The organism is Halobaculum sp. CBA1158, assembly GCF_021431925.1.
GTDB lineage: Archaea > Halobacteriota > Halobacteria > Halobacteriales > Haloferacaceae > Halobaculum.
The window spans coordinates 280226-334778 of sequence record NZ_CP090371.1; the positions used below are offsets into that span (position 1 = coordinate 280226).

Genomic DNA, 54553 nt, shown 5'->3' on the forward strand with positions numbered 1-54553 from the left:
CCGACAGCGAGACGAAGTCGTGAACCGCTCCCATCAGGGGGTTCCCGATCGCGATCCACAAGATCGCGGGTACCCAGCCCCACACGACGCCGGCCGTGATCGGACCGACGATGGGCGCGCCGCCCGCGATACTCGAATAGTGATGCCCTAGGAGCACCGGCTTCTTGGCCGGAACGTACTCCTGTCCGTCTTCGTATTTGTGTGCCGGCGTCTCACGGTCGTCGTCCAGTTCGACGAACTGGGACAGATACCGGGAGTACCCGAGGTACCCCGCGCTGAACAGCACGAGCACCGCGAGCACCAGCCACATCGCAGCCACCATGGTGTGTTACCTCACCGCAGGCGTGTGTGGAGTGGGTATAAAAACATTCACTTTCAGTTCCGGTCCACGGATCGCTGAACACCCGTTCGACGGCCTGTGACGCCACTACAACTTTCGGATTCGGATCGAACGACCGAAAATTTCGGGGTCCCTTCCGTTTGAGTACTTTGTGGGCCCCGCCTGACCGATCGTTCACCACGGTCTGCGCGTTCGCGCGCGGACCTCGCGCGCCGATGGAGAGTCGGGGTTCGCCGGCGGGGATCAGGTCGCCCCGGCGTGCTCGGTCGGGGGCGCTACGGGTGCGTCGGTGTCGATTGTCAACTCGGCGGCGACCTCGGTGAGGAAGTCCCCCCGGATCTCCTCGACGCGGGTCTCGATCTCGGCGACTACGGGCTGATCAAACTCCTCACGGAGCGTTCGGAGGTGAGCGCGTTCGGTCGCGACGCGGTCGCGGAGATAGCGTGCACCCCGCCCGTTCTCGTCGGGATCCGGCTCGGGCGTCAGGCGGTTCACCGCGAGACCGCGGACCGATAGGCCGCGGTCGGCGAGACCGTCGGCCGCGCGGCGCGTCTCCCGCACGGAGAGTTCGTCGGGGTTGACCACGAGGAAGAAGGCGGCGTGCTCGCGGAGCGTCCGGCCGGCGTACTCGAAGAACTCCTTGCGCTCGCGCAGGCGGTCCAGTATCGGGTCCCCCTCCATGACGCGGCGCGGTTCGGCGTTGCCGACCGCGGCCTTCTCGAACAGGTCGATCGACTGCTCACGCTTGCGTCGAAGGCGGTCGATCCACCCCTCCAAGAACTCCGGCAGGCCGAGCAGTCGGAGGGTGCCGCCGGTGGGCGAGGTGTCGAAGACGACCCGGTCGAACGCCTCGCTGGAGCGCATCACGTCGACGAAGCGGTCGAACAGCGCCGCCTCGTACGCGCCGGGCGTCTGGTGGGCCATCTCGATCTGTCTGTCGATCTCGTTGACCATCGCGGCGCTCACCTGGTCGCCGAGCGCGCGCTTCGTCTCCATGAGGTGGTGTTCTACCTCCTCGTCGGGGTCGATCTCCATCGCCCACAGCCCGTCCCGCCCGGCGATCTCACTCGGCTCGTCGCCCAACTCCTGGTCGAACACGTCGGCGGTCGAGTGGGCCGGGTCCGTCGAGACGACGAGCGTCTCTAACCCCGCGTCGGCGCACTTGACCGCGTACGCCGCCGACATGGTCGTCTTGCCGACGCCGCCTTTCCCGCCGAAGAACACGAACTTCTCCATGTGTCTCGGTCAGAAGTGGTACTGCGAGCCCTTCCGTTCGAGCAGGGAGCCGCGGTCCCACATCCGGCGTTCCCACGCCTCGAATTCCGACTCCAGATACGGGAGCAGCTCGGCGGTGTAGTACGACACCGGCGACGGAATGCCGAATGCGTCGGGGAAGCACGCCAGCATGAACGTGTCCTCGAGGTCCTCGGCCTCCTTCTCGATCTTCTCGTAGGCCGGATGCGAGACGAGGCCGTGATACAGCCCCGCGGCCCACTCGCGAACGGCCGCGAGGAGCCGGTCGATCCGCTCGGACAGGGCTGTCTCCCCAGCTTCGCCGTCATCGGCGTCGCCGCCGGCGTCGCCAGCGATCCCGCCGGTCCGGGCGTCGTCCCCCGGCCCGGAGGCGCTCGCGTCGCCGGCGGCTGTGCCGCCGTCCGTGTCGTCGGTCATCGTCCGTGTGTGGGGCGGTAGCGTGGATAAGGCTGTTGCGGTCGGCGGACGCCGTCGTCGCCGTCGTTGTCGCCAGCGGCGTCGCTGTCGTTATCGTCAGCGTCGTCGCCCTCATCCCGGCTGACGAGGCCGGTCGTCGCGCGAGTGAGCGGGACCAACGGGCACAAGTACCACACCGCCCCATCTCGGGGCAATGACGCCCGGACGCGGCCTCGGCGGCGGTCCCGGAGCGGCCGACGACGACGCGGTCCCGGTGACCGTGCTCTCGGGGAGTCTCGGCGCGGGAAAGACGACGTTCGTGAACCACCTGCTGTCGACTGCGGGCGAGCGCGACATCGCTGTGCTCGTCAACGACGTGGGCGCGGTGAACGTCGACTACGACCTGCTCTCCGGCGACGACCTGCCCGCCGTCGGTGTCGCGGAGCTGTCGAACGGCTGCATCTGCTGTGAGCTGCGCGACGACCTCGAACGCGCGGTCGTCCAGCTCGCCGACGGGAGGGAGTTCGACCACCTCGTGGTCGAGCCCTCCGGCATCAGCGAGCCGGGGCCGGTCGCCCGGCAGTTCACGAACGGTCCCGCCGCCGCGCGTTATCGGATGGACGCCGTCGTCACCGTCCTCGACACGCCGCAGTTCCTCGACGCCTTCGCCGGCGAGGGGACGCCCCGACGCCGTGGAACAGCCACGCACGGCGACCGCGCGGGCGACGGAAGTACCGACGACTACGCGGGCGACGGGAGTACGGCCGACCGCGCGGGCGACGACCCTCGACCGCTGTCGGACCTGCTGGTCGAGCAGGTCGAGGCCGCGGACGTAGTGCTGTTGAACAAGGCCGACCTGTGCTCCGACGCCGACCTCACGGAGGCCGACGAGCTGGTTCGCGCGCTCCGTCCCGGCGTCGAGACGATCCGGACCGAACACTCGGCTGTCGACCCCGAGCGCGTGCTCGGCGTCGATCTGTACGAACACCGTGAGGACGCCGAACGCGGTCGCGGGCAGGGACCCCGCGACCACACCGACGGCCACGAGCGGGGACACCACGAGGACGGATCCCACGATCACGGCTCTCACGACCACGCCCACCCGGACGAGGTGTACGGCGTCACCTCGTTCGTCTACCGGGAGCGCCGACCGTTCCACCCCGAGCGACTCGCCGGCTACCTCGCGGACCTGCCCGAGTCGGTCGTGCGCTCGAAGGGAACCCTCCACGTCGCCGACACCGACCGACGGCTGAACTACAGCCACGCCGGTCCCTCGGTTCGGGTGGAGGCGGTCGGTCCCTGGGTCGACGCGATGGCCGAGGCCGACCGGGAGCTGTACCGCGCGAACCGCGGCGGCGACGCCGACTGGCACGACGAGTGGGGCGACCGACACACGGAACTGGTCGTCATCGGCGTCGACCTCGACGAATCGGCGATACGGAACGCTCTGGACGACTGCCTGCTCACGGACCGAGAGCTTCGGGACGGGATCGACGCCGACCCGGCGACGTGGTTTCCCGACGGCGACGGGAACGACGGAAGCGAAGTCCTCGCCTCGCCGGTCGACTGATCAGCAGGCGCAGCCGGTCGTTCCGGGCGAGCGCTCGAACTCCATCTCGTCGCCGCAGTCGGGACACGACGGCGGTCCCTCGCCCTCGACGTTCAGGTCCAGCAGGCGCTCGTCACAGTCGTGACACCAGTACGCCCCCGTCGACTCCTCGGTCCCGCCGCCCCGGTTCGGCGACTCGGTCGAGGCCTTCAGCGTCTCCGTGAGCGTGCCGAGCAGTCCCATGATACCCCATAGCAGGCAGGATCGAATAAATCCCGACGGATGTTCCCGCATGCGACGCACGACCGTCGGAGAGACGGTGTCGTCGCCGCCGACGGCCGACTCGGCGTCCTCGCTGTCGCCAGCGTTCTACCCGTCGTCGGCGACGGCGTCGAGCAACCGGCGAAGTTCGCCGCGGCGCTTCCAGCCGGCGATCCGGTCGACGAGCGGCACCGGCAGCCCCAGCGAGACGCGCGAGACCGCGCGCACTCGGCTCCCCTCGTTCGCCGGCTCGACGGTCACGGTCGTCTCCATCGAGTCGAACGGGCCGCGGTCGCCGGCCTGTTCGTACCGCCAGCCGTCGTCGGTCTCGACGAACCGGAGGTCGAACTCCAGGCCGCCGCCGGCGACGGTGACGACGGTTGCGTCGCCGTCCGTCCGACTCGCTCGCGGCGCGAAGCTCCCCTCGTACTCGACGAGCGCCGTCGGCGACAGCGACCGCCTGAGGGCGGCGGGCGACGACGCGACGAACCGGTCGGCGGCGACCTCGCGCATACCGCCCCAATTCGGTCGGCTCGGTAAAAGCACGCCGACCGGCGTGATCGACGGCGATTTGGTCACGGCTGGCGGCGGTCCCCAGCATGCGGCGGCCACCGGAATCCGTTCGGGCTCGCTACCAGTCGACGAACGGGAGCGACAGCAGCAGGAGAACGAGCACGAGTGCGAGCGCGGCGTACAACAGTCGCCGGAACCGCCACGACGCGGGCAGTTCGTCGCGGAGGTCCGGCCGAACCGACCACACGAGCCGGTGGTAGGCCACGGCGGCTAGCGGACCGAACACCGCGGCCGACCCGGCCAGCGCGACCGGCACGTCGACGCCGAACAGCGTCATCAGGTATATCGGGCCGGCGGAGAAGACGACCATGAACGCGATCCCCGCGACGACGAGGAACGGGACGGGGTCGACGGAGTCGCCCTCGCGGTTCCGGGGACGCATACGACCGCGTACGACCGCGAGAGCCAAGTAGGTGGTACCCGCACGGCGGGGCATGGCAAGCGACGGCGACCCTCGCGTGTTGCTGGCGATGAACGTCATCCTCTCGACCCTGTTCGCGACCGTCGTCGTGTGGGGGCTGTCGTACCTCGATCTCGTCGCTCAGACGCTGGAGAACGTCGCCGGCCTCGCGGTCGTCATCTTCGCGGCCACGTACCTGGTCGTCCTCCGGTGACGGGGGCGCTCCGGCGCGCGTCGACCGACGGACTCAGGCCGCCAGCACGAGCACCGCCGTCATCGCCGCGCCCGACGCCGGCGAGATGGTGAGGTTGTCGTCGATCACGTAGCCGCGGATCACCGGCTTGAGCCCGTCGGCGACGGTCGCGCCGAGCGCGCCCGCGACCGCGGCGGCGACGCCGACGACCTCGCCGGCGTGGAGGACGGTGAACGGCACGGCCAGCGCGAAACAGACGAGGAACATCACCCCGAGCACGCCCACCTCCTTGGCCGTCGTCGCGTCGTTGCTGCCGAGGTAGCCCGAGACGGGGTCGCCGATCGAGAGCATGAGAATCGCCGGCACGGCGAGCGGCGGCTCGAACGCGACGGATTCGGGGCCGTACGGCGGCGCGAACGCCAGCGCCGCCGCGGTCGCGCCCACCATGAACAGCGCGTAGCCGGCGACGTTGTCGGCCTCGTACTCCCTGGTCAGCTCGTCGTACACGCGGTTCAACGGCCCCCAACTGACCTCGACGACGAGCCGCAGGAACTCCAGGAGGAACACGGCGGCGGTCCCCGCGATCAGCAGCGCCTGAAGCTGCCGCCACGTCACGACTTCGAGCAGGTAGATCGCCGGGAACCCGGTGCCCGCGAGGTGGACCGCCCGCCGCTTCAGCTCGCCCATCCGTCTCAGGCCGTCTCCACGTCGGTCTCTATCTCGTCGTACGCCGTCGACAGCGCGTCGAACGCGCGCCCGTCTTCCGGATCCAGCAGCGAGGCGAGTTCGCTCGCGACCTCGCTCACGGGGACTCTGACCTGTCGGGCCGAGTCGCGCTCGCGGACGGTGACGGTGTCGGGCCCGTCGCCCTCGAGGCCGTCGCGGTCGACGGTGACGCAGAACGGGGTGCCGACCTCGTCCTGCCGACGGTACCTGCGGCCGATGGAGCCGGAGTCGTCGTACTCGACGGAGAGGCCCGCCCCGCGCAGGTCGTCGGTCACGTCGTCCGCCAACTCCAGCAGGCGGTCGTCGTTGGAGACGAGCGGGAAGACGGCGGCGTCGGTCGCGGCCATCTCCGGGTCGAGCGCGAGGTAGGTGCGCTCCTCGCCGTCGACTTCGTCCTCGCGGTAGGCGTGCTCGATCACGGTGTAGACGATGCGGTCGACGCCGAACGACGGCTCGACGACGTGCGGGGTGATGTGCTCGCCGTTCTCGGTCACGGTCTCGACCGAGAAGTTCGCCACGTCGCTGTCGACCGTGTGCGTCTCGCCGCCGACCTCGACGTCGACCTCGTCGGCGTCGAAGGCGTCGGGGTCGCGCTCGGCGAGCGTCTGCAGGGCGTCGGCGACCGCGCCGGCGTCGCCGCCGAACTCGGGACCGAGCGTCGCCATGTCGGGATCGACCGTCGCGCGCTCGACCGTCTTGGGCTCGTCGTACTGCTTGAACACGGTGAACGACTCGCCGGAGTGGTCGGCGTGCTTCGAGAGGTCGTAATCGGAGCGGTACGCGAAGCCGGTGATCTCGATCCAGTCGCCGCCGACTTCCGACTCGGCGTCCCAGCAGTCGGCTGCGTAGTGGGCCAACTCGCCGGGGAGGTGCTGGCGAAAGCGGAACCGGTCCATGTCGACGCCGACGCGCTCGTACCACTCCTGTGCGACGCCGAGGTAGTAGCCGACCCACTCCGAGCCGATGACGCCCTCCTCGACGGCCTCGCCGACGGTCGTCGTGTGCGCCTCGCCGTCCTCCGATTCCTGCTCGTCTGCGGGGTACAGCGTGACCTCGACGTCCGCGACCTCGTGGAGCGGCGGCTCGTCCTCCTCCGGATCGATGAACGTCTCCAGTTCGGCCTGCGTGAACTCGCGCACGCGGATGATGCCCTTTCGGGGGCTGATCTCGTTGCGGTAGGCGGGACCGATCTGGGTGACGCCGAACGGGAGGCGGTTCCTGGCGTACTCCTTGAGCCGCGGGAACTCCACGAAGATGCCCTGTGCCGTCTCCGGGCGCATGTAGCCCGCCTGGCCCGAGCCGGGGCCGATGCTCGTCTCGAACATGAGGTTGAACTCCTCGACCGGCTCGCCGCCGAGGGGGGCGTCACACGAGGGACACCGCAGGTCGTGCTCGCGGATCAGCTCCTCGACCTCCGGGATCGGCAGCGACTCCGCCTCTTCGATCTCCGTGTTGTCCTCGATGAGGTGGTCGGCGCGGTGTGACTCGCCGCACTCGGGGCAACTGACGAGCATGTCGTCGAAGCCGTCGAGGTGGCCCGACGCCTCGAAGACGGCCTCGGGCATGATCGTCGGGGCCTCGATCTCCATGTTGCCCTGGCGGACCGTGAACCGATCGCGCCAGGCGGACTCGAGGTTGTCCTTCACGGCCGCGCCGTTCGGGCCGTACGTGTAGAAGCCGGCGACGCCGCCGTACGCGCCGTTCGCGCCGAAGAAGAAGCCCCGGCGCTTCGCCAGTTCGATCACGTCCTCCTGTGCGACCATCCTACAGCGCCTCCAGGAGGTTCACGTCGCGGACGACGCCGACGAGTTCGCCGCCCGCGAGAAGCGGGATCTGCTCGATGTCGTCGGTGATCATCGCCTGTGCGGCCTCCGTGACGCTCCGACGACGGGAGACGGTGACCACGTCGGCGGTCATGAACTCCTCGACCGGTTGGATCGGGATCTCGACGTTCCGCGTCGGGACGTAGGAGCTGCCGACGGCCTTGATCCCCTCCCACTTCCAGTCGTCGTCCTGGTCGGCGATGGAGTCGCCGGTGTCGTCCTCGCCCTCGACGACGCGGGCCACGTCGAGCACGTCGACCTCCGTGAGCACGCCCGCCATCTCGCCGTCGTCGTCGAGCGCGACCGCGTACGGGACGTTCGCGAAGAACAGTTGGCGCTCGGCGACCGTCAGCGGCGTGGCGGTGTACACGGTGTTCACTTCGGTCCCGGCGACCGCGTCGCAGTCGGCGTCGGCGTCGACCTCCTCGCGGGCGATGGCGCGCACGATGTCGGTGACGGTGACGATGCCCGCGAGAGTGTCGCTGTCGTGGTCCTCCAGGACGGGGACGCGCCGGGAGCCGCCGAGCATCACCTGCGCGGCGTCGCGGAGGTTCGTGTCGGGCGTCACCGTCGGCACCTCCCGCATGAGCAGCGCCAGTTGGTCCTCGTCGGGTTCGTCGATGAGGTCGTCGCGGGAGACGAGTCCGCGGTACACCTCCTCGTCGCCCTCGCCTTTCACGACCGGGACCGAGGAGAATCGGTACTCCTGCAGGTAGGTGAGCACGTCCTCGCGGCTGCCGGGCAGCGATACGGTAACGAGGTCCGCCCGGGGAGTCATCGCGTCGGCTACGTTCATGCCCCGTACTGCGCCCCGCCGCCTCTTGTATCATACGAACGTGTGGTGAGCGGTGTGAGACGGGGCGATCACGTCGCCCCGTCCCGATCGGCGCGCTCGCTCGATCGGCTGTCGATCCGACGAGTTTATACTTCCGCACATGAGACTCATAAACATGGCAACGAGGCACACGGGGTGTGAACCCGGTGAGGTGATGGCGTCGGTAGACGAGGCCGCCGCGGAGTTCGTCATCGCGGACCTCGGGTGTGACGACGCGTGGGTCTCGGTCAGCGAGGCCGACGCCCCTGTGCTCGAGAACTGGTGTTGACGCCGCCGGGGACGCTCCCCCGGTCGCGCCCGCAGTCGATGTATCGAGACGACGCGCCGATTCTCCAGCGACGCGTCGCCCCCCTCCGGCGTGTGAGTCTTCCCCCGCCGGCCCCGCCGTGCTCCCGTCAGACTTCGTCGTCCGGGTCGTGGCCGGCGGCCATCCGTTCGGCCTCGGCCGCGTACCGCTCGCGGATCTCCGCGTCTTCGACGCGTTCGGTTTCGGCCTTCTCGCGGTCGATACCGGCGGTGACGGGGTTTCGCTGGAGCAGTTCGATCGACGCCTGCCGGGTGTAGGAACGCTCGCCGTCGACGCTCGCGTACGTGAGCGTGACGGTCTGTCTGGTGTCGTACTCGCGAGCGACGAGCCACAGGCGCATGTCACGGCGTACGCTCGCGGGGGAGAAAGGATACGGGGGTCGAGAGCCGTCGAATCGGTGAGGACTCAGCGCGAGCAGTCGGGTCAGTACGGACCCAGCGCGAGCCGTCGAAGTCGGGGGCAGCCGGTCAGTTGCCGAACTGGAAGCCGCCGTACTCGTCGTCGGATTCGCGTTCCGCCCGATCGGGTTCGTGGCTCTCGCCGTCGAGGTCCACGTCCGCGGGTTCGACGGTGATCCCCCGCCCGTCGCCGGCGCGGTCGCCGGTGTCGCCGTCGTCCTCGTTGCTCGCGGGAGCGTCGATCGTGATCCCGCCGTCGGTCCGGAACTGCGGCTCGACCCGACCGCCGTCCGTGCTCACCCCGCTGGCCTCGGCGTCAGCGCCCCGGAGTTCGGCGACGCGCTCGGCCAGCGTCTCGATCGCCTGGCTCTGCTCGTCGGTCGCGGCGACGATCCGGTCGGCGGCCTCCTCGGTGTCGTCGGAGCGCTCGCGGACCTCCTCGATCGTCGCGGTGAGCTCCTCGACGGTGGCCGCCTGGTCGTCGGTCGCACGCGACACCTCGGCGATGCCGTCGGCCGCCTGGTCGATGGAGGAGGCGATGTCCTCGAACGCCGCCAGCACGTCGTCGATCTGGTCGGCCGCGTGGTCGATCTGTTCGTGGCTCTGTTCGGCAGCGACGACCGTCGAGTCGGTCTGGTTCTGCAGCTGTTCGATGTTGCCCGTGATCTCCTCGGTGTGCTGGCGGGTCTCGTCGGCGAGCGTCTTCACCTCCTCGGCGACGACCGCGAAGCCGTCGCCGTCCTTGCCCGCGCGGGCGGCCTCGATGTTGGCGTTGAGCGCCAGCAGGTTCGTCTGCTCGGCCACGTCGGAGATCACCTCGACGACCGCCTCGATGTCGTCCATCCGGTCGCCCAGGCTCGTCACGGAGTCGACGAGCTCCTCGCCGATCTCGGTCACGTCCTCCGTCGCCTCGCGGGCGTCTTCGCTGGCGTCGAGGCCGTCGGTCGCGGCCTCGCGGGCCTCCTCTGCGGCGGTGTCGACCTCCTCTGCGGTGGCGGCGACCTCCTCCATCGACGCCGAGAACGTCTGCATCTCCGAAACGCCCTCCGAGAGCAACTCGTTCTGCTCGCTGACGTTCTCGGCGATCTTTTCGGCCGACTCGACCGCTTCTTCGACGGAGCTCTCGAGGCGAACGGTCCCCTCGTCGACGCCGGCGACCGTCTTCTCGAACGCCTCGGCCATGTCGTTGAGGTCGTCGGTGACATCGAGGAGTCGATCGTCGAGGCAGTCGTCCTCGTCGGCGAACGACGCACGCGCGTCGAGGTCACCCTCCATCAGCGCACCCATCGTCCTCCCGAGTTCGTCGACGAGCCCCTCGACCGCCTGCTGTCGGCGCACCTGATCGGTTCGGTCGCGGACGGTCTCGACGACGGCGACGAGATCGCCCTCCTCGTACAGCGGCATCGCCGTGAAGTAGATGTGACGCTCGTCGCCGTGTTGGTCGGTCATCACGCTCTCGTCGCAGTAGAGCCACGTCGACTCGTCTTTCAGCTCGACGTCGAACTCCTCGTGGACCGACTTCGGGTTCTCCAGCACCTTGTCTGCAAGCGTCTGTGCGCGCCGACCGTCGGGATAGAACATCTCGCTGGCGTGGTCGTGTCCGATCGCCTCCTCGGCGGTGGCACCGGTCAGCTCCTCGATCGCGGAGTTCCAGGCGACGATCTCACCGTCGCCGTCTAGCATGAACACGGCCGACCCCACGCCGTCGAGCAGCATGTCGTCGTCAACGTTCAGTTCATCGTCGTCGTCCTCTTCCTCGGGCGACGGGACGGTGTCGCCGCCAGACTGGACGGTGACGCCGCCGTCGGCCATCGGCTCCTCCCGATTCGCCCCCGCGACCCACTCCCGGAAGCGGGCGAGTAGTGACATACCCGTAGGCTCGGCGATTTCCGTTTAATGCTTGCCGTCAGAGTATCGATACTGATAGAACCCTCGACGGTTCCGGTCGGTCGCGACCGCCACCGACGCGTCAGCCTCAAACGCGCGCGGCACCCACCGTTCACCGATGGACGCGAGCGCGGTTCGCGAGCGCGCGACCGATCTCCCGCGCGAGCCGGGGGTGTACCAGTTTCTCGACGGCGACACCGTCCTCTACGTCGGGAAGGCGCTCGACCTCCGCGACCGGGTGCCGTCGTACGCCGATCCCCGCTCGGCGCGCGTCGCGCGGATGGTCGACCGAGCGGACGCGATCGACTTCGCGGTGACCGACACCGAGACACAGGCGCTCCTGCTCGAGGCGAACCTGATCAAGCGACTCAACCCCCGATTCAACGTTCGACTCAAGGACGACAAGTCGTACCCGCTGGTCCAGCTTACGGACCACCCCGTGCCGCGGATCGAGGCGACGCGCGCCCCCGAGGAGGCGGCCACCGTCTTCGGCCCCTTCACCGACAAGGGCCGCGTCGACACCGTGATCAAGGCGCTTCGCGAGACGTACGGGCTTCGCGGCTGTTCCGATCACAAGTACGAGGGGCGCGACCGCCCCTGCCTCGATCACGAGATGGGGCTGTGTTCGGCCCCCTGTACCGGCGAGATCGACGCGGACGCGTACCGCGAGCACGTCGAGTCCGCGGTCCGCTTCTTCGAGGGGGAAACCGGCGCGCTCGCGGATCCGCTTCGCCGCGAGATGGAGGCCGCCGCCCAGGCGCAGGAGTTCGAGCGCGCGGCGAACCTCCGCGACCGACTCGATGCCGTCGAGTCGTTCCACGGTGCGGGCGAGGAGGCCGTCGCCGATCGGACCGACGAACGTACCGTTGACGTGCTCGGCGCGGCAGTCGAGGGCGATTCAGCGGTCGTCGCCCGCCTCCACAGCGAACGCGGCCAACTCGTCGACCGGTCTCGCCACTCGTTGGACGCGCCCGACGCCGAGGACCGCGTCGCCGAGGTGCTGTCGGCGTTTCTCGTCCAGTACTACGCCGAGAGAGAGCTTCCTGACGCCGTCCTGCTTTCGGAACGACCGGCAGACGACGACGTGCTCGCGTGGCTGGAAGCCGAGGGCGTCGCCGTCCGCGTTCCCGGGGCCGGCCGAGAGGGGAAGCTCGTCGATCTCGCGCTCAAGAACGCCCGCAGCGGTCCGACTCGCCGCGACGAACTGGCGGCGCTGGCCGACGCGCTCGGGACCGACCGTCCCGAGCGCATCGAGGGCTTCGACGTGAGCCACGCCCAGGGGAAACAGGTCGTCGGCTCGAACGTCTGTTTCGTCGACGGCAGCGCCGAGACGGCCGACTACCGCCGCAAGAAACTCACCGACCGCAACGACGACTACGCCAACATGCGCGAACTCGTCCGCTGGCGCGCCGAGCGCGCGGTCGAGGGCCGCGACGATCGGCCCGATCCCGACCTGCTGCTCATCGACGGCGGCGACGGGCAGCTCGGTGCCGCACGCGACGCGCTCGCGGAGGTCGGCTGGACGGTTCCGGCGGTGGCGCTCGCCAAGGAGGAGGAGCTGGTGATCACGCCCGACGGCGTTCGCCGGTGGGACGACGACGCCCCGCATCTCCACCTGCTTCAGCGCGTGCGCGACGAGGCGCACCGCTTCGCCGTCCAGTACCACCAGACGCTGCGCGACGACGTGTCCACGGTGCTCGACGAGGTTCCCGGCGTCGGTCCCGAGACACGCCGCCGACTCCTCCGACGCTTCGGGTCCGTGGAGAACGTCCGCGCGGCCAGCGAGGCCGACCTCCGCGACGTGCCCGGCGTCGGTGCGAAGACGGCGAGCGAGCTGGCGGCGCGGCTCTGACCCGACCGTTCGGTCCGTTCTTTCGGTGCTAACAGGCGACCCGTCGTCGACCCGAGACGCCGGGGGTGGGTCACGCAACCGCCGTGTTCCCCGACGCCGAACGCTACGTCACGCGACGGGGTGGTCGCGCTCTCGAATAAGAACGTTCGTACCCATCGCCCGTCGAACCGGCGTTCCGAGGGCGTACGTCCGCGCTTACTGTGTTCGGAACGCGCGGTCGCCGGCGTCGCCGAGGCCCGGGACGATGAACCCCTCGTCGTTGAGTTCCTCGTCGATGGCGACGGTGAGGAGGTCGGCCTCGTCGAACTCATCGCCGACGCGGGTGAGCCCGTCGGGCGCGGAGACCGCCGAGAGGACGAACAGGTCCTCCGGATCGGGGTTGTTCGCGAGGACGTGATCGAGCACCGCGCACATCGTCGACCCGGTGGCGAGCATGGGGTCGGCGACGATGACCGTGTCGTCGTCGGTGATGTCCGGAAGCTTCGTGTAGTCGATCTCGATCGGGAACGTGCCGTCGTCGTCCATGCCGGCGGCCTCGTTGCGACCGGCGGAGATGACGCCCTGCTTGGCTCGCGGGAACGCCTTCAACAGCCCCTCGACGAACGGCGTCGCCGCACGCAGGACGTTGATGATGACGACGTTGTCGAGTCCCTTCACGCGTTCGCCGGTCGTCTCCGCCAGCGGCGTCTCGATGGAGACGAACTCGGTCCCCATCGCGCCGTCGATGATCTCGTACCCGCAGATGCGACCCAGCTTCACGAGCCCCTTGCGAAACGCGACCTGTTCGGTTTCCACGTCACGGAGTCGCGAGAGCGTGTCTTTCGCCAGCGCGTGCGTGATGAGGTGTGCGTCCCCTCGTTCCTCGATGGGCATCGTTGTCCAGACGATGGCGCGCGGCCGATGATAAACCCCGTTGGCTCCCGTCGCCCGTGTGCCCACCTGTAGCGTGATGACGACGACTGTCGATCCGAGGTTCGTCGTCCCCCCGTCGAGATCGAATCCTTCGAAACGCTTACCGGCGATTCCGTCGAACGTCCACGCGACATGACGAAAGTCAGCGTGATCGGCGCGGCGGGGACGGTGGGTGCCGCGGCCGGCTACACAATTGCGCTCAGGGACATCGTCGACGAACTCGTGTACGTCGACATCCCCGACATGGAAGAGACGACGGTCGGGCAGGCGGCCGACACCAACCACGGCGTCGCTTACGACGCCAACACGCGGGTCCGACAGGGCGGCTACGAGGCGACCGAGGGCTCGGACGTGGTCGTCATCACGGCGGGGATCCCGCGCAAGGAGGGCCAGACTCGGATCGACCTCGCGGGCGACAACGCCCCGATCATGGAGGACATCGGCGAGTCGCTGCGCGAGTACAACGACGACTTCGTCTCGATCACCACCTCGAACCCGGTCGATCTGCTCAACCGCCACCTGTACGAGAGCGGAGAGCGCGCCCGCGAGAAGGTGATCGGCTTCGGCGGCCGCCTCGACTCCGCACGCTTCCGTTACGTCCTCTCCGAGCGCTTCGACGCCCCCGTGACGAACGTGGAGGCGACGATCCTCGGCGAGCACGGCGACGCGCAGGTGCCCGTGTTCTCGAAGGTCCGCGTCGACGGCGCGGATCCCGAGTTCACCGACGACGAGCGCGAGGAGATCCTCGGCGACCTCCAGGAGTCGGCGATGGACGTGATCTCCCGCAAGGGCGCGACCGAGTGGGGCCCCGCGACGGGCGTCGCCCACATGGTCGAGGCGGTCGTCCGCGACACCGGCGAGGTGCTCCCCGGATCCGTCCCCCTTGATGGCGAGTTCGGCCACGAAGACACAGCCTTCGGCGTCCCCCTGAAACTGGGGTCCGACGGCGTCGAGGAGGTCGTCGAGTGGGACCTCGACGACTACGAGACCGAACTCATGGACGAAGCCGCCGAGAAACTCCGCGATCAGTACGGGAAGATCGCGTAAGCGGTCGATTCTCTCTCGCGATCGATCTCTCCGGGTGCGCTCGCGTACCGGGCACGCCGGCGTATCCCGGAGTCGCGTTGTCGCTCCCCAGCCGCGAGTTTATCTCGGATGACGGACCCAGTCTCCGCGTGACCTGACGCCGGCCGCGGCGGGTTCGCGGGTGTGCGGCACCCCCGTCGCGGACGCGGTCCGCCGAGCGGACCGTTCGCCCGTGCCGCCTGTTCGCCCACCCGCCGTCGCGAGCGACGCGACCGCCGAGAACCGAGGCAACGACTATACCCCTGGCTCGCCCAGCCGTGGGTATGGCCGACTCCTGTGACGCCTGCGGCTCGCCGACCGAGGACGCGCTCGCCCGGACGGTTCGGCTGTCGGTGGATCGCTCGACCGTCGACGAGCAGCGGCTGTGCCCGGGCTGTTTCGCCGACTGGATCGACCGGTACGGGGATCACATGCAGTCTGAACCGGACGTGACGATCGACGAGGAGAACGACATCATCGTCGACTGACCGACACCGATCGATCTCCCCTACGCGTCCGGTTCTCTCGACCGCCGCGTCAGATCTCGATCGAACAGGTCGTCCCCGTCGCGAGTCCGTCCTCTTTGATGCGAGCACCCAGACAGCCGTAGTTACAGTAGGGCGTTTCGACTCCCTCGTCGGCCTCGCGGACGTACACCGGGTCGTGTGCGGTCACGTCGCAGCCGCAGTACGCGCAGTCGATGGCATCGCTCATCGAACAACTCTACGCCGACTCGACGTAAAACGGACCGGCAGTCGTGCGTGCTGTCCTTCCGAGCGGATCTATCGCTCGCTCACTCCTCGTCGCCGTCGTCGCCCCCATCGTCGCTCTCACTCCCGTCGTCGCCCTCGCCGGCACTCAATCCGTCGTCGTCCGGCCGGTCGAGCGCCCGCTCGGCGTCGTGATGCTCGGAGTAGCCGTCGAACCAGCGGACGATCCGCTCGATCCGGTCGACCATGTGCGCGGGCTCGCCCGATCGCGACAGCTCGTGTCCCTCGCGGGGATAGCGGACGAGTCGCGTGTCGACGCCGTGCTTGCGGAGGATCCGGTGGAACAGCTCCGCCGTGTTGTCCGGCGTCCGGAAGTCCTCGTCGGAGTGCAACACCAGCGTCGGCGTCTCCACCCCGTCGGCGTGCGCGACCGGCGAGTGCTCCCAGAGGAGCTCCGGCTCCTCCCACGGCGTCGCGTCGTAATCGCCCTCGACCAGCTTGTACGCGCCGTCGGTCGAGCCGTAGAACCCGGTGAAGTCGTAGACGCCGCGCTGGGAGACGGCCGCGCGGAAGTAATCGGTCTGCCCGACCGTCCACGAGGTCATGTAGCCGCCGAAGGAGCCGCCCGTGAGGAAGACGTTCGTCTCGTCGACGTAGTCGCGGGCGGCGACCTCCTCGACGCCGGCCATCACGTCGGTGAGCGTCACGTCGCCCCAGTCCCGCTCGATGGCCTGCATGAACTCCTCGCCGTACCCCGTCGACCCGCGCGGGTTCGACCAGAAGACGACGTAGCCGCGGGCCGCGAGCGTCTGGAACTCGTGCCACATCGTCCCGCTGGTCGTCCACATCGCGTGCGGACCGCCGTGGACCTCGACGGCGAGGGGGTACGTTCCGCCCTCCTCGAACTCGGGCGACGTCAACACCCACCCCTCGACGGGACCCTGCTCGGACTCGAAGGAGAGCGGCTCCGGCTCGGGAACCGCGACGGAGTCCAGGTACTCGGCGTTCAGTTCGGTGAGTCGGCGCTCCGCCCCGCCTTCCAGGTCCAAAGCGAACACGTCGCCGGGGTGGTCCCACTCGCTCTTCGTGACCGCGGTGACGCCGTCGGCGACGTGACCACCGTCGACCGCGCCGCCGCGGTACTCGCGCTCCGGTTGCGCGCGTGCGTCGGCGGGAGCCGACCAGAGGCTCGTCGCCCCCTCGTCGGGCGTCGTGAAGAACACTCGGTCCTCGTCGGGACCCCACTGCGGGGCGGCCTCGTAGCCCAGCGTCCGGTCGAGGTCGGCGGTGAGGTCGTGTGTCTCGCCGCTCCCGCGGTCGTACACGCGGAGGTCCGTCGGCTGAATGCTCGCCCGTTCCGCCTCGGTGTGGGTGTAGGCGATCCGGTGGTCCTCGGCGACCGAAAGCGTCGTTCCCCAGCCGGTGGTCCGGTGAACGTCCTCGGTCTCGCCCGACTCCGTGTCGTGGGCGACGATATCGATCCGGTAGCTGTCGTCGGGGTCCTCGCCCGCCTTCTGCGCCGTGAAGTACAGCGTGGAGTCGTCGCCCCACGTCGGAGAGCCGTGGTCGTGATCGCCGTCGGTGACGCGTGTGAGGTCGCCCGATTCCACGTCGAGGACGTACACCTGCGGGCGCTTTCCGTCGAAGTAGTTCGTCCCGGTCCGGTAGACGGTCCGGTCGATGACGCGCGGATCCGGCTCCTCGTGCTCGTAGTCGTCGGGGACGTCGAGGTCTCGCTCCTCCTCGCGGTCCTCGTCGGTCACCGACTGGAGGAACGCGATCCGGCTCCCGTCCGGGCTCCACTCGATCCCGCTCACGCCGCCGACCACGTCGGTCACCCGCTCGGCCTCGCCGCCGACGCCGTCTAACGGGAGCAGCCACAGCTGTTGGGTGTCGTCGTCCTTCCCCCGGGTCGAGGTGAACGCCAGGCGGTCGCCGGACGGCGAGAAGCGCGGCTCCGCGTCGGTACCCTCCGCCAGCGTCAGGCGTCGGGCGTCCCCGCTCCCGTCGGTCGGCACGAGGTACACCGTCGACTCGTAGCTGTCGTCGCCGTCGGGTTCGGTTCTGACGAACGCGACGCGCTCGCCGTCGGGCGACACGCGGGGATCGCTCGGCGTGGCGAGGTCGCGGACGTCGCTCGCCTGTATCGTCTCCATACGCCGGCGTCGGGGTCGCGCGGCAAGTACGTTCGGAAGGCGGAACGCGGCTTCGTCGACCTGCGGCGCGGTCACCCGATGTCGACCCGTCCGCTCGTCGCCGAGCGCAGGCGATCGCGTAGCTCCGGCGCATCGGCGACGGGAACGCGCGCTTCGAACGTCACCTCGGCGTCGTAGTCGGCGTCGAACTCGACGTCGGTCGACTCGAGGACGCTCCTGACGGTACCGGAGTCGTCGTACGCGACCGTGAGCGAGACGTGCTCGTGTGGCCTCTCCTCGACGACCCCTGCGGCGTCGACCCCGTCCTTCACCCCGCGGGAGTAGGCCCGTGCGAGCCCGCCGACGCCGAGGTTCGTCCCGCCGTAGTAGCGCGTGACGACGGCGACGACGTTCCGGATCTCCTGCTGTTGGAGGACGTTCAGGGCGGGCTTGCCCGCTGAGCCGGTCGGCTCGCCGTCGTCGCTGGCGTACTCTCTGAGCATGACCTCCCCGGTCGACCGCGACGCGCCGTCGTCGGCGGGGACGCGGTACGCGGGGACGTTGTGCGTCGCGTCGTCGTACCCCGTCTCGACCTCGTCGACGAACGCCTCCGCCTCGGCGACGCCGTCGGCCGGTGCGACGTGACCGATGAACCGCGATCCCCGGATCGCGAACTCGGCGGACGCGCGTTCGGCGACGGTTCGGTACGGCTCAGGCGACGCCATGGAGTGTCGGTGTGTTCGCGGCCGCGGTGAAAGGATTACTCGTCGGTGTCGCCGCGATCGGTGTCTCTCGTCGCGGTCGCGGTGTCGCTCGTCGCGGTCGCGGTGTCGTCGGCGGACGCGGATAGCGCCGGATCCCCGACGAACAGCGCGAGGAACGCGGCCGCACCGACCACCTGCGCGACGTACGCGACCAGCGCGAGCGGGTCGGTCACGAGGTGTTCGAGCACCTGCGCCACCGGGTTCGTGACCTCGTGGCTGGGGACGAGACCGCCGTGGTCGGTGAGGTGCCACCACGCGTAGCCGGCGGTGTACGCCAGCAGAACGCCGGCGCTCAGCGAGTACAGGCGGCGGTGGCGCGCCCCGCGGACGATCACCGTCGCGAGCGCGACGAGCAGCAGCGCGGAGGGGACGAACAGGTACGGACGCGGGTCCCGAACCGACAGCAGCGGGAGGTACACGAACAGGTCCGGAAGCCCTTCGATCAGGTGGATCGCCGCCGAGACGAGCGCCCCCTGCACGCCGACGACGCGCAGCACGCTCGCGGTTCGGTCGTCCATTATCGGCCGAAGATCGGTGGCACGCGGTGAAAGCGGCGTCGGTTTCGCGGCCCCGAGGCCGCCGCCTCAGAACTCGACGCTGCGCACGTACCCGAGCTCCCGGATCGCGACGAGCAGGTCGCCCGGGAGTTCCTCGTCGGTGATGAGGTACAGCTTCGGTTCGTCCGCGAACTCCGGGTCGTCCGAGAGCACCTGCCGTAGCGAGATATCCGCGTCGGCGAGCATCCCCGTGATCTCGGCGACGATGCCGGAGGCGTCGGGGTCGCCCACCTCCACGGTGAGCACGGTCAGGTCCAGCACCGGCGCGAGGTCCATCAGGCTCGCGACGGCTGTGATGTTGGCGAAGATCCGGCGGAGCTGCTCGTCCGCCCGGATCGCCGTCGTCGTCGTGTCGACGACGCGGCGGTCGACGCCCGCCTCGCGGGCGATGCCCGTGTCCGGGATCTCGATCCCGCCGGAGACGACGCGGCCCTCCTCGTTCACGGAGAAGCCGCGCTCGAGCAACAGCCGTACGACCGCCTGCTGCCCGGGAGAGCCCTCGAACTTCTCCATGATCTCGTCGAACATCCGTGTCCGTCGTCGGCCACCTGCGGGCATAACTGTTCGGAGTCGATCGCTGATCGCGGGGTGCTCGCTTCGCTCGGTGACCGCCCGCTCACGGGTCGTTCCACTCCCCGTTCGCGTCCCGAGGTGCTCGCTTCGCCCGGTGACAGCCTGCTCACGGCTCCCTTCGGTCGCCGTTCGCGTCTCGAGGTGCTCGCTTCGCCCGGTGACAGCCTGCTCACGGCTCCCTTCGGTCGCCGTTCGCGTCTCGAGGTGCTCGCTTCGCCCGGTGACAGCCTGCTCACGGCTCCCTTCGGTCGCCGTTCGCGTCTCGAGGTGCTCGCTTCGCCCGGTGACAGCCTGCTCACGGCTCCCTTCGGTCGCCGTTCGCGTCTCGAGGTGCTCGCTTCGCTCGCACCTCGCACACCTCACCCACAACGCCCTTGTCGTCCCCCACCGACCACCCGCCAATGCGTGAACTCGACTGCGACTTCTGCGGCGCGACCGCCGCCGGCGCGTACGAGGTCGTCCCCGCGGACCTCGACCCCGCCCCCGACGAACAGGTTCGCGTCGTGCTGTGTCCCGCCTGTCGCGACACCCTCGACGACGTGCTCGCGCCCCTGCTGGACCGCCTCGACGCCGACGCGCCGACGCCCGAGTCGTCCGAGCCGCCGGCGATCGACGACGACGCGGCCGGACACGCCAGCCCCAACGCGTCGCCGCCGGCGGACGACGGCGTCGACCACGACCCGGTCGACTCGGCGACCGACGCCGCCGGCCGCTCGCTCGCGGCGGCCGATCCCGACCCTGATCCCGACCCCAACCCCGACGCCGATCCCGACCTCAACGGCGATCCCGAACCCGACGGCGACGACGAGAACGACGCCGACCCGGACGACCCCGCGGGTGCCGACGTATCGGCCGTCGCCGCCAGCGGGTCGGATGTCGCCGGCGGCGACGCGGAGCCGCCGGCGTTCCGGAAGGTGATGCGCCTGCTCAACAACCGCGAGTTCCCCGTCGAGCGCGCGGCCGTGACGGAGTTGGCCGCCGGTGCATACGACCTCGACGACCGCGAGGTCGACGAGATACTCGAGCACGCGATCGACCGCGGGATCCTCGCCGAGGACGGCAACCGACTTCGGAAGGCCTGACGCCTCCGTTTCTCACAGCTCGCCTTTCGTGCTCGGCGTGTCGCTGCGGCGTTCGTCGAGCCGCGTCGCGTCGTCCATCGCCCGCGCTAGCGCCTTGAACAGCGCCTCGACCTCGTGGTGGGCGTTGACGCCGCGCTCGACCTCCGCGTGCAGCGTCAGACCGGCGTTCATCGCCAGCGAGTACGCGAAGTGCCGGGCCATGTCGCTGGTCATGTCGCCGACCTCGTCCTGGGAGAACTCGCCGGCGAACTCGAAGTACGGCCGGCCGCTCACGTCGACGACGACGCCCGCGACCGCCTCGTCCAGCGGCACCCTTCGGTCCGCGTACCGACGGATGCCGCGCTTGTCGCCCAGGGCCTCCGTGAACGCCTCGCCCAGCGCGATCCCCACGTCCTCGACGGTGTGGTGGTCGTCGACGTGCGTGTCGCCGTCGCACCGGACCGTCAGGTCGAACAGGCCGTGTTTGGCGAACGACGCGAGCATGTGATCGAGGAAGCCGACGCCGGTGTCGACCTCGCTGTCGCCGTCGCCGTCGATCGCGAGGGTGAGGTCGACGTCGGTCTCGGCCGTCTCGCGCGCGACGGCCGCCGTTCGGTCGCTCATGTGGGCCGCGTCGCGGCCGGCGGGCAAGACGGTTCCGGCTCTCCGCGCGCACCGGTCTCACGTCCCCGCGGCGACGCGTCGACGCGCTGACCCGCGCTCGCGACTCACGCCGACTGCGCTTCCTCGAGCGTGAACCGACCCTCGTACAGCGCGGTGCCGACGACGACCGCGGCCGCGCCGGCGTCGCGCAGTTCCTCGACGTCGGACAGCGTGGCGACGCCGCCGGAGGCGACGACCGGAACCTCGACGGCGTCGACGACGCGCTCGACGATCGCCCGATTGACGCCCTCCAGTTGGCCCTCCACGTCGACGTCGGTGAACAGGATCGCGCCCGCGCCCAGTTCCTCGTAGCGTTCGGCGGCCTCGGCGGGGTCGAGCCCGGTCCCCTCCGTCCACCCGGAGACGACGACCTCGCCCGCTTTCGCGTCGAGGCTGACCATCACGCTTCCGGGATGTTCGGCGGAGATGTCGGCAACGATATCGGGGTTTTCGACGGCGGCGGTGCCGAGGATGACGCGGTCGACGCCCCGATCCAGGAGATCGATCGCGTCCGCCGCGGTGCGGATCCCCCCGCCGAGCTGGACCGGCACGTCGACCGCGTCGAGGACGGCGTCGACGGCGGCGGCGTTGGCGCGCTCGCCCTCGAAGGCACCGTCGAGGTCGACGAGGTGGAGCGTCTCGGCCCCCTCGTCGACCCACCGGCGGGCCGCCTCGACCGGATCGCCGTAGCGCGTCGCCGTGCCGCGCTCGCCCTGCACGAGCTGGACGACCTCGCCGTCCTGCATGTCGACCGCGGGGATCACCTCGAACTCCGGGAAATGGCTCATGTGAGTCGGTGGGACGGGCCGGCGGGTAAGTGGTCGGTTCCCGTCACTCTCTCGCCGACACTCGTCGACGTTCACCGACGCTCGCCGACGCCGGCAGCCGTCAGGCGCTCGTCGTCGTGTTTAAGCCGCGACCGACCGCACCGCTTGTCAACGTATGACCGTCTACGAGTCCGACCTGCCCGGGGTGGGCAAGAAACACGAGATCGAACTCGACGGCGACGAGCGCCTCGTCATCGTCACGCACAACACCGGCAAGCGGGAGGTGTTCCGACGGGCTGACGCCGACAGCGACGCCGAGCGGCTGCTCGAGCTGTCGGACGGCCTCGCGCGCACCGTCGGCACGATCCTCGAGGGGGCGTACTTCCAGCCGGTCGCCACGGAGAACATCGACACCGTCCTCGGCGGCGACGCGCTCATCGAGTGGTACGACGTGCCCGAGGGCTCCGAACTGGCCGGCGGGACGATCGAGGCGGCCGACGTGCGCCAGCGCACCGGCGCGTCGATCATCGCCGTCGAACACGGCGACGAGGTGACGCCCAACCCCGACCCCGGGGCCGGCGTCCGCGCCGGCGACACCGTCGTCGTCATCGGCTCGCGCGCCGAGGTCGACGACTTCCACGCGACCTTCATCGACACCGACGCCGACGCCGGGACGACCACGGGAGCTGACGACACCGACGCCGACGCCGACGGCGGCGACTGATGGCGGCCGGATCGGCCGCGGGCGGTGACCTCCACGGCCTCCTCGCGCTCGGGGTCGTGCTGGCCGTCGCGGCTGCCGTCGCGGCGGCGGGCCGGCGCGTCGGGATTCCCTCGGTGCCGCTGTACGTGCTCGGGGGCGTCCTCGTCGGCCCGCACGTCGCCGGCGCGGTCGGGCTCCCGTCGATCGCGCCGGCCGAAGTGGCGACGCTCGCCGAGGTCGGCGTCGTCCTCCTGCTGTTCTTCCTCGGACTGGAGTTCAGCATCGACCGGCTGATCGCCGCCCGCAAACGGCTCTCGCTGGCCGCCGCCGTCGACCTGTTCGTGAACTTCCCCGTCGGCGTCGTCGTCGGGTTCGCGTTCGGCCTCGGCCCGATCGGGGCGTTTCTCCTCGGCGGCATCGTCTACATCTCCTCGTCGGCGGTGATCACCAAGTCGCTGGTCGACCTCGGCTGGATCGCCGACCCCGAGGCCGAACCGGTGCTGGGGACGCTCGTCGCCGAGGACCTCGTCATCGCCGTTTACCTCGCGCTGGCGGTCGCGCTCGTCGCCGGCGGTTCGCCCGTCGACGCGCTCCCCCGGATCGGGATCGCGCTGGGGTTCCTGTTCGCGGTCGCGGCGGCCGCACAGCTACTCGCGCCGCGACTCGCGCCGTATCTCGGCACCACCGACGAGGACCTCGTCGTCCGGACGCTGGCGGTCGCGCTCGTCGTCTCGGGGCTGGCGCTGGCGGTCGGCGCGAGCGAGGCGGTGGCGGGCTTCTTCGTCGGCGTGGGTATCGGCGCGACCCCGCTGCACGACCGCGTCGCCGACCGGATCGCCCCGCTTCGAGACGCGTTCGCGGTCGTGTTCTTCGCGTGGATCGGGCTCAACACCGACCCCGTGGCCGTCGCGGGCGTCGCCGTCCCGGTCGCCGTGGCGGCGGTGCTGTCGGGGCCGGCGAAGGTGATCAGCGGGGGGATTAGCGGCCGGATCTACGGACTCTCGCCGCGCCGGTCGCTGCGAACGGGGCTCGCGCTCGTCCCCCGCGGGGAGTTCTCGCTCATCATCGCCGCCCTGGCGGCGTCCTCGCCGGACCCGACGATCGCCCGCGTGATCCCGGCGTTCGCCGTCGGCTACGTGCTCGTGATGTCGCTCGCCGGCACGCTCGCGATGAGCGAGTCGGCCCGGATCGAACGCCTCGTGGGGATCGCGGACGGCTGATCGCCCCCAGTTTTCAGCGTTGAATGCGGGTGCGAAACGGTCAAGTCGACCGCCTCTCTGTCGACTGGTAATGAGCGAGACGGTCGTCGCCGACTTCATCGGCCGCTTCTTCGCCCCCGGAATCGCCGGGGAGCCCCCGACCGGCCGCGTCCTCCTGAGCCGGCGACGCCTCGTGCTGGCGGGCGACGACTACAAGGAGACGATCCCGCTGTCGGCGGTGTTCGACGTGAAGGTCGGACAGGTCCCCCCGGAGATGGAGGGATACTTCAACGACACCGTCACCGTCGCCTACCGCCGCGACGACGGTCGCGCCGTCGCCGCCATCGAAGGGAAGGACACGAACATCGACCGCTTCGCGACGGTGCTGTTCAAGGTGTTGCTCAACGGCACGAAGGCGCTCACGCGCCACCCCGCGAAGGTCGGTGGGCGCGTCGTCGACAGCGAGACGCACACGGCTCGCCTGGACGTGACACGGGGGTCGCTCGCGTTCGACGACCGCCCCGATCCGTTCTCGGTCGAGTTGACGAGGGTCGTCTCCGTCGAGCGCGCCGACCGCGACCTGGGCAACGGCAGCCACCCCGTCATCTCGTTTCGACACGTCGAGGACGGCACCGCCGTCACGACCCAGGTCGGGATGACCTCGAATCGGCTGACGAACATCCTCGGCCGGTACGTCCGCCTGCGGTACGCCGACGTGCGCGAGGAACTGGAGGACGTCGACCTCGGCGAGGAGGAGACGGAGGTGCTCGTGGCGGCTTACTCGGCGGGACCGGGGGTCTCGCTGGCGAAGGTGGTCGACATCGACCCCCAGCGGCTCACGATGCTGCTCAACGGCCTCATCGACGAGGGCCTGCTCGTCGACACCGACGAGGGGACGCAACTCACGGCCAAGGGCCGCGTGATCGTCGACCAGCGGATCGAGTCGGTCAACACCTGACCCCGACGAGGTCCCGCACCTCGGAGCGTTCGGTTCTGTCGCTCGCGGCGTTCGGGTCCGCCGCTCGCGACGCACGGGTCCGTCGACCGCGACGTTACTGCTCGTTCATCGCCTCGCTGGCGATGTTGCGGCCGCGGGGCTCCAGCGCGACCTCCCGACGGGTGCGCACCTCCTCCAGCACCTCCGCCTCGATGAGGTGGTCGAAGATCTCCTCGACGCGGTCGACGTCCATCCCGAGGAAGTTCGGCACCTCGAACGACGAGACGCCCGAGTACAGCGCCATCAGCACCTCTCGCTCGGACTCGGAGAGCTCGACCGCGCCGCGGTTCCGGTCGCGCCCCTGCCCGAGGTACGACTTGATCACCGCGACCGTCCACGGCTCGCCCGAGAGGTACGTCTGGACGCTCGTCCCCTCGTCGTCGGTGTGTTCCGCCTCGATGACCGCCGCCTTCTCGTCCATCACGGTCCGTTCGGTCTCCTCGAGGGTGCCGATGTCGTCGAGTTCGAGCCGGACGAACGCGCCGCTTTGCTGGGCGACGGAGATCCCGTCCGCCTCGACCTTCAGGCGCGCCTGCTCCCACTCGGTGTCCTGGACGACGCCGCCTTTGATCGCGGGGTGGCGCGCCTTGATCACCGTGCGGTCGAGGAACGCACGGTACAGGTCCGTCCGGAACTCCTCGTGTTCCTCGGCGGCGATGAGGAACACGTCCTCGTCGATCCGGAGGCTGACGTAGTTGGAGACGCGCTGAATCTCCTGGTTCGCGTCGTAGCGCCCGCCGATGCCGTCGACCGAGGACAACGCGATCGTGCGCTTTCCGCCGTTGCCGACGAGGACGACCCGCTTGTTCGAGAGGACGATCCGGCCGTTCGTCCACCCGACGTCGTTGAGCTTGCGCCCGGCCTTCATCGCCTGCGCGAACTTGCCGCGCGTGTCGGCGACCTTGTACTCCTCCTCGCCGTCTCCTCGCCCTCCGGCGGGGGCTTCGTTCCGCTGTGATCCGTTGCTCATTGTCTAACACCTCCGAGCTTCGACAGCGACGCGAACGCGCGCTTGCGGATCTGCTTGTCCACGTCGCCGTCGGTGATCGCGTCCAACACCTCCCGCGCGCGGTCGCCGCCGACGTCGCCGAGGGCGTAGGCGGCCTTCGCCCGCGCGTCGACCGTCGCGTCGTCGTCTTTCACCACCTCGATGAGCGTCGACTCCACGCGGTGGCCCTCCAGGTTGGTGATGCTCGTCGCCGCGAACTGGGCGGTCATCTTGTCGTCGTCGTCGAGCGCGCCCACGAGCGCGTCGAGCACGTGATCGGGCGGCTCCGAACTCGTCACCCGACCGAGGAACCACACGGCGTTGCGGCGCTGGCGCGCCTGCGTCGCCTCGTCGAGGATCTCGACCAGTGGGCCGAGCACCGTTTCGTCGTCGGCGTCTTTGAGCTCCGAGACGACGGCGTCGCGGACGGCGTGGCTCTGTTTCGTCGGCGCGTTCGACAGCAGTTCGATGATCGAGAACACCGCCGAGCGCCGGACGGTGTCGTGCTCGTCGCCCAGCGCCGCCGCCAGCTTCGGCACCGGTTGGGCGGAACTGGCGTTGCCCAGCGCCGACGCCGCCAGCCGCCGGAGGCTGGCGTTGTCGTCCTCCAGCAGGTCGACCAGCGCCGACAGCGCCTCGCCGGAGGCGATGGTGCCGAGCGCGTCGGCGGCGGCCGCCTTCACCGCCGGGTGGTCGTCGTCGAGCTTCCGCCGCAGACGCCCGACCGGTCGGTCGTCGCCGATCCGGCCCAGGGCGAGACAGGCGCGCTCGCGGACCCGCGGGTCGGGGTCGTCGAGCCGCTTGGCGAGCGGCCCGACGGCGTCCTCGTCGCCCATCCGACCGAGCGCGTTCGCGGCGGCCATGCGGTACTCCGGGATGCTCGCGCCACCGAGGACCTTCGCGAACGCCCGGACGGCCGCCCAGTCGGCCGCGTTCGGATCGACGCCCGTCTCCTTGGCGATGAGCCGTTCGAGCCCCCCGCCGCCGAGCTCGTCGAGGCCGTCGACCGCGGCCGCGCGCACCCCGTCGTCGTCGTCCTCGCGCGCGAGGTGGATGAGCACGTCGACGGTCCGGTCGTCCTCGGGGTCGCCCACGTCGCCGAGCATCTCCGCCGCCCGCCGGCGCACGGCCGCGCTGTCGCTGTTCTTGGCGGTGTCGGTGAGCTGTTCCATGTCCCCGTCGCGGGCGAGCGTGTACAGCGACATTATCCCGTGTACCGGTAGATCCGACTTCGTTTCGCAACCGGCTCGAACGACTCGCGAACGTCCGGGGGAACCGTCTCGGTCTTCCCGAGCACGAGGTAGCCGCCGTCCCGGAGCGACTCGCTGAGCGTCTCGAACAGCTGACCCTTGAACGCCGAGTCGATGTAGATCAGGAGGTTGCGACAGAACACGAGGTCCTTGCCCGGGGCCGGCCCGTCGCGGATGAGATCGTACGGCTCGAACGTCACCCGGGACTTCACCGACTCCCGAACCCGAAACACGTCGTCCTCGCGCTCGACGTACGCGCCCGGGTCCGACAGCGGGGCCAACTCCTCGCCGATGTCGGTCGTTCGCGTCGTCTCGTACACGCCGGCGCGGGCGGCCGCGAGCGCCTCCTCGCTGATGTCGACGGCGGTGATCCGGACCCGGCGTTCGTCGACCTCGTCGTCGTCGGCCGCCAGCATCGACAGCGAGTACGGCTCGCGGCCGTCGGCACAGGGGGCGCTCCACACGTCGACGCCGGCGCGCCCGTTCTCCGCCGAGAGGTCCCGCAACACCGGCCGGAGGTCCGCCCACATGTCGGGGTCGCGGAAGAACCCCGTCACGTTGATCGTCAGGGCGTCCAGCAGCGCCTCGCGCTCCTCGTCGTCGTCCTCCAGGATGGCGCGGTACTCGGCGTGGTCGTCGGCGCTCCGGCGCTGCATCCGCGCGGCGATCCGCCGACCGAGGTACGCCTCGTTGTAGTACCCCGGCTCGAACGGGACGGAGTCCTCCACGAAGTCGATGACCCCCTGGAGGTCGTCCCCGTCGCCGTCGTCGCCCCGAGCGCGGCTCATCTGCGCCCCCCGAGCGTCTCCACGTCGAGGATGCTCACCACGTCGCCGTCGCCGAGAACCGCCGTTCCCGAGAGGCCGGGAATCCCCGAGAGGATGCCCTCCAGCGGTTTCACGACGACCTCCTCCTGGTGGAGCACGTCGTCGCAGTGGAGCGCGATCGGGCGCTTCTCCTCGCGGATCCGCAGGAGCATGCCGTCGCCCGCGTCGTCGGGGGCGTCGTCGCCGAGCGCGTCGACGCCGTCACGGTCGGCGCGTCCGGCGTCCCCGCCCGCCTCGTCCTCGCGTCCCCCGTCCGCGAGCGCGCCGCCCGACCCGCCGGCAGCGCCCGCCGCGCCGGCGGTGCCGAGCACCTCGCTCAGCCTGAGGACCGGGTAGATGTCGCCGTCGTGGCGAACTACCTCCTCGCCGTTGGCCACGTCGACGCCGGACGCGCGGCTCACCTCCGCGATGTTCTTGATCGGGACGCCGTACTCGACGCCGTCGACCTCGACGAACATCACGCGGACGATGGCGACCGTGACGGGCAGCTTGATCTCGAAGCGCGTCCCCTCGCCGGGCGTCGAGTCGAGCGTGACGCTCCCGTCGAGGTCCTTCACGGTCGTCCGAACCACGTCCATCCCGACGCCGCGGCCGGACACGTCCGTCACCTCCTCGTTCGTGGAGAAGCCGGGGTGGAACACGAGCTCCCGGGCCTCCGCGTCGGACATCGCCTCGACCTCGGCCTCGGTCTTGACGCCCTCCTCGACGGCCTTCTCGCGCAGCGCGTCCGCCTCGATGCCGCCGCCGTCGTCCTCGACGACGATGGTGACGTGGTCGCGCTCGCGACTCGCCGTCAGTTCGATCGTGCCCGTCGGGTCCTTGCCCGCGGCCTCGCGCTCCTCCGGGGGTTCGATGCCGTGGTCGACGGCGTTGCGGAGGATGTGGACCAGCGGGTCGCGGATCTCGGTGAGGATAGTGCGGTCCAACTCGATGTCGCGACCGTCGATCTCGAAGTCGACCTCCTTCGACTGGTCGCGAGCCAGGTCGCGAACGAGCCGCGGGAACGTGTCGACGACCGCGGACAGCGGGATGAGCCGCATGTCCATCACCGTGTCCTGGAGGCTCGAGGAGATCTTGTCCAGTTCGTCGAGGTTGTCGGAGTCGATCCCCGACTCCTCCATCTCCCGCCGGAGCTTGATCCGGCTGGTCACCAGTTGCTCGACCAGGCCGTACAGGTCGTCCAACTGCTCCACGTCGACCCGGACCGACGAGATGCTGTCGGAGGTCGACGACGACCCCGTCGAGTCGCCGCCCGTACCGCCGCCCTCGCTGTCGCCGTCGGCGTCGCCGGCGGAGCCGTCGTCGTTTCCGTCGCCGTCCTCGTCGTTCACGCCGGCGTCGCCGGCGACCCCGATCGCGTCGTCGGCAGCTCCGGTCGCGTCGCCGGCTCCCGAGGCGTCGCCGGAGTCCTCGCCGTCCGCGGCCCCGCCATCGTCGCCGGCGGCGTCCGCCTCGCCCGCGGCCCCCTCGTCACCGGGGGCGGGCTCGACGGCGTCGACTGCGACGGCGTCGACCTGGCTCACGGCGTCGACGCCGGCCTCGACGGTCGCCGCCGCCGCCGCGGACACGTACAGGTCGAACGTCCCCTCGAACTCGCCCTCCTCGATCGACTCGCGGTCGGGGTCGCACGACAGGCCGCCGAAGCCGTCCTCGGCGGCCTCCAGCACGAACATCGCGTCGATGCCGGGCATGTCGGCGTCGCCGAGGTCCACCGTCGCGCGGTAGACGCCCTCGTCGTCGGCCGGGTCGAGCCCGTGGTCGAAGTCCGGGTCGATCGGGTCGGAGTCGGCGGCTTCCCCGTCCCCGTCGGTGCCGCCGCCCGCACCGTCCGCGGCGTCGGGACCGTGCTCGCCGTCGTCGTCGGTGGCGTCGTCGCCGGCGGCGTCCGCGCTCGCGTCGCCGTCGAGCGCGTCCGCCCCGTCCTCACGGGCCGCTTCGCTCCCCGTTCGACCCGAGGACTCGCTCAGCCCGTCCACCCCTTCCTCGGCCATCGTCCGGAGGTCGTCCTCGACGCCGGTCGGATCGATGTCGGTCCCGCCCGTCTCGTCGATCTCGCCGAGCATCGCGTCGAGCAGGTCGACCGCCTCGAACAGCCGGTCCATCAGGTCGCCCGACACCGTCATGTCGCCGCCGCGGACCTCGTCGAGCAGGTCCTCCATCGCGTGCGCGAGCCCGGAGAAGTCGCCGAAGCCCATCGCCGCGGCGTTCCCCTTCAGCGTGTGGGCGGTCCGGAAGATGGCGTCCATCGCCTCCGGGTCGTCCGGGTCCGACTCCAGCGCGAGCAGCGAGTTGTTCAGCTCCGTGATCCCCTCCTCGGACTCGCGGACGAACGCGCGGATGTGGGCGTCGCTCACGCGGACCACCTCCGGCGGAACGCGGTCGCCCGACGCGACTCGCCGCGGATCACGCGTGCTCACCCGTGATTCCCGCGGCGATGTCCTCGAGCGGCGCGACGGTGTCGACGCAGCCGGTCTCGGCGGCCCGCTTGGGCATCCCGTACACGACGCAGGAGTCCTCGTCCTGTGCGAGCACGCGAGCGCCGGCACGCGAGAGCGCCCGCACCCCGTCGGTGCCGTCCGACCCCATGCCGGTGAGGACGACGCCGACGACCGGGTCGTCGACCACCTCGGCGACGGACTCCATCGTCACGTTCGCCGAGGGGCGCACGCCCTGTCCGCGGTCCTCGTCGATCACGCTCAGGCGCAGACGACCGTCGCGTGCGTTCGCTACCTCCAGGTGGTGCCCGCCGCGGGCGACCGCGAGTTCGCCGCGCCCGATGCGCATGCCGTCCTCTGCCTCTCGGACCGACAGCTCGCAGGCGGCGTCGAGTCGGTCGGCGAACCGACCGGTGAACGCCTCCGGCATGTGTTGGACGACGATCCCGCGCAGGTCCGCGCCGCCCGGCAGCGCCGAGAGAACGCGCTCGACGGCGTCGGGACCGCCGGTCGACGAGCCGATGACCAGCGTCGTGTTGGGTTCGATCGCCGTCGCCGTCGGCTCGCTCTCGGTCGCTTCGGCCGCTCCGGCGCTGCCGGCGGCGGCGGTCGCTCGCGCCTCGCGGCGTTCCGAGCCCGCCGTCGAGAGGTCCGCCTTCGCGACCGAGCGAACCGTCTCGACGAGCTGTTCCTCCATCCGGGAGACGCCCATCGACACCTCGCCGCCGGGCTTGGCGAAGAAGTCGACCGCGCCGGCGTCCAGCGCCTCGAACGTCTCCTCGGCCCCCTCGGCGGTGTACGCCGACAGCATCAGCGTCGGCGTCGGTGTGTCCGCCATCAGCCGCTCGACGGCTTCGATGCCGTCCATCCCGGGCATCTCCACGTCCATCGTGACCACGTCCGGGTCGCGGTCGGCGACGACCGACAGCGCCTCCCGCCCGTCGCTCGCCTGGCCGACGACCTCCACTCCCCCGGACTCCAGGATGTCCGTGATGAGCCCCCGCATGAACCGCGAGTCGTCCACCACGACCGTCCGCGGCGCGCGAGCGCTCACGGCGCACCCCCAGCCGTCCGGTCGGCGTCTCGAGTCATGTTCCGGCGTACCGATACGCGGTTATTGAAGGCTCCGTCCCGAATTTCAGGCGTGATACCTCGTGCGCTACCGTTAAGCGGAGCCCTCGAGGGAGTGGTGATATGGCAAGCAGCCAGCGCGCGACCGACGCCGACGCCGGCGGCGACGAGCCGACGCAGGTGCTCGAGTTCGGACTGGGCGAGGAGACGTACTGCCTCGACATCGCGTACATCGACGAGATCGTCGACGCGGGCGATCTCACGGCGATCCCCAACTCCCCGCGCCACGTCGAGGGCGTGATGGACCTGCGCGGGAAGACGACGACGATCATCGACCCCAAGACGCTGCTGGGCGTCGCCGACACCGGCGCACGCGAACGGATCATCGTGTTCGACCCCGAGGAGACCGACGACGGCGGCACGGTCGGCTGGGTCGTCGACGAGGTGTTCCAGGTGCGCGACGTCTCCCCCGACCAGGTGGACGAGACGACGACCGCCGGCGACGACGACGTGCGCGGGATCGTCAAGGGCGACGACCGGTTCGTCGTCTGGGTCGAACCCCGCACGGAGTAGACCGAACCGGACACGGAGTCGATCGGAATTCGAACGGAGCGGGTCACCGCTGTCCTTCCGGGTCAGCGCAGTCCCGCGGTATCGCCGGGTCGCTATCACGCGTGAGTCTCGGGAGCCAACCCTTATGCGACACCTCGGGCGTTCCCCGAGTATGCGCGTTTCGACCGGAGTGACGGGATTCGACGACGTCGTCGGCGGGGGGATCCCGGCCGAACGGCTGTACGTCGTCTGTGGGCCGCCCGGAAGCGGCAAGACCACGTTCTCGGCGCAGTTCGTCGCCGAGGGCGCGGCCACGGGCGATCGGTGTCTGTTCATCAGCATGCACGAGAGCCGCGACGACCTCCGAGCCGACATGGACTCCTACGAGTTCGGGTTCGGCGAGGCGCTCGACTCCGGTTCGGTGACGTTCCTGGACGCATTCTCCTCGGAGGGCAAGCGCTTCTTCGGCATGCCCGGGGACCGCCGGGACGTGAACAGCGTCACCAACCGGATCAGTTCGTTCATCGAGTCGCGCGACATCGACCGCGTCGTCATCGACTCGACGATGCTGATGCGGTATCTCCTCGACGACTCGGACGCGACGATCATGCGGTTCCTCTCGGCGCTCAAGCGAACCAGCGCGACGACGTTCCTCATCTCCGAGATGACCGACCCCTCGGCGTACGCCGACGAGCACTTCCTCGCACACGGGGTCGTGTTCTTCCACAACTACATGGAAGACGACGGGATGCGCCGCGGGGTTCAGGTCGTGAAGATGCGCGGCGTCGACGCCGACACGGACATCCAGGACGTCGAGTTCACCGACGCCGGACTCGTCGTCGGCGACGGCAAGCCGGTCACCCAGTGATGTACGAGGACACGCTGGGGACCGACTGGGACGACATCTCCGAGGAGGAGGCGATCCGGCGGGCGTACGCCCTCGGGGTCGCGGCGACGTTCGGCGAAGGGGACTCCGAGGAGATCGACAGGCTTCGGGACGCGCTCGACACCTCCTACGACCGCAGCATCATCGATCTCGCCTATCAAGAGGGGAAACAGGAGGCCGGAGTCGTCCGCGCGGACAGCGAGGCCGACTCCGCGGAGGCGGTGTGGGAACAGCTCGTCGAGGGCGTCCCCGGTCCGGCCGACCGCCGCGAGCTCGAGGAGGACGCGAACTCCCCGGTCGACCGACCGATCGGCGCTACGGCGTTCCCGACGGCGCTCGAACGAGCCGGCCTGCTCGACGGGGGCGAGAACCTGGACGCGCTCGGGTTCCCCGACCTGCTCGGCACGCGACCGGGTCGCGACGACGACGCGGGGGCGTGACCGTGTCCCCGTTGGGTCGGCCCCTCCCGTCGGTTTGGACAAAGGTTTTAGCAGTCCGTCGCATCCTGACTGGTATGCTGGAGGACGCCCCGCTGTCCCTCGATGACGGCGGAGGAGGCAAGAGCCTCCTCATCGCCGGTCCCCCGATGACCGGCAAGTACGATCTCATGCTCCGCCTGCTGGCGGACGCCGGAGAGCGTGGCGTCCTCATCACCACCGGCGATCCCGCAGAGCGGGTCCGCAGCGACTACGCCGACGTGGCGGGCGTCGACCCCGAGTCTGTCGGCATCGTTGACTGCGTCTCGAAACAGCGCGGCGGCGACCTCCTCGAGGACGACCTCGTTAGGTACGCCTCCTCGCCGAAGAACGTCACCGACATCGGCATGAAGTTCACCGACCTCTATGAGGTGTTCCGCGACTTCGACGTGCCGGTCGGCGTCGGGATCCACTCGCTGTCGGAACTGCTGATGTACCTCGACCCGCAGGACGTCTACCAGTTCGTCCGGGTGCTCACGCGACAGGTCCAAAGCGAGGGGTGGACCACCGTCGCAGTCATCGGTTCGACGATGCACGACGAGCAGACGCTCCACACGATGTACGAGCCGTTCGACACTGTGATCAACACCCGCGAGCAGGACGGCGCACGCGAGCTTCGCGTCCGCGAGCGCCAGCAGGCGAGCACCGCCTGGACGACGTTCTGAGTCCCGGCCGGCACGCGTTCTCACTCATTCCGGCACCGATCGACGGCCGTGCCCTCGGACGCGGCACACTCGCGACCCCCGGAGCGTCGCGGACGTCGTCGCCGTCGTCACCGCCGCCATCGTCACCGTCGCCGTCGCCGTCGTCACTGTCGCCGCGCCGGCTACGGATCGCTTCCATCGTCGGCGTCCGACCGATGAGTCGTCTCTCGCGGCATCGCCGTCGCGACCGCCATTCGATATCGCGGCATTCGATTTACGAAGTCGACCGTCGCGTTTTACCCTCCGGCCGCGGATCCCTCCACAATGGCCGAGTTCGACGCCGAGCGCTTCGAGGACAAGTACGCGAACTACTTCACGGAGCTCCAGCGCGCGTACAAGAACGCCTTCGAGACCATGAACGAGCGGTACGACTCCGAGCTGATCCACGCGATCGACCAGCAGATCCTCAACGAGTCGGAGCCGTTCTACGACGAGGAGACGGGGGCGTTCAGCGTCGAGCTTCCGCCCAACCCCACCGAACGCCTGACGGCCATCGTGGTCGACGACGAGAAGCTGACCGAGACGCTCGAGCGCTACGTCGCGGAGATCGAATCACAGCTGTATCGCGTGTTCGACCTCGAGCCGCCGGGCGAGGAGTGAGTTCCCGAACGCGTTCGGGCGATTCCCCCGAGCACAAGCTTGAAACCCTCGTGCCGCCAAGCGTACGCTAATGAGCGCAGACTCAGCCGACGACGGCGGCGAGGACGAGCTTCGCGACCGCGTCACGAACTTCCTTCGGCGCAACTTCCCGCAGATCCAGATGCACGGCGGCAGCGCGGCGATCCAGCACCTCGACCGCGAGACGGGCGAGGTGCACATCTCGCTGGGCGGTGCCTGCTCCGGCTGTGGCATCTCCCCGATGACGATCCAGGCGATCAAGTCGCGGATGACCAAGGAGATCGCCGAGATCAACGAGGTCGTCGCCGACACCGGTATGGATGCGGGCGCGGACGGCGACCTCGGCGGCATGGGGCACTCCGACGGCGGCATGTCCCCCTCGTTCCCCGGCGACTCCTCCGACGACGCGGAGGACGACGAGGGGCCGCAGGCCCCGTTCTGACGCGTCGACGGTCTCGTTCTCGTCTCTCGCTTTTCGCATCACCTGCCGAGCGGTCGCGCACGCGGTCCCGCGGTCCGTAACCGACTGAATGCCCGTATATTAGCCGAACAAGCGTTCTCGACGGGAAATCCGGACTCGTTGCGATCCCCGGCGACCGACTCGATAAACTACTGAACGCGATATCGAATCTGTGATCCGTTCCTGGACTCGGCTCGCTCGGAGAGACCAGAAGAGGGATTACCGGCGAGCGGGACTCGGGAGATATGAGCGACGACACGCCCGAGAACGTGCTGTTCGTCGTGCTCGACACGGTCCGAAAAGACCGCCTCGGGCCGTACGGCTACGACGGGGGGACGACGCCTGGGCTGGACGCGTTCTCCGAGGAGGCGACGGTGTTCGAGAACGCGGTCGCCCCCGCCCCGTGGACGCTTCCGGTCCACGCGTCGCTGTTCACCGGCATGTACCCCCATCGCCACGGGGCCGACCAGGAGAACCCCTACCTCGAAGGGGCGACGACGCTGGCGGAGACGCTCTCGGCGGCCGGCTATCGGACGGCCTGCTACTCCTCGAACGCGTGGATCACGCCGTACACCCACCTCACCGACGGGTTCGACGACCAGGACAACTTCTTCGAGGTGATGCCGGGCGACCTGCTTTCGGGGCCGCTCGCGAGGGCCTGGAAGGCGATGAACGACAACGACGCCCTCCGGGCGGTCGCGGACAAGCTCGTCTCGCTGGGCAACGTCGCCCACGAGTACCTCGCCGGCGGCGAGGGGGCCGACTCGAAGACGCCGGCGGTGATCGACCGCACGAAGTCGTTCATCGACGACAGCGAGGCCGACGGCGACGACTGGTTCGCGTTCATCAACCTCATGGACGCGCACCTACCGTACCACCCGCCGGAGGAGTACGTCGACGAGTTCGCTCCCGGCGTCGATTCGACGGCGGTGTGCCAGAACTCCAAGGAATACAACTCCGGCGCGCGCGACATCGGGGACGAGGAGTGGGAGGCGATCCGGGGACTGTACGACGCCGAGATCGCACACATCGACGACCAGCTCGCCCGGCTGTTCGACTGGCTGAAGGAGACGGGTCGGTGGGACGACACCGCGGTCGTCGTCTGTGCCGACCACGGTGAGCTCCACGGCGAGCACGACCTCTACGGCCACGAGTTCTGCCTGTACGACCAGCTGGTCAACGTTCCGCTGCTGGTCAAGCACTCCGACCTCGAGGCCGACCGCCGCGACGACACGGTCGAACTGCTCGACGGCTACCACACGGTGCTCGACGCGCTCGGCGTCGAGGGCGGCGACCCGGCCGCCGACGGCGAGGAGGCCGTCGCGCTCGACCGCACGCGCTCGCTGCTGTCGGAGGAGTACCGCGAGTTCGGCGGCGTCGGCGACGCCGACCGCGACCCGGGCCAGCGCGCGTCGCCCGACGGCGAGTTCGGCTTCGTCGAGTACTCCCGCCCCGTGGTCGAACTGAAACAACTGGAGGAGAAGGCCTCGAGCGCGGGCATCGACCTGCCCGAGGACTCCCGGTTCTACTCCCGGATGCGCGCGGCCCGTAGCACGGACGCCAAGTACGTCCGGATCGACCGGGTCCCCGACGAGGCGTTCCGGCTCGACGAGGACCCCGCGGAGGAGCACGACGTCGCCGACGCGGTCGGTGCCCCCGGGGACGCCGACCGCGACGACCGGATCGCCGAGGCCGAGTCGCGCCTCGCCGACTTCGAGGCGGCCGCCGGCGGGGCCTGGACGGACGCCGACGACGCCGAGGTGACCGACGACTCGCTCGAGGAGATGGACGAAGAGGCGACCGAACGACTGCGCGATCTGGGATACGTCGAATAACCTCCGATTCCCGACGGAGTACTTCGATCTCTGTTTCGGTTCCGTTTGGACTCGATCCGCACTACGTGATCCGACTGCGGACCGATCACCTCACGATCGGATCCTCGGAGTCACGTCGTCGGGTTCACGTCATCGGATTCACACCTCGATCCGGTCGCGCTCCCACGCCCGGAGCAGTCCGGTCAGCGTTCGGTTCGTCGGCGCGTCGATCCCGTGACCCTCGGCGCGCTCGACGACCGCGCCGTTGATACAGTCGACCTCGGTGCGCTCGCCGTCGGCGACGTCTTGGAGCATCGACGAGCGGTTCGCCGCCGTCTCCGAGACGACCGTTTCGACCGCCCCGACGGCGTCGCCGTCGGACAGGCCGATCCCCTCCGCGCGGGCGACGCGGGCGGTCTCTCGTGCGGCGCGCTCGGCGACGCCGCGGGCGGGACCGGTCGCCAGCGCGCCGTTTCGAACCCGCGCGAGCGCGGTCACGGCGTTAACGCCGGCGTTGACCGCGAGTTTCTCCCAGCGTCGCCGCGGCATGGCGGGATCGGCCTCGCAGTTCAGCCCCCCCTCGCGGAATGCGCTGGCGACGCGCTCGGCGCGGTCGCTCGCGGCACCCGCCTCGCCGCCGACGCGGTCGCCGGCGAACTCGCCCACGTGAACCCGGCCGATCCCGGTACAGCGGACCGCTCCGGGGCCGACTAGTTCCGCGCCGTAGGTGGCCGATCCGGCGAGCACGCGGTCGCCGAGTTCCGCCGCCAGCGCCTCCTCTGTCAGCCCGTTCGACAGCGAGCAGACCACCTCGGGGTCACCGGCGGTGAGGGCTTCGGCCGTCTCGGCCGCGTCGTACGCCTTCACGGTCACGAGCACGAGGTCCGCCGAGAGGTCCGCCGGCGTCGGGTCGGTCGTCGCGCGCGGTCGCACGCGGGCGTCGAGTTCGCCGACGATCCGGAGTCCCTCCCCGGCGACGTGGCGCGCGTGCGGGTCGCGGCCGACGAGCGTGACGTGGTGCTCGCGGGCGAGCAGTCCGCCCACGAGACTGCCGAGCGCGCCCGCGCCGAACACGACGATCTCCATGCCCGAGCGTCCGGCGCGCCCGCAGAAAGCGCTACCGCTGGACACCGAGGTGATTCCACCGACCAGGAGTCGGCTATCGCGGAGGAACAGACTGCAGACCGCGGATCGCGGACCGCGACCCACGGGAGGCCTCGAAACGTCGCGCCGCGGCCGCCGTCAGTCCTCTGCCCAGTAGTAGAGGTCCTCGCGGGGCGCGCCGCAGTCGGGGCACTCCTCCGGGAGGTCGTCGTCTATCTGTCCCATCTCGCCGCACTCCCAGCACCGCCACATCACGTACGCTTTCCCGAAGACGTCGCGCGCCTCGTCGAGCGATACCGCTCCGGTCTCGTCGCTCGCCAGCACGTAGAAGCCGGCGTCGTCGACGCCCCGAACCGTCCCCAGTTCGTTGCCGTCGGCGTCGTACACCGGCTGGCCGGCCGAGATGTCCGCCAGCCGTACACCCTCCCCGCTCTGTTCTGCTGGCATACGCGTAAATACGCGTCCGACCGTGTTAAACTATACCACGAATCTGAATGCCCGCGAATCTCGGACGAAAACGACGGGCAGTCATGCGGTTCGTGGAGGCTGGCGTGAATTCGTAAGAATCGCCGTACTCGACGAGGAATCGGAAGACGAATCGACTAGGTCACATGAAGTCCGCGATGCTTCCTTGTTTGTTCTTGTCATTTTCGAACACCGACTCCAGCGACCGGTCGAGGATCTCGAGTCGCTGGATCGTGTACTCGCGACAGCCGAACTCCTCGGCCACCCGCAGCGCGACCTCCATGTACTTGTTCACGGAGCCGCGGTGGACGGTGAGCGTCATGTCGCCGCCGCACTCGCGACAGTCGCCGGTGAGCGGCATCCGGCGGTACTTCTCCCCGCAGTCGAGGCATCTGGTCTCCTGTCTGGAGAACGCCCGCAGGTTCCCGATCAGGTCGGGGAGGAAGTGGTACTCGATGACGCGCTCTGCCACGTCGGTCTCGTCGACGGCGCGCAGCTTTCGCGCGAGTTCGAGCTGGGCGTCCATCTTGTCCATCATCGACCCGAGCGTCTTGTACGCCGACAGATCCGGCCCGAGCGCGATGTCGGTCGTGTCGTGGGTGTGGTCGAAGCCGCGGTACTCGTCGTCGGTGCCGAGGGTGTCCTCGCCCAGCTGAATGAGGTCCTCCACGTCGTCCGGGTCGGCCATCTCCAGGGTCGCCTCGTAGAACTCTCGGGGGTACTGCCGGACGATGTCCATGTTGTGCGCCTCGTCGTCGATCTCCGAGGGGTCGATCCGCGAGGACATCACGAGGGGCGCGTCCATCTGGCCGCCGCGCTGGTCCGGGAGGAACGCCTTGCTGAAGTTGAGCAGGCCGTCCATGAGGAGCATGACGCAGTCCTCGTCGCCGTCGCAGTTCCGGCGCTTGGCCGCGTGGAAGTACGGATGCGCGTACCCCACGGCCGCGCTCGTGAACCCCACGACCCGGCCGACCACCGCGGCGCTCGTGTGTGGGGCCATCCCGAACACGAGTTCGCCCACGAGGTCGTCGCGCTCGTTCACCTCGTAGAACGGCTCCAGCCCGTAGAAGTCCTCCAGGAGTTCGTCGACGAAGTCGGCCGTCTTCATCATGTGCTCGGCCGCGCCGTCCGAGAGGACGATGTCCTGCACCTTCAGCTCGACCAGCTGGTCGTCGTGGACGAGCGGGTCGCCGTCGATGTCGGTCTCGTAGCCCAGCTCCCGGAAGTGGTCGACGCTCACGTCCAACTCCTCGGGCCGAACCGACGTGACCGGGAGGTCGGTCATGTCGTAACGGACGGTGCCGTCCTTGAACGTGGAGACGCCGTGTTTCGCGCGGAAGATCCCCTTCTCGATGGGCTCGGGCGTCTTGTCCGAGGAGGACAGCCCCTGGACGCCCTTCAGGATCTCGAAGCTGGCCTCGCGCTCGTCGGTCGCCGAAAGCGCCGACCGGTACTCGTCGTTGAGGTCGATCGTGTGCCAGTCGGGGCTCTCGACCTCGCGCTCGCAGCGCGGACACTCCACGCGCCCGGACTCGTCGGGTTCGCAGACCGTGCCGCACTCGTCGCACTCGTAGTACGGTTCGGTGTGTGCGCCGCAGTCCGGACAGCGCGGCTTGAACGTGTGCTCGCCGCAGTCGGGACACTCGCGGTCGCCGACGAGCGCGTCGTACACGCCCTTCCCCTGATCGGTGCGGTCGCTGGCGGCCTCCCCGATCGAGCGCTGGCTCCCGCCGTGCTCTTTGATCGGGAAGAGGGTGTGGACCGCCGGCGAGAGCTCGCGGCTCTCGGACTTCTCCGGGCGACCCATTCGGTTCCCGATCCGGGTGGGGGCGCGCTCGCGAACCTCGAAATCGGTCACCTCGTTGACCGCGCGGACCGCGTTCTCACCGTCGTCCCACGCTTCGGCTTCCGCCGACAGGTCCGCACGATCCCACTCCCGGCGGAGACCGTCGGTGACGCCCACCTGCCTGAGCAGGGGCCGGAAGTCGGGGATCCGGAGCGCGTCGGCGGTCTGGGTGTGCTCGACGAGCAGTTTCTCCAGCGCGCGTCGAACCGTGTCGGTGTTCTCGACGACGAGCAGGTCGCCCGTCACCTCGCCCGCGGCGGCGGCGTCCGCGAGGGCGTCGTACTCGTCGACCGAGATATCGTGCCAGCAGTAAGTGTACGCGGGGTGCAGGGGGGCGTCGTACTCCGCGACCCACGCAAGCGCCTGATCGGCGTCGGGGTCGTCCAGGTCCGTCGTGAGGTCGTCCTCCAGCGCTTGGAGGTCTGCCCCCGCCTCGGCGAGATCCTGTTCCCACCACTCGCGGACGTAGGATGCGGGCACGAGCGGGTGGTTGTTCTCGACGAACTCGCCGAAGTTGACGAGGTACTCACCCAGATCGAGCACCTCCTCGACGCCGTTGGCGACCTCCTCGGCCTCCGCGGGGTCGTCGATGCGGCGCACGTCGCCGTTCGCCAGCCTGACGGTCGGCCCCTCGATGGAGTCGACGGGAATGACCCCGCCGGCCTTCCCGGGACGCTCGGTCTTGATCTGGGTTCCGGCCGCGAGGAAGTCGTCGACGATGTGCATCGTCGCCGGATGGACGCCGGCGGTCGCGAAGCCGTGGTTGCGCGCGCGGCCGTACCGCAGACGGAAGCCGCCCGCCTCCGAAGGGTGGCCGAACACCGGCCGGCCGGCGATGAGGTCACGGAGGAACTTCTGTGAGGGCTCGGGACGAACGGGTCCGTCGGGCACCTGGGAATCCGACTCGACCTCCCGACTCCCGTCGGTCCCGCCGCCTTCCGTCTCGTCGTCCCCGTCGTCGGCTCCCGGGTCCTCGGCGTCGGCCTCCCCGTCGCCGTCGTCGGTCTCGCCGTAGGTCCCGTCGATGAGATCCTGCAGCCACGGCCAGTCGACCTCCTCGAGTTGGCGGGTGTATCGCTGGATCTTGGGTGCCTTGAGTGCGATTCCCTCCGCGAGCACGAGGCACATACCGCCGCGGGCGTTGTTGGTGTCGACGCGCTCCAGGTCGCGAAAGCCGGAGACCTCCTCGTCGCCGGTGGCCTCCCCGTCGAGCATGATCGGCATGTGCTCGGCGATGAACTTCGCCTCCGTGTCCTTCGGCGTGTACTGGAGGCCGGTCTCCTTGTCGTAGAGGCCGACCTCCTCGGCGTACCGTTCGATCTCGTCGTCGCGGGCGCGGTACTCTTCGATCCCGAGCAGCGCGCGGGCGTAGTCGCCCACCAGCACCGAGAGGGCCTGTGCGGTCCCGCCCGCCGAGCGGATCGGGCCGGCGTAGTAGACGTTGATGAACTCCGTGCCGTCGTCGTTCTCCAGGATCTCGACGCGGTCGATCCCTTCGATGGGCGCGGCGACGACGCCCTCGGTCAACAGCGCGACCGCAGTCCGCACCGCCCCCTCGATCTTGCCCGCCCGACTGTCGAAGTCGCCGACGTTCCCCTCGACGAAGTCGGTAACCAGCTCCAGGGCCGCCTCCTCGCGGGACATCTCCCCCTCCAGTTCGCGGACGCGCTCGGCGACGCCGGGGATGCCGAGGATGTTCTCGACGCGGTCGGCCATGTCGCGGGCGACGGGGATCTCGATCTCCGTTTCGGGGTCCTTCCCCTGCGCCTTCGCCGCTTCCGCGCGCTCGAACGCCTCGTCTAGCCTGTCCTCGATCCGTGTGAAGTAGCGCTCGTCGTCGGGTCTCATCGCGTCGCCTCCGTCGGCGTCGACCTCGGTACCGACCCCGGAGCCGCGTTCACGACGGCGACGAACGCGCCGCCTCGGCTCCCGTGTCGGGGTCGTCGGTGCACGTCACCTTCCTGGGCGGGGGAGGGTCATAAGCGATTCGCGTCCCCCGCGACCGCGTCGATCGAACCCCCCTACAGCCAGAGATCGAGGTCGGTGACCTCGTCGTGTTCGCGCTCCAGCGGCTCCTCGAACGCACGCAGGTACACCTCCCCCGCGAACACGGTACCGCCGTCGAGGTGACCCGCCAGCGCCTGCCCGCTGCGGCGCGAGAGCACGGCGTGGGTGTGGGCGAAGCGCTCGCCCTCCAGCAGCGCGACGTTGCCGACGCAGGCGGCGACCTCCAGCGGCTCGTCGAACGTCACCGACCGGTACTCCTGGTCGTCCTGATCGTAGAACCACACCTCGGCGTCCTGTACGGCACCCATCGCGTTGAACCACGCCGCGTCCGCCCCGACCTCGTCTGCGAGCGCCTCGATCTCCTCGCGCCAGTCCGCGCCGTTGTCCAGGCTCGCCACGTACTCGCCGGTGACCTCGACTTCCCGGTAGTTCATACTCCACGCGTCGGCCGACCGGGAGTAAAACGTTGCCGCCGCGGTAGGCGGGGCGACTCCCGACAGGCGAGAGTTCAAGTCGGATGCCGGAACCAGCACCGCCGATGCGACGCTGAGAACTGCCGCCGACGGCGAGGCGGGTGCGCGGTCCGACCGTCGGCGCGAACCGTGCCCCGATCGATCGCGGCGTCGATCGGGGCACACGGACCGCCTGTCAGCCCCTCTCGAGCCGTAGCTACGGCGTCGCCGCGTCGATCGCTCGGTCGAGGTCGGCGACGATGTCCTCGGGGTTCTCGACGCCGACCGACAGCCGGACCATGTCGCCGGTGACGCCCGCAGCTAGTTGCTCCTCCTCGGTGAGCTGCTGGTGGGTCGTCGACGCGGGATGGATCACCAGCGTCTTGGCGTCGCCGACGTTCGCCAGCAGCGACGCCAGTTCCGTGTTCTCGACGGTGTCGCGAGCTGCGTCGTAGCCCTCCTCGAGGCCGAAGGCGATCATCCCGCCGTAGCCGCCGTCGAGGTACTCGGACGCCTCGGCGTGCGTCTCGTGGTCCGGGAGCCCCGGGTACGTCACCCAGTCGACGGCGGGGTGGTCCGCGAGGTGTTCGGCGACGTGCTGGGCGTTCGCGCAGTGGCGGTCCATCCGCATCGGGAGCGACTCCAGTTTCTGCATCGTCGCCCACGCGTCAAACGGGGACTGCGCGCTCCCCAGGTCTCGCAGTCCGCGAGCGATAGCGCCGTAGGTGAGCGCCGCGTCGCCGAAGCGCTCGGCGAAGTTGACGCCGTGGTATGCGGGGTTGTCCGCGCCCAGCTCCGGGAAACGGTCGGCGTGGTCCCCCCACGGGAACGAGCCGCCGTCGACGAGGACGCCGCCGATGGTGGAGCCAGAGCCGTGGATCCACTTGGTCGTCGACTCCCACACGAGGTCCGCGCCGTGCTCGATCGGCCGGCAGAGGTACGGCGTCGCGAACGTGTTGTCGACGAACAGCGGCACGTCGTGCTCGTGGGCGATGTCGGCGATCCGCTCGATGTCGGGCGTCACGAGGGCGGGGTTACCGATCGTCTCCAGGTGAACGTAGGCGGTGTCCTCGTCGATGGCCTCGGCGTACGCATCGTACTCGAGCGTGTCGACGAAGCGCGTCTCGATCCCCCGGCGCTCGACGGTGTGTGTCAGATACGTGTACGTGCCGCCGTACAGCGACGACGACGAGACGATGTTGTCACCCGCCGAGGCGAGCAGGAACGTCGCGAGGTCGAACGACGCCATCCCGGAGCTCGTGGCCACAGCGCCGACGCCGCCCTCCAGCGACGCGAGCCGTTCGCCCAGCCGCGCGACTGTCGGATTGAGCAGTCGGCTGTATATGTACCCCTCCTCCTCCAGCGCGAACAGTCGCGCCGCGTGGTCGGCGTCGTCGAACACGTAGGAGGTCGTCTGGTGGATCGGCGGGGCTCGCGCGCCAGTCGTCGGGTCGGGATCGGCCCCCTCGTGGACGCTCCTCGTCCAAAAGCCGTAGTCCCTGTCGTTTCCGGACATGTCGATCGAACGGTACGGAGGCCAGCACGTAATCGCTACCGGCGACACGGAGTATCGCCGTCGTCACCGACGTACCCGAACGTGTTCCGAGTGGGCGGTCAGCCGGGGAACAGGCTCGCGTGGACCGGCGCACGCTCGGATCCGCTGGTGTCGCCTTCGCTCGAGTCCGGTTCGTCCTCGTCGCGGACGGCCCGCCCCTCGACGCCGTCGGCGAGGAAGTCCCGCAGCGGCGGCCCGACGGACTCGGGCTCGACGAGGAACGCGTCGTGGCCGTGATCCGAGTCGACGACGTGGTGTGCCGTCGGGACGTCCGCGTCGCGGGCGGCGTCAGCGAGCGCGCGCGACTGCTCGACGGTGAAGTGCCAGTCTCCGGTGAACGACATCGCGAGCAACTCGCCCTCGAACGCCGCGAGCGCGTCGGCGTCGGAGCCGTGACCGGCGGCGAGGTCGTACTCGTCCATCGCCCGGGTGAGGTAGAGGTAGCTGTTGGCGTCGAACCGCGCGGTGAACGAGTCGGCGTTGTAGTCGAGATACGACTCGACCTCGCGGTACGGAAAGAACCGCTCCGTGGGGTCCGGTGGCGCGTCGTCGAACGCCCCGCGTCCGGCGGCGCGTCGCCCGAACTTCCGCCCCATCGACGCCTTCGAGAGGTACATCACGTGCCCGATTCGGCGCGCCTGCGCCAGCCCGTCGTCGGGGTCGGGCCGGCTCTCGCCGTAGTAGTCGCCGCCGTTCCAGTCCGGGTCGGTGGTGATGGCGCGCCGGGCGATGGCGTCCAACGAGAGACACTGCGTGTCGAGTCGCGCCGCCGCCGCGACGGCGGCCACGCGGCGAACGTCGTCCGGGTAGCGGGCCGCCCAGTCGAGCGCGTTCATACCGCCGACGCTGCCGCCGACGACGGCGTGCAGGCGGCCGACGCCGAGGCGATCGAGCAGCCGCCGCTGTGCGCGCGTCCAGTCGCCGACGGTCACCGGCGGGAACGCGGTCCCCCACGGTTCGCCGTCCGGCCCCTCGGTGGGCGGACCGGAGGAACCGTAGCAGGAGCCGGGGACGTTCACGCAGACGACGTAGTACTCCGTCGTGTCGATGGCCTTGCCGGGGCCGACCACGTCGTCCCACCACGCGCGGGCCTGGCCGGCGGTCTGGACGCCGGTGCCGGCCTCGTCTCCGGTACCATCGCTGTCTCCGTCGTCGTCGCCCTCGGCGTCGGCTCCGGTTTCGTCAGCTGTCACCGGCTCGTGATCCTCGCTCCGTAGTGCGTTCGAGACGTGCTGGCTCCCGGTGAGGGCGTGGCAGACCAACACCGCGTTGTCGCCGTCGAACTCGCCGTACGCCTCGTACGCGAGCCGGACGTCCTCGACGGATTCGCCGCACTCGAACCGGAACTCGCCGACCGACTCGACGGCCGTCATCGCGTCGCCTCCGCGATGGCCCGGTCCAGGTCCGCGACGATGTCGCCGGGGTCCTCGATGCCGACCGACAGACGCAGCAGGTCGGGACTGACGCCCGCTGCCGCCTGTTCCTCCTCGGAGAGCTGTGCGTGGGTCGTGCTCGCCGGGTGGATGATCAGCGAGCGTGCGTCCCCGATGTTCGCGAGGAACGACACCAACTCCACCTCCTCGCAGACGCGCTTGCCGGCGGTGAAGCCGTCGTCCAGTCCGAACACGACCATACCGCCGAACCCGTCGAGGTAGCGGGCGGCCTCGTCGTGGGTCGGGTGCTCCTCGAAGCCCGGATACGTCACCCACGCCACCTCGGGGTGGTCGCGGAGGTGCTCGGCGACGATCCGGGCGTTCTCGCAGTGTTTCTCCATCCGGATCGGGAGCGTGGAGAGCCCCTGAAGGGTCTGCCAGGCGTCGAACGGTGACTGCGGGTTCCCGAGCGTCCGAACGCCGCGGTGGCGCGCGACCTGCGCGAACGCTCGCTCGCCGAAGCGCCGGGTGAAATCGATGTCGAATGCGGGATTCTCTCCCGACAGTTCGGGGTAGTCGGCGTCCGGGTGGTCCCACGGAAAGGTCCCGCCGTCGACGAGGACGCCGCCGACGGTGGTGCCCGCGCCGTGGATCCACTTGGTCGTCGAGTCCCAGACGATGTCGGCCCCGTGCTCGATCGGATTGCACAGCGCCGGCGTGCCGAAGGTGTTGTCGACGACGACCGGGACCGCGTGCTCGTGGGCGATGTCGGCGATCCGCTCGAACTCCGGCGTGACGAGCGACGGGTTCGCCAGCGTCTCGACGTGGACGAAGGCGGTGTCATCGCCCACGGCGTCGGCGTACGCCTCCGGATCGGTCGTCTCCACGGTCTGCAGGTCGACGCCCCGTCGCGAGGCCATGTGCGCGAGGTAGGCGCTCGTCCCGCCGTACATGTCGGCGCTGGCGACGACGGTCTCGCCGCTGCGCGCGAGCAGGCTCGTCGCTGTGTCGATGGCGGCCATCCCGGACGCCGTGGCGACGGCGTCGACGCCGCCCTCCAGGTCCGCGAGCCGCTTCTCCAGCACCCGCGTCGTGGGGTTGGAGATGCGACTGTACACGTCCCCCTCGCGGTCGAGGGCGTACAGGTCGGCGGCGGTGTCGGCGTCGGGGAACGAGTAGGAGGTCGTCTGGTAGATGGGGGGCGCTCGCGCGCCAGTCGCGGGGTCTCCGTCCCACCCCGCGTGTAACGCCCGAGTGCGCGTCCCGCGACCGCCCGACCGGCTCCCGTCGGCCGACCGCGGCGCGCCCGTCTCGGCGTCGGCGTCGTCGGTCATGTACTACGAGCATATTTCTATAAACAGTTATGCACGCCAGTTACGGCAACGTTCGCCGGATGGCGGGACGACTCCCAAAGTCTAAAGCGGAGACCGGCAGAAGCGGGCGATATCATGGCCGCCATCGAGTTGGAGGGAGTCACGAAGCGGTACGGCGACGTAACCGCGGTTCGCGACCTCGATCTCACGGTCGAGGAGGGCGAGGTGTTCGGCTTCCTCGGCCCCAACGGGGCGGGCAAGTCGACGACGATCAACATGCTGCTCGATTTCGTTCGGCCCACGAGCGGCACCGTCCGGGTGCTCTCGCGGGACGCGCAGGCCGAGTCGGTAGCGGTCCGCCGGAACACGGGCGTCCTCCCCGAGGGATACGACGTGTACGAGCGGCTCACCGGCCGCCAGCACATCGAATTCGCCATGCGCTCGAAGGAACTCGACGGCGACGTGGACGCGGTCCTCGAGCGCGTCGGCATCGCCGACGCGGGGGACCGTCGCGCCGGCGGCTACTCGAAGGGGATGCGCCAGCGGCTCGTGCTCGGGATGGCGCTCGTCGGGGATCCCGACATCCTGATCCTCGACGAGCCCTCTTCGGGGCTGGACCCCACGGGAGCAAAGGAGATGCGGGAGATCGTGCGTGCCGAGGCCGAGCGCGGCGCGACGGTGTTCTTCTCCAGCCACGTGCTCGGACAGGTCGAGGCCGTCTGCGACCGCGTCGGTATCATGCGCGAGGGCGAACTCGTCGCGGAGGACTCCATCGAGGGGCTGCGCGAGGCCGTCGGCGGCGAGGCGCAGCTCGTCGTCACCGTCGACGCCGCGAGCGAGGCGGACCTGGAGGGCGTCCGCGCGCTCTCGGGCGTCTCCTCGGCGGCGACCGACGGCGGCACCGTCACCGTCTCGTGTGAAAGCGACGCGAAGACGGAGGTGATCGGGGCCTTAGAGGACGCCGGCGTCACGGTGAAGGACTTCTCGACGGAGGAGGCCAGCTTGGAGGACCTGTTCCTCACCTACGCCGGGGACGGCGAGGCGGTGGAGACCACCGACGCCGACGCCGCGAACACGGAGGTGGCCGAATGAGCTTCGGGAGACGGTCCCGCTCGTTCGCGTCGCTCACGGCTCACTCCCCTCCCCATTCGCCGCCGAGGTCTCACGCCGTTCGACCTCGCACCGCTCGCTTCGCGGGCTGCGACTCCCGTGCTCACGCTCACCAGGGGTGGTTCGCGTGAGTCTGGAGGCGGTCGCGCGCAAGGACTTCCAGGACGCGGTGCGGTCGCGGTGGGTGATGGTGCTGGCGGCGCTGTTCTCGCTGCTGCTGTCGGTCGCTGTGTACCTGATCCCGCGGGACGCATCGACGACGGCGCTGTTCAACAACCTCGTGGTGCGGGACCTGTTCGTTACGCTGCTGGTGCCGCTCATCGGCGTCGTCATCGCGTACAACTCGGTCGTCGGCGAGCGCTCGACGGGCTCGATCAAGCTCCTGTTGGCGCTGCCGCACTCGCGGGCGGACGTGGTGTTCGGGAAGGTACTCGGCCGCGCGGGGGCGCTGGGCGTTCCGGTCGCGATCAGCTTCGCCCTCCCGGCGCTGATCGCGCTGGTGACGCCGCTGTCGCTGGAGTTGGGGACGTACCTCGGCTACCTGCTGTTCACGGTCCTGCTCGGCACGGCGTTCGTCGCGCTGGCGGTCGGCTTCTCGGCGGCCGTCGACTCCCAGCGCATCGCCGTCGCCGGGCCGGTCGTCGTCTTCCTCCTGTCGGGGCCGATCTGGAGCGTCGTCCAGTTCCCGGTCCAGTTGTACCTCGCGGGGCAGACGCTTCCGGGCTGGCTCCCGATCGACTCGGCCGGGGTCTACCGGCTCCTGCGGCTGGTCAACCCCATCGAGTCGTTCAAGATCCTCACCGTCGAGTTCGTCAACGGGTTCCTGTTCACGGCCGGGCAGGCCGGCGCGGACGCCGCCGGCAGCTACACGGTCTCCACCGAGATCGCGGCGCTGGCGATGCTCGCGGCGTGGGCGCTCGTCCCGCCGCTGATCGGTCTGTGGCGGTTCGAGGACGCCGACCTGTGAGTCGCTGACCGGGCTCGGTTCCCGATCGCTCCGGTCGCCGAGGTGGTGGCGTGGTTGCGACCGCGCCGCACCTCCGCCGGTCCTTACTCCTCGTCTCCCGGTGGCCACTCGATCCCGTGATCCGCGAGGAGGGTCGCGAACTCGTCCTCGTCGATCTTGGGCACGTCGTTCGCCTCGGCGTCCGCGCGCTTGCTCGCCCCCGGACGCTCGCCGACCACGAGGTAGTCGGTGTTCCCCGACACCGACGAGGTCGCGCTCGCGCCGTGAGCCTCCACGAGGTCCTGCGCCTCGCTACGGGCGGTCGAAAGGGAGCCGGTGAACACGAACGTCAGCCCCTCGAGCGCGTCGCCGGTCTCCGTGTCGTCGGACCGCGGGTCGACGTACTCCAGGAGGTCGTCGATGACGCGGGCGTTCTGCTCGGTCTCGAAGAAGTCGCGGACGGTCCGCGCGACCGTCTCGCCGATGTCGTCGACCTCCCGGAGTTCGGCCTCCGTGGCGTTCCGCACGGCCTCGAACGTCCGGAAGTGGCGCGCGAGGCTCCGTGCGGTCGCCTCGCCCACCTCGTGAATACCCAGCGCCGCGAGGAAGTCCGCCAGTTCGGGCTCGGTGCTGGCTTCCACCTCGCGGATCAGGTTCTCGGCGCTCGTCTCGCCCCAGCCCTCCAACTCGGCCAGTTCCTCGCGGCGGTCGGGGAGGCGGTACAGGTCCGGAATCGTCTCCACGAGTCCGGTCTCCCGGAGCTGTTCGACCGACTCCTCGCCGAGCCCCTCGATGTCGAGGCCGCCGCGGCTGGCGTAGTGGACGACCGCGCGCTCGGCCTGTGCGGGGCACGCGAGGCCGTTCGGACAGAACGCCAGCGGCCCGTCGCGCTCCACGTCGCTCCCGCAGGCGGGGCACTCCTCGGGGAACGCGAAGGTCCCCTCGCCGCCGTGCTCGACCACCGACGCGACCTGCGGGATCACGTCGCCGGCGCGCTTCACGCGTACCTCGTCGCCGACGCCGACCCCGAGCGACGCGATCTCGTCGGGATTGTGTAGTGTGGCTCTGGAGACCGTCACGCCGCCCACGTCGACCGGGTCGAGCAGGGCGACCGGCGTCAGGCGGCCGGTGCGGCCCACCTGCACCACGATGTCCTCCACCGTCGTCACCTCGTGGCGCGCGGGGAACTTGTACGCGAACGCCCAGCGGTACGACCGGGATTTGGTCCCGAGCTCCTCGCGCCTCGCGCGGTCGTTCACCTTGATCACGACGCCGTCGATCTCGTAGTTCAGGTCCGATCGCGCCTCGAGCAGGCGATCGCGGTAGTCGATGGCGTCCTCGATGTCCTCGGCCAGCTCCGCTTGATCGTTGACGTGCAGACCGAACGAGCCCAGCGCGTCAAGCTCACCGAGGTGGGTCTCGGGGGGGCTCCGGGCGTCCGGGTCGCCGTCCAGCTCCCACCCGAGCACGTCGTAGAAGAAGCAGTCCAGCGGCCGCTCGGCGACGGCGTCGATGTCGAGCTGTCGGAGGGTGCCGGCGGCGGCGTTTCGGGGGTTCGCGAACGGCTCCTTGCCCGCCTCGACGCGCTCGCGGTTGTGCGCCTGGAACGCGTCGCGGGGGATGAACACCTCGCCGCGGACCGCGAGCGTCGCCGGCGGGTCGCCCGCCAGCCGCTCGGGAACGGAGCCGATCGTCCGCACCTGCTCGGTCACGTCGTCGCCCTCGCGACCGTCGCCCCGGGTCGCCGCCTGGACGTACCGGCCGTCCTCGTACACCACCTCGACGGAGAGGCCGTCGAACTTCGGCTCGCAGGAGTACTCGAGGTCTCCGTCCCCGTTCAGTTCGCGGCGCACGCGCTCGTCGAACTCGCGCACGTCGTCGGCCTCGCCCGACTGGTCGATCGACAGCATCGGCGCGGCGTGGGAGACGGTGTCCAACTCCTCCAGCGTCCCGCCGCCGACGCGTCGCGTGGGGGAGTCGGCGTCGTCCAGGTCGAACGCGTCCTCCAGCGACTCCAGTCGGGCGAACAGCGCGTCGTACGCGCGGTCGGCGATCAGCGGGTCGTTCTGTGCGTAGTAGCGGTAGTCGTGTTCGCGGATCGCCGCCCGGAGCAGCTCGGCCTCCGCGGCGGCGTCGGCGTCGTCCAGGTCTTCGACCGACGCGAAGTCGGTGTCGGGCTCCGTCAGGTAGGGGTTGGCCGGATCGGCGTAGCGGAGGTCGTCGGGGTCGACCTCTGCGGGCGTACTCATCGTCGGCGCTTGGACCGCGGCTCGCGTCAATCCATCGGAGCCGAGCGGCGTCGCCGGCGCGGTGGGCGCTCGGTGCTGCCGTGAGCGGGGCGGTTAGTGCCGCCGCTGTGAGCCGTCGGCTCGTCGGCGCATCGGCGACGCGAAAAGGAACGTGGCCGCGAGTCGTCCGTCTTACAGCTCGACGGCGCTCTTCTGGTCCAGCGACTGCGGGACCGTGAAGCGGATCTCGGTGGTCGCGCCGGCCATCGTGTTGATCTTGATCGTCACTTCCTCACCCTCGCCGAGGTTCGAAGGGGCGTTGGGCTCGGTCGTTCCGGCCAGCCTGAACTCGATGTTGAAGCGGTCGTCGGGGTCGTTGAGGACGGTATTCGAGTCGTCCGTGTTCTTCACTTGGTGGGTGTAGAACCGCCAGTCGCCGCTATCGGCCGCGGTCTCGTACACCAGCGTTTCGGTGCCGTCCGGTCCGATCCAGTTGATCGTGGCGTTCTGGAGGTCGATCTCGCCGGCACCCGGTGCCTGCGTGACCGTCACGTTCACTTTGCTGATCTCACCGTTACTGACGGTACCGACGGTGACGACTTCCTGGAGGCGGTCGCTGACCTGTTTACTGCTCTGTTGTCCCGTTTCCTGTGACTTGGACTGGAGGAAGCCGGCGGTGTTGATCAGGACGCCGGCGGCGATCGCCGCCACCAGCACCATCGCGATGAATACGATGAGCGTCCCGATCCCCACTTGCCCGCGCTCCTCCTCCTCGGTGATGAACTCGAACATTGGTCGATAGGTCTCCTCTCGGAGCTATCCACTCCTTCCGGGAGGTCGTATTTCAATACACCTCTCAAAAATTCGATATCGATAATCGCCGTGGGGGCATCGAGGAGTCGACGTGGACACGGTAGCCGCACACCGGTCGCGAGAGCGATCCGTTCCCGGGACCGGTCGGTCGCGTGCCGTTACGATCCGTCGTGGTCGCTCGCGTCGGCGACGAGGACGCCCTCGTTCTCGAACAGCCTCCCGAGATCGGCCATCGACTCGACGATCACGTCGCAGGCGGGCTCGACCGCCGGCTTCGGCTCGTAACCGACCGACAGTCCCGCGACCTCCAGCATCGGGAGGTCGTTCGCGCCGTCGCCGACGGCGACCGTCCGCGTCATCGGGACGCTCTGCTCGCCCGCGACGCGTTCCAGTTGCTCGTCTTTCGTGCCCTCGACGAGCGGTCCGTCGACCGCGCCGGTGAGGCGACCGCCCTCGATCGGCAGTCGATTGGCGACGATCTCGTCGACCTCCGTCCCGGTCCTCTCCAACGCCGCGGCGACGCCGCGCTCGAAGCCGCCGGTGAAGATCGCGACGTAGTGTCCGCGCTCGCGCAGGCGATCGATCACGCCGGCGGCACCCTCGCGCAGCGTCACCTCGCCGTAGGCCGCCTCGGCCTCCTCCTCCTCCAGGTGTTCGAGGAGTCGAGCGCGCTTCCGGAGGCTCTCGGCGTAGCTGAGCTCGTCGTTCATCGCCCGGGCGGTGATGTCGGCCATCTCGTCGGCGACGCCGCATCGCTCGCCCAGCAGCACCGTCATCTCAGAGTCCGAGAGCGTCCCGTCGAAGTCGAACGCCACGAGTCGCGTCATGGCTCACGGTTCGGCGGCGACGGCTTCAACTCCCCGACTCGGGCGAGTGCTCCGCATTGATATCCCCCCGCGTCGACCGTCGTCGCCGGCTGGTCGTCGCCCGCCGGTCGGCGTCGCCGACGGCGACCGACCGGCGTGACCGCGAGGCGGACGCTCGCTGATGCCGGTCACGACGACTGAGAGTCCGTGAGATAGTCCATGAACGTGATCGTTCCAGTCGAAATAGTGGGGTTCGATATCCAGGAACGTGGGTGATATCGGCGGGCGAGTTCCGCCGAGGTGGAAAGCCTTTACCACGCGCCGAAACTCCGGTCGCGCATGAAGGTACTCGTCACGGACCCCGTCGCGGACGCGGGGATCGAGACCCTGCGAGACGCCGGGCACGAGGTCGTCACGGACTACGAGTCGGAGGGCGACGCGCTGCTGGAGGCGGTCGCGGACGCGAACGCGCTCGTCGTCCGCTCGGGCACCGAGGTGACCGCCGAGGTGTTCGAGGCCGCCCCCGATCTGGTCATCGTCGGCCGCGCGGGCATCGGCGTCGACAACATCGACATCGAGGCCGCGACCGACCACGGCGTCGTCGTCGCGAACGCCCCGGAGGGGAACGTCCGCGCGGCAGCCGAGCACACGGTCGCGATGACGTTCGCCGCCGCTCGCTCGATCCCGCAGGCGCACGGTCGCCTGAAGGACGGCGAGTGGGCGAAGGGCGACTACCTCGGTCGCGAGGTGAACAACAAGACGCTCGGCATCGTCGGCCTCGGGCGCGTCGGCCAGGAGGTCGCGAAGCGCCTCGACTCGCTGGGCATGGATCTGGTCGTCTACGACCCGTACATCAACGAGGAGCGCGCCGCCCAGTTCGGTGCCGAGCTCGTCGACGACCTGACCGACTGCCTCGCCCGCGCGGACTTCGTCACCATCCACACGCCGCTGCTTCCCGAGACCGAAGGCATGATCGGCGCGGAGGAGCTGGAGGCGATGGGCGACGCCTATCTCATCAACTGCGCGCGCGGCGGCATCGTCGACGAGGACGCGCTCGCTGCGGCCGTCGAGAACGGTCCGGTCGCCGGCGCGGCGCTGGACGTGTTCGCCGAGGAGCCGCTCGCGGCGGACTCGCCGCTGCTCGACGTGGACGACATCATCGTCACGCCCCACCTCGGCGCGAGCACGGAGGCCGCACAGGAGAACGTCGCCGTCGACACCGCAAAGCAGGTGCTTGCGGCGTTCGCCGACGAGCCGGTCGTCAACGCCCTCAACGCCCCCTCGGTCGACGAGTCGGCGTTCCCCCGCATCGAGCCGTATCTCGACGTGGCCGACACCGCAGGCAAGATCGCCGCCCAGTTGCTCGGCGAACGCATCTCGGGCGTCGAGGTCCACTACGAGGGCGACATCGCGAACGAGGACGTGGACCTGGTCACCGCAAGCGCCCTGAAGGGCGTGTTCTCGCCCCTTGAGTACGAAGTGAACGCCGTCAACGCCCCCCAACTCGCGGAGGACCGCGGGATCGAGGTGACCGAGAGCAAGACCCGCCAGGCC

At 69.7% G+C, this 54553-nt stretch carries 54 protein-coding genes (2 of these 54 cut by a window edge); 20 read left to right on the forward strand and 34 right to left on the reverse strand.

Features of this window, described 5'->3' with window-relative positions:
* The 3 genes from Hbl1158_RS01370 to Hbl1158_RS01380 form a co-directional block, all read right to left on the reverse strand.
* Positions 1-322, reverse strand: the 5' end (the start) of a protein-coding gene (locus tag Hbl1158_RS01370) for a carbon starvation CstA family protein (RefSeq protein ID WP_234298293.1). The gene continues 1556 nt to the left of window position 1, outside the view; the window shows 322 of its 1878 coding nt (coding positions 1-322); the start codon lies at positions 320-322; its stop codon lies off the left edge, out of view.
* Between the two features lie 261 nt (positions 323-583).
* Entirely contained in the window at positions 584-1576 is a 993-nt protein-coding gene (locus Hbl1158_RS01375; RefSeq protein ID WP_234298294.1) for an ArsA family ATPase, read from the reverse strand.
* 9 nt (positions 1577-1585) lie between these two features.
* The gene (locus Hbl1158_RS01380) at positions 1586-1876 is read right to left on the reverse strand and encodes a hypothetical protein (RefSeq protein WP_234299443.1); all 291 of its coding nucleotides are present in this window, start codon (positions 1874-1876) and stop codon (positions 1586-1588) included.
* 328 nt (positions 1877-2204) lie between these two features.
* Here Hbl1158_RS01380 and Hbl1158_RS01385 point away from each other — a divergent pair, with 328 nt between their 5' ends.
* Entirely contained in the window at positions 2205-3560 is a 1356-nt protein-coding gene (locus tag Hbl1158_RS01385) for a GTP-binding protein (protein WP_234298295.1), read from the forward strand.
* Here Hbl1158_RS01385 and Hbl1158_RS01390 read toward each other — a convergent pair whose 3' ends face one another.
* The 3 genes from Hbl1158_RS01390 to Hbl1158_RS01400 all read right to left on the reverse strand — a co-directional run bounded on the left by Hbl1158_RS01390 (position 3561) and on the right by Hbl1158_RS01400 (position 4755).
* Positions 3561-3782, reverse strand: a complete 222-nt coding sequence (locus Hbl1158_RS01390; protein WP_234298296.1) for a zinc-ribbon domain-containing protein — start codon at positions 3780-3782, stop codon at positions 3561-3563.
* A 126-nt stretch (positions 3783-3908) separates the two neighbouring features.
* A complete protein-coding gene (locus Hbl1158_RS01395) occupies positions 3909-4313 on the reverse strand; it encodes an SRPBCC family protein (RefSeq protein WP_234298297.1) in 405 nt (134 codons plus the stop codon).
* Between the two features lie 118 nt (positions 4314-4431).
* A complete protein-coding gene (locus tag Hbl1158_RS01400) occupies positions 4432-4755 on the reverse strand; it encodes a hypothetical protein (protein ID WP_234298298.1) in 324 nt (107 codons plus the stop codon).
* Between the two features lie 52 nt (positions 4756-4807).
* On the opposite strand from Hbl1158_RS01400, the gene Hbl1158_RS01405 reads away from it, so the two are divergent.
* Positions 4808-4987 (forward strand): hypothetical protein, encoded by a 180-nt coding sequence (locus Hbl1158_RS01405; RefSeq protein WP_234298299.1) that lies wholly within the window; start codon positions 4808-4810, stop codon positions 4985-4987.
* Positions 4988-5020: 33 nt separating this feature from the next.
* Here the strand turns inward: Hbl1158_RS01405 and Hbl1158_RS01410 are convergent, their stop codons facing one another.
* The 3 genes from Hbl1158_RS01410 to Hbl1158_RS01420 are packed head-to-tail and all read right to left on the reverse strand — an operon-like array spanning position 5021 to position 8311.
* The gene (locus Hbl1158_RS01410) at positions 5021-5653 is read right to left on the reverse strand and encodes a dolichol kinase (RefSeq protein WP_234298300.1); all 633 of its coding nucleotides are present in this window, start codon (positions 5651-5653) and stop codon (positions 5021-5023) included.
* A 5-nt stretch (positions 5654-5658) separates the two neighbouring features.
* On the reverse strand, positions 5659-7455 hold the full coding sequence (glyS, locus tag Hbl1158_RS01415) for a glycine--tRNA ligase (protein ID WP_234298301.1): 1797 nt from the start codon (positions 7453-7455) through the stop codon (positions 5659-5661).
* A gap of 1 nt (position 7456) precedes the next feature.
* The gene (locus tag Hbl1158_RS01420; protein WP_234298302.1) at positions 7457-8311 is read right to left on the reverse strand and encodes a CBS domain-containing protein; all 855 of its coding nucleotides are present in this window, start codon (positions 8309-8311) and stop codon (positions 7457-7459) included.
* Between the two features lie 154 nt (positions 8312-8465).
* On the opposite strand from Hbl1158_RS01420, the gene Hbl1158_RS01425 reads away from it, so the two are divergent.
* On the forward strand, positions 8466-8618 hold the full coding sequence (locus Hbl1158_RS01425) for a hypothetical protein (protein WP_234298303.1): 153 nt from the start codon (positions 8466-8468) through the stop codon (positions 8616-8618).
* A gap of 127 nt (positions 8619-8745) precedes the next feature.
* Here the strand turns inward: Hbl1158_RS01425 and Hbl1158_RS01430 are convergent, their stop codons facing one another.
* Together Hbl1158_RS01430 and Hbl1158_RS01435 are read right to left on the reverse strand one after the other, a co-directional pair.
* The gene (locus Hbl1158_RS01430; protein WP_234298304.1) at positions 8746-8997 is read right to left on the reverse strand and encodes a hypothetical protein; all 252 of its coding nucleotides are present in this window, start codon (positions 8995-8997) and stop codon (positions 8746-8748) included.
* 127 nt (positions 8998-9124) lie between these two features.
* Entirely contained in the window at positions 9125-10924 is a 1800-nt protein-coding gene (locus Hbl1158_RS01435) for a methyl-accepting chemotaxis protein (RefSeq protein WP_234298305.1), read from the reverse strand.
* Between the two features lie 136 nt (positions 10925-11060).
* On the opposite strand from Hbl1158_RS01435, the gene Hbl1158_RS01440 reads away from it, so the two are divergent.
* Complete coding sequence (locus Hbl1158_RS01440; protein WP_234298306.1) at positions 11061-12794, forward strand: excinuclease ABC subunit C; 1734 nt, start codon at positions 11061-11063, stop codon at positions 12792-12794.
* 195 nt (positions 12795-12989) lie between these two features.
* Here the strand turns inward: Hbl1158_RS01440 and upp are convergent, their stop codons facing one another.
* Positions 12990-13667: a uracil phosphoribosyltransferase gene (gene upp, locus Hbl1158_RS01445; protein WP_234298307.1), complete on the reverse strand. Its 678-nt coding sequence runs from the start codon at positions 13665-13667 to the stop codon at positions 12990-12992.
* A gap of 171 nt (positions 13668-13838) precedes the next feature.
* Here upp and mdh point away from each other — a divergent pair, with 171 nt between their 5' ends.
* On the forward strand, positions 13839-14753 hold the full coding sequence (mdh, locus tag Hbl1158_RS01450; protein WP_234298308.1) for a malate dehydrogenase: 915 nt from the start codon (positions 13839-13841) through the stop codon (positions 14751-14753).
* 302 nt (positions 14754-15055) lie between these two features.
* Positions 15056-15259, forward strand: a complete 204-nt coding sequence (locus Hbl1158_RS01455; RefSeq protein ID WP_234298309.1) for a hypothetical protein — start codon at positions 15056-15058, stop codon at positions 15257-15259.
* A gap of 49 nt (positions 15260-15308) precedes the next feature.
* Here Hbl1158_RS01455 and Hbl1158_RS01460 read toward each other — a convergent pair whose 3' ends face one another.
* From Hbl1158_RS01460 to Hbl1158_RS01480, 5 genes are all read right to left on the reverse strand, one after another.
* The gene (locus Hbl1158_RS01460) at positions 15309-15485 is read right to left on the reverse strand and encodes a hypothetical protein (RefSeq protein WP_234298310.1); all 177 of its coding nucleotides are present in this window, start codon (positions 15483-15485) and stop codon (positions 15309-15311) included.
* A 79-nt stretch (positions 15486-15564) separates the two neighbouring features.
* Entirely contained in the window at positions 15565-17637 is a 2073-nt protein-coding gene (locus Hbl1158_RS01465; protein ID WP_234298311.1) for a S9 family peptidase, read from the reverse strand.
* A 71-nt stretch (positions 17638-17708) separates the two neighbouring features.
* The gene (locus Hbl1158_RS01470) at positions 17709-18341 is read right to left on the reverse strand and encodes a YigZ family protein (RefSeq protein WP_234298312.1); all 633 of its coding nucleotides are present in this window, start codon (positions 18339-18341) and stop codon (positions 17709-17711) included.
* A gap of 35 nt (positions 18342-18376) precedes the next feature.
* Positions 18377-18898 (reverse strand): hypothetical protein, encoded by a 522-nt coding sequence (locus Hbl1158_RS01475; RefSeq protein ID WP_234298313.1) that lies wholly within the window; start codon positions 18896-18898, stop codon positions 18377-18379.
* A 66-nt stretch (positions 18899-18964) separates the two neighbouring features.
* A complete protein-coding gene (locus Hbl1158_RS01480; protein ID WP_234298314.1) occupies positions 18965-19465 on the reverse strand; it encodes an amino acid-binding protein in 501 nt (166 codons plus the stop codon).
* Between the two features lie 446 nt (positions 19466-19911).
* Between Hbl1158_RS01480 and Hbl1158_RS01485 the strand changes: the two genes are divergently transcribed.
* Positions 19912-20592, forward strand: coding sequence for a hypothetical protein (locus tag Hbl1158_RS01485; protein WP_234298315.1), 681 nt, complete (start codon positions 19912-19914; stop codon positions 20590-20592).
* Positions 20593-20604: 12 nt separating this feature from the next.
* Here Hbl1158_RS01485 and hisB read toward each other — a convergent pair whose 3' ends face one another.
* Positions 20605-21195: an imidazoleglycerol-phosphate dehydratase HisB gene (gene hisB / locus Hbl1158_RS01490; RefSeq protein WP_234298316.1), complete on the reverse strand. Its 591-nt coding sequence runs from the start codon at positions 21193-21195 to the stop codon at positions 20605-20607.
* A 104-nt stretch (positions 21196-21299) separates the two neighbouring features.
* The gene (gene hisA / locus Hbl1158_RS01495) at positions 21300-22022 is read right to left on the reverse strand and encodes a 1-(5-phosphoribosyl)-5-[(5-phosphoribosylamino)methylideneamino]imidazole-4-carboxamide isomerase (RefSeq protein WP_234298317.1); all 723 of its coding nucleotides are present in this window, start codon (positions 22020-22022) and stop codon (positions 21300-21302) included.
* A 154-nt stretch (positions 22023-22176) separates the two neighbouring features.
* Here hisA and Hbl1158_RS01500 point away from each other — a divergent pair, with 154 nt between their 5' ends.
* From Hbl1158_RS01500 to Hbl1158_RS01510, 3 genes are all read left to right on the forward strand, one after another.
* A complete protein-coding gene (locus Hbl1158_RS01500) occupies positions 22177-22725 on the forward strand; it encodes a TrkA C-terminal domain-containing protein (protein ID WP_234298318.1) in 549 nt (182 codons plus the stop codon).
* Positions 22725-23924 carry a cation:proton antiporter gene (locus tag Hbl1158_RS01505; RefSeq protein WP_234298319.1) on the forward strand — a complete coding sequence of 400 codons (1200 nt, stop codon included), beginning with the start codon at positions 22725-22727 and terminating at the stop codon, positions 23922-23924. The genes Hbl1158_RS01500 and Hbl1158_RS01505 overlap by 1 nt, the downstream gene beginning before the upstream one ends.
* Positions 23925-23994: 70 nt before the next feature.
* Positions 23995-24861 (forward strand): CheF family chemotaxis protein, encoded by an 867-nt coding sequence (locus Hbl1158_RS01510; protein ID WP_234298320.1) that lies wholly within the window; start codon positions 23995-23997, stop codon positions 24859-24861.
* A 94-nt stretch (positions 24862-24955) separates the two neighbouring features.
* Here Hbl1158_RS01510 and Hbl1158_RS01515 read toward each other — a convergent pair whose 3' ends face one another.
* From Hbl1158_RS01515 to cheB, 5 genes are read right to left on the reverse strand one after another with little or no spacing between them, the layout of a single operon-like run.
* Positions 24956-25870, reverse strand: a complete 915-nt coding sequence (locus Hbl1158_RS01515; RefSeq protein ID WP_234298321.1) for a CheF family chemotaxis protein — start codon at positions 25868-25870, stop codon at positions 24956-24958.
* A complete protein-coding gene (locus Hbl1158_RS01520; RefSeq protein ID WP_234298322.1) occupies positions 25867-27093 on the reverse strand; it encodes a HEAT repeat domain-containing protein in 1227 nt (408 codons plus the stop codon). The genes Hbl1158_RS01515 and Hbl1158_RS01520 overlap by 4 nt, the downstream gene beginning before the upstream one ends.
* Positions 27093-27926 (reverse strand): protein-glutamate O-methyltransferase CheR, encoded by an 834-nt coding sequence (locus tag Hbl1158_RS01525; RefSeq protein WP_234298323.1) that lies wholly within the window; start codon positions 27924-27926, stop codon positions 27093-27095. Before Hbl1158_RS01525 ends, Hbl1158_RS01520 begins: the two co-directional genes overlap by 1 nt.
* Positions 27923-30319: a chemotaxis protein CheA gene (locus Hbl1158_RS01530; RefSeq protein WP_234298324.1), complete on the reverse strand. Its 2397-nt coding sequence runs from the start codon at positions 30317-30319 to the stop codon at positions 27923-27925. Before Hbl1158_RS01530 ends, Hbl1158_RS01525 begins: the two co-directional genes overlap by 4 nt.
* Before the next feature lie 49 nt (positions 30320-30368).
* Positions 30369-31454 carry a chemotaxis-specific protein-glutamate methyltransferase CheB gene (cheB, locus tag Hbl1158_RS01535; RefSeq protein ID WP_303647429.1) on the reverse strand — a complete coding sequence of 362 codons (1086 nt, stop codon included), beginning with the start codon at positions 31452-31454 and terminating at the stop codon, positions 30369-30371.
* A gap of 140 nt (positions 31455-31594) precedes the next feature.
* On the opposite strand from cheB, the gene Hbl1158_RS01540 reads away from it, so the two are divergent.
* From Hbl1158_RS01540 to Hbl1158_RS01570, 7 genes are all read left to right on the forward strand, one after another.
* Positions 31595-32044: a chemotaxis protein CheW gene (locus Hbl1158_RS01540; protein ID WP_234298325.1), complete on the forward strand. Its 450-nt coding sequence runs from the start codon at positions 31595-31597 to the stop codon at positions 32042-32044.
* Between the two features lie 151 nt (positions 32045-32195).
* On the forward strand, positions 32196-32891 hold the full coding sequence (locus Hbl1158_RS01545) for an ATPase domain-containing protein (protein WP_234298326.1): 696 nt from the start codon (positions 32196-32198) through the stop codon (positions 32889-32891).
* Positions 32891-33349 carry a hypothetical protein gene (locus tag Hbl1158_RS01550; protein ID WP_234298327.1) on the forward strand — a complete coding sequence of 153 codons (459 nt, stop codon included), beginning with the start codon at positions 32891-32893 and terminating at the stop codon, positions 33347-33349. Before Hbl1158_RS01545 ends, Hbl1158_RS01550 begins: the two co-directional genes overlap by 1 nt.
* Before the next feature lie 74 nt (positions 33350-33423).
* A complete protein-coding gene (locus Hbl1158_RS01555) occupies positions 33424-34050 on the forward strand; it encodes a hypothetical protein (protein WP_234298328.1) in 627 nt (208 codons plus the stop codon).
* 303 nt (positions 34051-34353) lie between these two features.
* A complete protein-coding gene (locus Hbl1158_RS01560) occupies positions 34354-34689 on the forward strand; it encodes a DUF5783 family protein (protein ID WP_234298329.1) in 336 nt (111 codons plus the stop codon).
* A gap of 70 nt (positions 34690-34759) precedes the next feature.
* A complete protein-coding gene (locus tag Hbl1158_RS01565; protein WP_234298330.1) occupies positions 34760-35149 on the forward strand; it encodes a NifU family protein in 390 nt (129 codons plus the stop codon).
* Between the two features lie 263 nt (positions 35150-35412).
* Positions 35413-37002 carry a sulfatase gene (locus tag Hbl1158_RS01570; protein ID WP_234298331.1) on the forward strand — a complete coding sequence of 530 codons (1590 nt, stop codon included), beginning with the start codon at positions 35413-35415 and terminating at the stop codon, positions 37000-37002.
* A 138-nt stretch (positions 37003-37140) separates the two neighbouring features.
* On the opposite strand, the gene Hbl1158_RS01575 is transcribed toward Hbl1158_RS01570, so the two are convergent.
* The 7 genes from Hbl1158_RS01575 to Hbl1158_RS01605 form a co-directional block, all read right to left on the reverse strand.
* Positions 37141-38067: a 2-dehydropantoate 2-reductase gene (locus Hbl1158_RS01575; protein WP_234298332.1), complete on the reverse strand. Its 927-nt coding sequence runs from the start codon at positions 38065-38067 to the stop codon at positions 37141-37143.
* A gap of 156 nt (positions 38068-38223) precedes the next feature.
* On the reverse strand, positions 38224-38532 hold the full coding sequence (locus Hbl1158_RS01580; protein WP_234298333.1) for a hypothetical protein: 309 nt from the start codon (positions 38530-38532) through the stop codon (positions 38224-38226).
* Positions 38533-38692: 160 nt separating this feature from the next.
* Complete coding sequence (locus tag Hbl1158_RS01585) at positions 38693-42244, reverse strand: DNA polymerase II large subunit (protein WP_234298334.1); 3552 nt, start codon at positions 42242-42244, stop codon at positions 38693-38695.
* Positions 42245-42417: 173 nt separating this feature from the next.
* Complete coding sequence (locus Hbl1158_RS01590) at positions 42418-42837, reverse strand: PPC domain-containing DNA-binding protein (protein WP_234298335.1); 420 nt, start codon at positions 42835-42837, stop codon at positions 42418-42420.
* Positions 42838-43072: 235 nt separating this feature from the next.
* A complete protein-coding gene (locus Hbl1158_RS01595; protein ID WP_234298336.1) occupies positions 43073-44371 on the reverse strand; it encodes an O-acetylhomoserine aminocarboxypropyltransferase/cysteine synthase family protein in 1299 nt (432 codons plus the stop codon).
* Between the two features lie 98 nt (positions 44372-44469).
* Positions 44470-45783: a homoserine O-acetyltransferase gene (metX, locus tag Hbl1158_RS01600; RefSeq protein ID WP_234298337.1), complete on the reverse strand. Its 1314-nt coding sequence runs from the start codon at positions 45781-45783 to the stop codon at positions 44470-44472.
* Complete coding sequence (locus Hbl1158_RS01605) at positions 45780-47117, reverse strand: O-acetylhomoserine aminocarboxypropyltransferase/cysteine synthase family protein (RefSeq protein WP_234298338.1); 1338 nt, start codon at positions 47115-47117, stop codon at positions 45780-45782. The genes metX and Hbl1158_RS01605 overlap by 4 nt, the downstream gene beginning before the upstream one ends.
* A 114-nt stretch (positions 47118-47231) precedes the next feature.
* On the opposite strand from Hbl1158_RS01605, the gene Hbl1158_RS01610 reads away from it, so the two are divergent.
* Positions 47232-48188, forward strand: a complete 957-nt coding sequence (locus Hbl1158_RS01610) for an ABC transporter ATP-binding protein (RefSeq protein ID WP_234298339.1) — start codon at positions 47232-47234, stop codon at positions 48186-48188.
* Positions 48189-48333: 145 nt separating this feature from the next.
* The gene (locus Hbl1158_RS01615) at positions 48334-49173 is read left to right on the forward strand and encodes an ABC transporter permease subunit (RefSeq protein WP_234298340.1); all 840 of its coding nucleotides are present in this window, start codon (positions 48334-48336) and stop codon (positions 49171-49173) included.
* A gap of 83 nt (positions 49174-49256) precedes the next feature.
* Here the strand turns inward: Hbl1158_RS01615 and ligA are convergent, their stop codons facing one another.
* The 3 genes from ligA to serB form a co-directional block, all read right to left on the reverse strand.
* Positions 49257-51401, reverse strand: coding sequence for an NAD-dependent DNA ligase LigA (gene ligA / locus Hbl1158_RS01620; RefSeq protein ID WP_234298341.1), 2145 nt, complete (start codon positions 51399-51401; stop codon positions 49257-49259).
* A gap of 171 nt (positions 51402-51572) precedes the next feature.
* Entirely contained in the window at positions 51573-52172 is a 600-nt protein-coding gene (locus Hbl1158_RS01625; protein WP_234298342.1) for an archaellin/type IV pilin N-terminal domain-containing protein, read from the reverse strand.
* A 179-nt stretch (positions 52173-52351) separates the two neighbouring features.
* Positions 52352-53020: a phosphoserine phosphatase SerB gene (serB, locus tag Hbl1158_RS01630; protein ID WP_234298343.1), complete on the reverse strand. Its 669-nt coding sequence runs from the start codon at positions 53018-53020 to the stop codon at positions 52352-52354.
* A gap of 318 nt (positions 53021-53338) precedes the next feature.
* Here serB and serA point away from each other — a divergent pair, with 318 nt between their 5' ends.
* Positions 53339-54553 carry the 5' portion of a phosphoglycerate dehydrogenase gene (gene serA / locus Hbl1158_RS01635; protein WP_234298344.1) on the forward strand. 384 nt of this gene lie beyond the right edge of the window, so 1215 of the gene's 1599 nt are visible here — the first part of the coding sequence; the start codon lies at positions 53339-53341; its stop codon lies off the right edge, out of view.

What these genes read in the sequence shown, in the direction of transcription:
- Hbl1158_RS01595 (WP_234298336.1), bottom strand. Translation starts at nt 44,371, where the DNA reads ATGTCCGGAAACGACAGGGACTACGGCTTTTGGACGAGGAGCGTCCAC.
- Hbl1158_RS01520 (WP_234298322.1), bottom strand. Translation starts at nt 27,093, where the DNA reads ATGTCGCTGTACACGCTCGCCCGCGACGGGGACATGGAACAGCTCACC.
- mdh (WP_234298308.1), top strand. Translation starts at nt 13,839, where the DNA reads ATGACGAAAGTCAGCGTGATCGGCGCGGCGGGGACGGTGGGTGCCGCG.
- Hbl1158_RS01610 (WP_234298339.1), top strand. Translation starts at nt 47,232, where the DNA reads ATGGCCGCCATCGAGTTGGAGGGAGTCACGAAGCGGTACGGCGACGTA.
- Hbl1158_RS01440 (WP_234298306.1), top strand. Translation starts at nt 11,061, where the DNA reads ATGGACGCGAGCGCGGTTCGCGAGCGCGCGACCGATCTCCCGCGCGAG.
- Hbl1158_RS01420 (WP_234298302.1), bottom strand. Translation starts at nt 8,311, where the DNA reads ATGAACGTAGCCGACGCGATGACTCCCCGGGCGGACCTCGTTACCGTA.
- Hbl1158_RS01565 (WP_234298330.1), top strand. Translation starts at nt 34,760, where the DNA reads ATGAGCGCAGACTCAGCCGACGACGGCGGCGAGGACGAGCTTCGCGAC.
- Hbl1158_RS01585 (WP_234298334.1), bottom strand. Translation starts at nt 42,244, where the DNA reads ATGAGACCCGACGACGAGCGCTACTTCACACGGATCGAGGACAGGCTA.
- Hbl1158_RS01590 (WP_234298335.1), bottom strand. Translation starts at nt 42,837, where the DNA reads ATGAACTACCGGGAAGTCGAGGTCACCGGCGAGTACGTGGCGAGCCTG.
- Hbl1158_RS01525 (WP_234298323.1), bottom strand. Translation starts at nt 27,926, where the DNA reads ATGAGCCGCGCTCGGGGCGACGACGGCGACGGGGACGACCTCCAGGGG.
- hisA (WP_234298317.1), bottom strand. Translation starts at nt 22,022, where the DNA reads ATGAGCCATTTCCCGGAGTTCGAGGTGATCCCCGCGGTCGACATGCAG.
- Hbl1158_RS01460 (WP_234298310.1), bottom strand. Translation starts at nt 15,485, where the DNA reads ATGAGCGATGCCATCGACTGCGCGTACTGCGGCTGCGACGTGACCGCA.
- Hbl1158_RS01455 (WP_234298309.1), top strand. Translation starts at nt 15,056, where the DNA reads ATGGCCGACTCCTGTGACGCCTGCGGCTCGCCGACCGAGGACGCGCTC.
- Hbl1158_RS01385 (WP_234298295.1), top strand. Translation starts at nt 2,205, where the DNA reads ATGACGCCCGGACGCGGCCTCGGCGGCGGTCCCGGAGCGGCCGACGAC.
- Hbl1158_RS01500 (WP_234298318.1), top strand. Translation starts at nt 22,177, where the DNA reads ATGACCGTCTACGAGTCCGACCTGCCCGGGGTGGGCAAGAAACACGAG.
- upp (WP_234298307.1), bottom strand. Translation starts at nt 13,667, where the DNA reads ATGCCCATCGAGGAACGAGGGGACGCACACCTCATCACGCACGCGCTG.
- hisB (WP_234298316.1), bottom strand. Translation starts at nt 21,195, where the DNA reads ATGAGCGACCGAACGGCGGCCGTCGCGCGCGAGACGGCCGAGACCGAC.
- Hbl1158_RS01410 (WP_234298300.1), bottom strand. Translation starts at nt 5,653, where the DNA reads ATGGGCGAGCTGAAGCGGCGGGCGGTCCACCTCGCGGGCACCGGGTTC.
- Hbl1158_RS01555 (WP_234298328.1), top strand. Translation starts at nt 33,424, where the DNA reads ATGCTGGAGGACGCCCCGCTGTCCCTCGATGACGGCGGAGGAGGCAAG.
- Hbl1158_RS01475 (WP_234298313.1), bottom strand. Translation starts at nt 18,898, where the DNA reads ATGGACGACCGAACCGCGAGCGTGCTGCGCGTCGTCGGCGTGCAGGGG.
- Hbl1158_RS01435 (WP_234298305.1), bottom strand. Translation starts at nt 10,924, where the DNA reads ATGTCACTACTCGCCCGCTTCCGGGAGTGGGTCGCGGGGGCGAATCGG.
- Hbl1158_RS01550 (WP_234298327.1), top strand. Translation starts at nt 32,891, where the DNA reads ATGTACGAGGACACGCTGGGGACCGACTGGGACGACATCTCCGAGGAG.
- Hbl1158_RS01545 (WP_234298326.1), top strand. Translation starts at nt 32,196, where the DNA reads ATGCGCGTTTCGACCGGAGTGACGGGATTCGACGACGTCGTCGGCGGG.
- Hbl1158_RS01505 (WP_234298319.1), top strand. Translation starts at nt 22,725, where the DNA reads ATGGCGGCCGGATCGGCCGCGGGCGGTGACCTCCACGGCCTCCTCGCG.
- Hbl1158_RS01400 (WP_234298298.1), bottom strand. Translation starts at nt 4,755, where the DNA reads ATGCGTCCCCGGAACCGCGAGGGCGACTCCGTCGACCCCGTCCCGTTC.
- Hbl1158_RS01485 (WP_234298315.1), top strand. Translation starts at nt 19,912, where the DNA reads ATGCGTGAACTCGACTGCGACTTCTGCGGCGCGACCGCCGCCGGCGCG.
- Hbl1158_RS01395 (WP_234298297.1), bottom strand. Translation starts at nt 4,313, where the DNA reads ATGCGCGAGGTCGCCGCCGACCGGTTCGTCGCGTCGTCGCCCGCCGCC.
- Hbl1158_RS01425 (WP_234298303.1), top strand. Translation starts at nt 8,466, where the DNA reads ATGGCAACGAGGCACACGGGGTGTGAACCCGGTGAGGTGATGGCGTCG.
- Hbl1158_RS01570 (WP_234298331.1), top strand. Translation starts at nt 35,413, where the DNA reads ATGAGCGACGACACGCCCGAGAACGTGCTGTTCGTCGTGCTCGACACG.
- Hbl1158_RS01625 (WP_234298342.1), bottom strand. Translation starts at nt 52,172, where the DNA reads ATGTTCGAGTTCATCACCGAGGAGGAGGAGCGCGGGCAAGTGGGGATC.
- Hbl1158_RS01390 (WP_234298296.1), bottom strand. Translation starts at nt 3,782, where the DNA reads ATGGGACTGCTCGGCACGCTCACGGAGACGCTGAAGGCCTCGACCGAG.
- Hbl1158_RS01560 (WP_234298329.1), top strand. Translation starts at nt 34,354, where the DNA reads ATGGCCGAGTTCGACGCCGAGCGCTTCGAGGACAAGTACGCGAACTAC.
- Hbl1158_RS01470 (WP_234298312.1), bottom strand. Translation starts at nt 18,341, where the DNA reads ATGGCGTCGCCTGAGCCGTACCGAACCGTCGCCGAACGCGCGTCCGCC.
- glyS (WP_234298301.1), bottom strand. Translation starts at nt 7,455, where the DNA reads ATGGTCGCACAGGAGGACGTGATCGAACTGGCGAAGCGCCGGGGCTTC.
- Hbl1158_RS01540 (WP_234298325.1), top strand. Translation starts at nt 31,595, where the DNA reads ATGGCAAGCAGCCAGCGCGCGACCGACGCCGACGCCGGCGGCGACGAG.
- ligA (WP_234298341.1), bottom strand. Translation starts at nt 51,401, where the DNA reads ATGAGTACGCCCGCAGAGGTCGACCCCGACGACCTCCGCTACGCCGAT.
- Hbl1158_RS01580 (WP_234298333.1), bottom strand. Translation starts at nt 38,532, where the DNA reads ATGCCAGCAGAACAGAGCGGGGAGGGTGTACGGCTGGCGGACATCTCG.
- Hbl1158_RS01515 (WP_234298321.1), bottom strand. Translation starts at nt 25,870, where the DNA reads ATGAGCAACGGATCACAGCGGAACGAAGCCCCCGCCGGAGGGCGAGGA.
- Hbl1158_RS01605 (WP_234298338.1), bottom strand. Translation starts at nt 47,117, where the DNA reads ATGACCGACGACGCCGACGCCGAGACGGGCGCGCCGCGGTCGGCCGAC.
- Hbl1158_RS01575 (WP_234298332.1), bottom strand. Translation starts at nt 38,067, where the DNA reads ATGGAGATCGTCGTGTTCGGCGCGGGCGCGCTCGGCAGTCTCGTGGGC.
- Hbl1158_RS01405 (WP_234298299.1), top strand. Translation starts at nt 4,808, where the DNA reads ATGGCAAGCGACGGCGACCCTCGCGTGTTGCTGGCGATGAACGTCATC.
- Hbl1158_RS01465 (WP_234298311.1), bottom strand. Translation starts at nt 17,637, where the DNA reads ATGGAGACGATACAGGCGAGCGACGTCCGCGACCTCGCCACGCCGAGC.
- Hbl1158_RS01480 (WP_234298314.1), bottom strand. Translation starts at nt 19,465, where the DNA reads ATGTTCGACGAGATCATGGAGAAGTTCGAGGGCTCTCCCGGGCAGCAG.
- metX (WP_234298337.1), bottom strand. Translation starts at nt 45,783, where the DNA reads ATGACGGCCGTCGAGTCGGTCGGCGAGTTCCGGTTCGAGTGCGGCGAA.
- Hbl1158_RS01430 (WP_234298304.1), bottom strand. Translation starts at nt 8,997, where the DNA reads ATGCGCCTGTGGCTCGTCGCTCGCGAGTACGACACCAGACAGACCGTC.
- Hbl1158_RS01510 (WP_234298320.1), top strand. Translation starts at nt 23,995, where the DNA reads ATGAGCGAGACGGTCGTCGCCGACTTCATCGGCCGCTTCTTCGCCCCC.
- serB (WP_234298343.1), bottom strand. Translation starts at nt 53,020, where the DNA reads ATGACGCGACTCGTGGCGTTCGACTTCGACGGGACGCTCTCGGACTCT.
- Hbl1158_RS01375 (WP_234298294.1), bottom strand. Translation starts at nt 1,576, where the DNA reads ATGGAGAAGTTCGTGTTCTTCGGCGGGAAAGGCGGCGTCGGCAAGACG.